This is a genomic window from Enterobacter cloacae complex sp. I3 (assembly GCF_014896175.1).
GTDB classification, from domain to species: domain Bacteria; phylum Pseudomonadota; class Gammaproteobacteria; order Enterobacterales; family Enterobacteriaceae; genus Enterobacter; species Enterobacter bugandensis.
The window spans coordinates 57,093-114,126 of the sequence record NZ_JADBQZ010000009.1 but is presented as its reverse complement, the minus strand read 5'-3'; the positions used below and the strand labels follow the sequence as shown (position 1 = coordinate 114,126).

Here is a 57,034-nt window from a genome sequence, read left to right as displayed (position 1 = left end):
TTCAGCAGCTGCGCAATCTGCGCTTTCCACGGGGTGATGTCGCCGATGTTGGCCTGTACCCACTCCGCATTGTAGTAGGTCTCAAGGTAGCGCTCGCCGCTGTCGCACAGCAGCGTGACGATGGAGCCGGTACGGCCTTCCTCGCGCATGCGTGCCGCAAGCTGCAGTACGCCCCACATGTTGGTGCCCGTTGATGCACCCACTTTGCGGCCGAGCTGCGTCTCCAGCCAGTGCGCGGTGGCGACGCTGGCGGCGTCCGGCACGCGGAGCATTTCGTCGACAACGTCAGGAATGAACGACGGTTCCACGCGCGGGCGGCCAATTCCTTCAATTTTACTGCCCACCGGACTGCGCAGGCCGGCATCGCGGCTTTGCCAGTAGTCGAGGAACACGGAGTTCTGGGGGTCAACCACCATCAGTTGGGTATCGTAGCCCTGACAGCGAATGTAGCGTCCGATAGTGGCTGACGTGCCGCCCGTACCGGCGCTCATCACAATGTACGACGGAACCGGATGCGGTTCGTGGGTCATCTGGCGGAAAATACTGTCGGCAATGTTGTTATTGCCGCGCCAGTCCGTTGCGCGCTCGGCAAAGGTGAACTGGTCCATATAGTGGCCGTTTAGCTCGCGGGCGAGCATTTCAGAGGCGGCATAGATTTCGCAGGCGCTTTCCACAAAATGGCAGCGTCCGCCGTAAAATTCGATCTGCTCGATTTTGCGTTTTGCGGTGCAGGAGGGCATCACGGCGATAAACGGCAGGCCCAGCAGACGAGCGAAATAGGCTTCAGACACCGCCGTTGAACCGGATGAGGATTCAATAATGGTCGTGCCTTCTTTGATCCAGCCGTTGCACAAACCGTATAAAAACAGAGAGCGCGCCAGGCGATGCTTCAGGCTACCGGTAGGATGGGTGCTTTCATCCTTCAGGTAGAGCTGAATACCGTCAAATCCCGGCAGGGGGAGGCGAATCAGGTGGGTATCCGCCGAGCGCTGGTAGTCGGCATTGATTTCGCTGATGGCATGTTTAACCCAGGTGCTATTCATCGTAGTTATCCGTTTGTCATTTTGTGCCCAGCATAGCGAAAAGCACAGAAAAAATTGTTGCTATCTGGCCTTTAAAATAGAATGAAGGGAGAAAAATTTTCTCTATGAGGTGGGTATGCTAGATAAAATTGACCGTAAGCTCCTTTCATTGCTGCAAAGTGACTGTACCCTCTCTTTGCAGGCGCTGGCAGATGCCGTTAATCTGACCACCACACCGTGCTGGAAGCGCCTAAAAAAGCTGGAAGATGACGGCATTCTTCTGGGGCGCGTCGCATTACTCGATCCCGAAAAACTGGGGCTTGGGCTGACGGCATTTGTGCTGATAAAAACCCAACACCACAGCAGCGAGTGGTATTGCCGCTTCGTCACTCAGGTGTCTGAGATGCCAGAGGTGCTCGGCTTCTGGCGTATGGCCGGCGAGTACGATTACCTGATGCGCGTCCAGGTGGCTGACATGAAGCGCTATGATGATTTCTACAAGCGACTGGTGAACAGCGTCCCGGGCTTGTCGGACGTCACCTCAAGCTTCGCCATGGAACAGATTAAGTACACCACAGCCTTACCCATTGAATAACTTCGTAAAATACCTTCAGGAACAAACCGCGTGCGATTATTTGCCCAATTAAGCTGGTACTTTCGTCGGGAGTGGCAACGCTACCTCGGTGCAGTCGCCCTGCTTATTATCATTGCCATTTTGCAGCTGATCCCGCCAAAGGTGGTGGGCTACGTCGTGGATGGCGTCACTGAACAGCATTACACCACCGCACGGGTGTTGATGTGGGTTGGCACACTGGTGCTGACGGCGGTCATTGTTTATCTCCTGCGCTACGTCTGGCGCGTGCTGCTGTTTGGTGCGTCCTATCAGCTGGCCGTTGAGCTGCGTGAAGATTTTTACCGCCAGCTGAGCCGACAGCATCCCGAATTTTATCTGCGTCATCGCACCGGGGATCTCATTGCCCGCGCGACGAACGACGTCGATCGCGTGGTCTTTGCCGCCGGGGAAGGTGTGCTGACGCTGGTGGACTCGCTGGTGATGGGCTGCGCGGTGCTGATCGTCATGTCCACGCAGATCAGCTGGCAATTAACCCTGCTCGCCCTGCTGCCGATGCCGATCATGGCGCTGGCGATCAATCGCTACGGCGAACAGCTGCACGAGCGCTTCAAGCTGGCGCAGGCGGCGTTTTCTTCTCTGAACGATCGCACCCAGGAGAGCATGACCAGCATCCGCATGATCAAAGCGTTTGGCCTGGAAGATCGGCAGTCCGCGCTGTTTGCGGCCGATGCGGCAGACACGGGGGCGAAAAACATGCGTGTCGCGCGTATTGATGCGCGATTTGATCCAACGATTTATGTCGCAATCGGCATGGCAAACCTGCTTGCGATTGGCGGCGGGAGCTGGATGGTGGTGCAGGGCACATTGACCCTGGGGCAATTGACCAGCTTTGCGATGTATCTGGGGCTGATGATCTGGCCGATGCTGGCGCTGGCCTGGATGTTTAACATCGTAGAGCGCGGCAGCGCCGCCTACAGCCGCATCCGCGCCATGCTGGCCGAAGCGCCGGTTGTCAATGACGGCAGCGAAGCGGTGCCGGAAGGGCGCGGCGTTATGAACGTCGACGTTCGCAAATTTGTCTATCCGCAAACGGAACATCCGGTGCTGGAGAACGTTAGCTTTACGCTGCGGCCGGGCCAGATGCTGGGCATCTGCGGCCCGACGGGGTCCGGAAAAAGTACCGTGCTCTCTCTGCTTCAGCGCCACTTTGACGTCACCGAGGGCGATATCCGTTTCCATGATATCCCCCTGGCGAACCTGCTGCTGGACGAGTGGCGTGGCCGTCTGGCGGTAGTCAGCCAGACGCCGTTTTTATTTTCGGACACCGTGGCGAATAACATTGCGCTTGGTCACCCGTCGGCGACGCAGGAAGAGATCGAACACGTGGCGCGCTTAGCCAGCGTACATGACGATATTTTGCGTCTGCCGCAGGGCTACGAAACGGAAGTCGGGGAACGTGGCGTCATGCTGTCCGGCGGGCAGAAACAGCGAATCTCGATTGCTCGCGCGCTGCTGCTGAATGCTGAAATCCTCATTCTGGATGATGCGCTCTCCGCCGTGGATGGTCGTACCGAGCATCAGATTCTGCATAACCTGCGCCAGTGGGGCGACGGACGCACGGTGATTATCAGCGCCCACCGTTTGTCAGCGCTCACCGAGGCCAGCGAAATTCTGGTCTTACAGCACGGACACATTGCCCAGCGCGGGCAGCATGAAACGCTTGCCGAGCAGCCGGGCTGGTATCGCGATATGTACCGCTATCAACAGCTTGAGGCGGCGCTGGACGATGCGCCGGAACAGGATCAGGAGGCCACCAATGCGTAAGCTCGGAACGATGTGGCCGACGCTCAAACGTCTGCTGGCCTACGGCTCGCCGTGGCGCAAACCGCTCTCCGTGGCCGTGCTTTTACTCTGGATAGCGGCGATTGCTGAGGTGAGCGGGCCGCTGCTCATCAGCTACTTCATCGACAATATGGTCGCCAAAAGCTACCTGCCGCTGGGGCTGGTGGCGGGCTTAGGCGTGGCCTACGTTGGGTTGCAGCTGGCGGCGGCAGGGCTGCACTATGCGCAGTCGCTGCTGTTTAACCGTGCCGCCGTGGGCGTGGTTCAGCAGCTGCGCACGGATGTAATGGACGCGGCGCTTCGCCAGCCGCTCAGCGAGTTTGATATCCAGCCGGTCGGGCAGGTGATTTCGCGCGTGACCAACGATACCGAAGTGATCCGCGACCTGTACGTCACCGTGGTCGCGACGGTGTTACGCAGTGCGGCGCTGATCGGCGCGATGCTGGTGGCGATGTTCAGCCTCGACTGGCGCATGGCGCTGGTGGCGATTACCATCTTCCCGGCGGTGCTGATCGTGATGATCATCTACCAGCGCTACAGCACGCCAATCGTGCGTCGGGTGCGCGCCTATCTGGCCGACATTAACGATGGCTTCAACGAAGTGATTAACGGCATGAGCGTCATCCAGCAGTTCCGCCAGCAGGCGCGCTTTGGCGAGCGGATGGGCGAAGCCAGCCGATCGCACTATATGGCGCGTATGCAGACGCTGCGCCTCGACGGCTTCCTGCTGCGTCCGCTGCTCAGCCTTTTCTCTGCGCTGGTGCTTTGCGGTTTACTGATGCTCTTTGGCCTGAGCTCAAGCGGTACGATTGAAGTGGGCGTGCTGTACGCTTTTATTAGCTATCTGGGGCGCCTTAACGAGCCGCTGATCGAGCTCACGACCCAGCAATCGATGCTGCAGCAGGCGGTCGTCGCCGGCGAGCGCGTGTTTGAGCTGATGGACAGGCCGCGCCAGGCCTACGGTCATGACGAGCGACCTCTGCAAAGCGGCGCCATTGCCTTTGATAACGTCTCGTTTGCCTATCGCGAAGACCGGCTGGTGTTGCAGGACATTACGCTGGATGTCCCGTCGCGCGGTTTCGTGGCGCTGGTGGGACATACGGGCAGCGGCAAGAGCACGCTCGCCAGCCTGTTGATGGGCTACTACCCGGTCACGCAAGGCGAAATCCGCCTCGACGGTCGCCCGCTCGCGTCTCTCAGCCACAACGTGTTGCGTAAAGGCGTCGCGATGGTGCAGCAGGATCCGGTCGTCCTGGCCGATACCTTCTACGCCAACGTGACCCTGGGGCGAGACTACTCTCAGGAGCAGGTATGGGAGGTGCTGGAAAAAGTGCAGCTGGCAGACCTGGCGCGCGGGTTTAGCGACGGGATTAACACCCGGCTGGGCGAGCAGGGAAACAACCTTTCCGTTGGGCAAAAGCAGCTTCTCGCGCTGGCGCGGGTGCTGATTGAAACTCCGCAGGTGCTGATTCTGGATGAAGCGACGGCCAGCATTGACTCCGGCACCGAGCAGGCTATCCAGCAGGCGCTGGCCGCGGTACGCGACCATACGACGCTGGTGGTGATTGCCCATCGCCTTTCCACCATTGTCGATGCCGATACCATTCTGGTGCTGCATCGTGGACAAGCCGTGGAGCGCGGGACGCACCGTGAGCTGCTGGAAGCCAAAGGGCGCTACTGGCAGATGTATCAGCTTCAGCTGGCGGGCGAAGAGCTCGCGGCCAGCGTGCGCGAGGAAGAGTCGCTCAGCGCCTGATGCACCAAAACAAAGCAACGCGCTAACAGTCATTCCTGTTGGTGCAATACTGAAATGCACCGTGCACCGACATGGTGCGTTTTTTTTCGCCGGTTCATTAAGGAAGACGGCATAACGCTCGTCGCACCGCTTTTCTCCCTCCATTTCATTTCTGGCACACCCCTTGCAATACCTTCTGCGTGAGCTGCGGCCATTACCGAATTCTGACTGGAGGGGATCTATGAAGCTGGTTACGGTGGTAATCAAACCATTCAAACTGGAAGACGTGCGTGAAGCATTGTCCTCAATGGGTATTCAGGGACTGACTGTCACCGAAGTGAAAGGCTTTGGTCGTCAGAAGGGTCATGCCGAGCTTTATCGCGGGGCGGAATACAGCGTTAACTTTCTGCCAAAAGTAAAAATTGATGTCGCGATTGCTGACGATCAGCTTGATGAAGTGATTGATGTGATTAGCAAAGCGGCCTACACCGGCAAAATTGGCGACGGCAAAATTTTCGTTGCCGAACTGCAGCGCGTCATTCGCATTCGTACCGGCGAATCTGACGAAGCGGCACTGTAAATAACGCCTGGCACACAGTGATAGGGATCGAGAAAATGAAGATAGCAACACTTAAAACGGGTCTGGGTTCGCTGGCACTGCTGCCGGGCCTGGCGCTGGCTGCTCCTGCCGTGGCAGACAAAGCCGATAACGCCTTTATGATGATCAGCACCGCGCTGGTGCTGTTCATGTCTATCCCGGGCATTGCGCTGTTCTACGGCGGCCTGATCCGCGGCAAAAACGTTCTCTCCATGCTGACGCAGGTTGCCGTGACGTTCGCGCTGGTCTGCGTGCTGTGGGTGGTTTACGGTTACTCGCTGGCCTTCGGTACCGGCAACGCCTTCTTTGGTAACTTCGACTGGGTAATGCTGAAAAATATTGAGCTGACCGCGCTGATGGGCAGCTTCTACCAGTACATCCACGTCGCGTTCCAGGGCTCGTTCGCCTGCATTACCGTCGGGCTGATTGTGGGCGCGCTGGCGGAGCGCATCCGTTTCTCTGCCGTTCTGATCTTCGTGGTGGTCTGGCTGACCCTCTCCTATGTGCCGATTGCGCACATGGTCTGGGGCGGTGGTCTGCTGGCAACGCACGGCGCGCTGGACTTTGCGGGCGGTACCGTTGTACATATCAACGCCGCGGTAGCGGGTCTGGTGGGCGCATACCTGATTGGCAAACGCGTGGGCTTCGGTAAAGAGGCGTTCAAACCGCATAACCTGCCGATGGTATTTACCGGTACGGCTATCCTCTACTTTGGCTGGTTCGGCTTCAACGCCGGCTCCGCAAGTGCCGCGAACGAAATCGCCGCGCTGGCCTTCGTGAACACCGTTGTGGCGACGGCGGGTGCAATTCTCTCCTGGGTATTCGGCGAGTGGGCGGTACGCGGTAAACCTTCCCTGCTGGGTGCCTGTTCAGGGGCGATTGCCGGTCTGGTCGGTATCACCCCGGCGTGTGGCTATGTGGGTGTCGGTGGTGCGCTGCTGGTGGGACTGGTCGCGGGCCTGGCAGGTCTGTGGGGCGTCACCGCACTGAAACGCGTGCTGCGCGTGGATGACCCTTGCGATGTGTTCGGCGTCCACGGCGTGTGCGGCATCGTCGGCTGTATCATGACCGGCATCTTCGCCGCGAAATCACTGGGTGGCGTGGGCTACGCAGAAGGTGTCACCATGGTTCATCAGGTGCTGGTGCAGCTGGAAAGTATCGCTATCACCGTGGTGTGGTCTGCCGTTGTCGCCTTCATTGGCTATAAGCTGGCGGATATGACCGTTGGGCTGCGCGTACCGGAAGAGCAGGAGCGCGAAGGTCTGGACGTCAACAGCCACGGCGAGAATGCGTATAACGCCTAATAAAAAGCAAAACGGCAACTTCGGTTGCCGTTTTTAATATTTATTCCCTCTCCCATGGGAGAGGGGCAGGGTGAGGGCATCAGGCCGCACACCATCACCCGCGATTACGCATTACCCCTTCCTGCACCGTAGAAGCGACCAGCACGCCGTCCTGGGTATAAAACTCTCCACGCACAAACCCGCGAGCGCTCGACGCTGACGTACTCTCCACGCTGTAAAGCAGCCACTCATTCATATTGAACGGACGGTGGAACCACATGGAGTGATCGATGGTTGCGACCTGCATCCCTTTTTCAAGGAAACCAACGCCGTGCGGCTGTAGCGCAACCGGCAGAAAGTTAAAGTCTGACGCGTAGCCCAGCAGATACTGATGCACGCGGAAATCTTCCGGCACGGTGCCATTGGCGCGGATCCAGACCTGACGCTTCGGCTCGGCGGTGTGGCCTTTCATGGGGTTGTGGAACTCAACCGGGCGGATCTCCAGCGGTTTATCGCAGAGAAACTTCTCTTTGACCTGCGGCGGAAGCAGATGCGCCAGCGCGCGGGCGATATCGGTCTCTGATTTGAGTTCGTCCGGCGACGGTGCTGGCGGCATCACTTTCTGATGTTCATACCCCGGTTCCGGCGCCTGGAAAGAGGCGGTCATATAAAAGATTGGCTTACCGTTCTGAACGGCCGCCACGCGGCGTGCGCTGAAGCTGTTGCCGTCTCTCAGGACTTCAACGTCATACACGATCGGTTTTGCGCTGTCGCCAGGGCGTAAGAAATAGCTGTGGAATGAGTGCACCAGGCGGTCTGCAGGGACGGTCTCCTTTGCAGCGTAGAGCGCTTGTCCAACGACCTGGCCGCCGAAAACCTGACGTAAGCCGAGGTCTTCGCTCTGCCCGCGATAGAGTCCTTCCTCAATTTTTTCCAGATTCAGTAATGTCAGCAGATTGTTCAGTGCCTGACTCATAATTATCCTCAATAAACGCCGTAGCGAAAGATAGGCAGAGTATAACGCAGAAATGAAAGTGGTCCGATGGGTAGAATAATCTGAATGTCGGCACGTTTTTAGGCATTAATCGGTGATCTGTGCCACACTTAAAAACGTTATGTGATTGAAACGACATCGGATGGGATCGATCCCGCTGGTGCATTGATGATAAGGAGACTTCAATGAAACTCGTGCCCATGCTAAGTGGTGTAGCTATTGCGGTGGCGTTGTCCGCCTGTGCCGGTAAGAGCGCCCAGGTGCCGGTACCAGCTGCAGATCCGAACGGGATTAATACCCTTTCACAGCAATCCATTCAGCAGCCTAACGTTTCCGGTACAATCTGGATTAAACAGAGAGTCGCTTTGCCGCCGGATGCGGTACTAACGGTCACGCTGTCTGATGCTTCCCTGGCGGACGCGCCGTCGAAGGTGCTGGCTCAGCGCGCGGTCCGTACTGAAGGTAAGCAGGCTCCGTTTAGCTTCGTGTTGCCGTATAACCCGTCAGACGTGCAGCCGAATGCCCGTATTCTGCTGAGCGCAGCGGTAACCATCAACGGCAAGCTGGTCTTTATCACCGATACGGTCCAGGAAGCGATTAACCACGGTGGAACCAAAATCGACCTGAATCTGGTGCCGGTGCAGCAAACCGAAGTCCCGGTTGCTCCACAGACCAATCAGCCGTCCCTGCCAACCCCACCGACCCAGATGTAACTGTTGCTCTTACCCTCTCCTTCGGGGGAGGGTTTAGTACACCCAGCGGTATTTCTGCAAATCTATCTGTCCTGCGCCCGACACCTGCACACCCTCTGAAAGCAACGCCTGACGCTGACGCTGGAGATCCGGCCCGGTCAGCGAGATAGCGCCATGACGGTTCACTACCCGATGCCAGGGCAACGTACTGCCTTCCGGCAGCCGTTTCAGGACGCCGCCGACCTGTCGCGCCGCGCGCGGAGAGCCTGCCAGCCTTGCCACATCACCATAGGTGGTGACATAGCCTTCCGGAATCGAGGCCACGATTTGCCATACGCGCTGGGGAAAGGAGTCGTTTTCGTCCATACCTTCACCTGTGGGGATGTTTGGACCGTCATGGTAAACGAAGATCGTCCTGATTGCTGCGCCTGTTTGCGCAAGAAACCAGCATCCGGTTCCTGGTCGCTTGCAATTGGCTCTTCGCACAGGGATAATGCGCCAGCGCGTTGGTTATCAACGCTCTCAATGGGGGCTCTGTTGGTTCTCCCGCAACGCTACTCTGTTCACCAGGTCAGGTCCGGAAGGAAGCAGCCAGGGCAGACGACGTGGGTGCCGGGATGTAGCTGGCAGGGCCCCCACCCATTTGTGGCCTCATCCATCTTTCCTGTTTCCATCTCTTTTTAGCCTTTATTCCACAATAATATAATGCCTATACCGTGTAATATATATTTCATCGCTCTGAAATATTACTGTCATAAACCTGTAATAATAGACTGGCATTTTATAATTGGACGTCTATTTTCGTCAAAATTCAAAAAAATATAGATCTGGATAACAGTGATAACTTCGTGTATTAAATAAAGTACTTATTCCGAAGGGAAGTGACAAACATGGCTACTGCAGTTTTAAATGTTAAAATTGACGAAGCGCTAAAAGAAAGACTCCGCCACTATGCGGAAGTAAATAACGAAAATTTAAGCGTGACCACAGAGAAACTGCTGCTGCTGGCGTTTGAAGCAGTAGAAGAGGCGGGAGTATCGGAAGAGGATATTGATAATCAGCATACGGAAGAAGAGAATGTTTCTCCTTTTACTCCTAAAGAAATCAAGGCTCTACGTAAACTTCTGAAGAAGAGAAAATGAAACAACAACTGTCAACTGCCAGTGACTACAACGAGGCCTGCGCTCTGTTGCGTTCAGGCTACGTGAAGCATGTACGTCTTGGCTGGAATGTTGGAAGCGATGAGTTCTTTCGTATTGCGTCTGACTGGTGTGATACCGGTGCAAAAATAAAGAAAGACGGTGATAATTTCGTTATTTCCCTGAAAGGTTTCCCCATTCCTCCTCAGCACTAAATCCTGACCAGTGAAAACTGCTGACTGCATATATTACAGTCAGCAGTTTTTATTTTATGATCCAGTTCAAAATTTTAATATTAAACCAGGCGGCGTTTTACTGCTGGCGTATTTGAATTTAGCGCGAGCCATAACGGTTTAATCCGCAGCAATGCCGCTTCCAGCTCCGCTGGCTCCAGCGAAAAGGGCATACGTAAAAAGCGGTCAAACGCCCCCGATAAGCCAAACCGCGTCCCGGTTCCCAGGTTAATCCCGATGATTTCTGCCCGTGCGGCAAGCTGTGTCGCCAGCATGCCAGGAAGTTCGATCCAGTAAGAGAGCCCACCCTCCGCCTCATGAAACGTCCACTCCGGGAAATGTTCTCGCAGCAGGTTACTGCAGCGATCGCGCCGTTCCGCCAGCATCTTGCGGCGAGCGGGCAGAAAACGCTCGCTGTTGTCGATAAGCCACAGCGTCGCCAGCTGCTCAAGCAGCGGCGAGCCTAAATCCAGCGTATCGCGCGTCTGGGCGAGCGTGGCGATAGTCCGCGAGGAGGCGCGGATCCAGCCGAGACGCAGCCCGCCCCAGAAGCTTTTTCCGGCAGAGCCTAGCGTAATCACGCTGGCCTGCGGGTTAAACGATGCCAGCGGTGGCGGCGGTGGCGAATCAAACCAGAGATCGACCATCGTTTCATCCACGACCAGCGCCGTGCGGGTCTGGGCTGCTATATCAGCGATTGCCTGACGGGTGGCGATATCCATGCATCGACCGGTTGGGTTGTGAAAATCTGGCATCAGGTAGGCCAGGCGCGGCGCGGTCTGGGCAAGCGTAGCCGCAAAGCCATCCGTATCCCAGCCCGTTTCCGGTAACGACACTCCTACTGGCCGACACTGTGCTCCCTGAATAGCGGCAATCGCCAGCGGATAGGTGGGGTGATCGACCACGACGCGATCCCCCGGTCCGGCCATCATCCGCAGCACCAGCGCGAACCCGCTGACGGCACCGTTGACCACCATCACCTCGTCTGCACGGGTGGGAAGACCTCGCGCGGTATAGCGCGCAGCGATGGCCTCCCGTAGCGACGGCAGCCCAAGCTGCTCGTAGCCCGTCAGCGATAGGTGTTGAGTAATAGCCGTAAGTGCATGGGTGTAAGCCTGGTGGATCTCCGGCCCTGCGCTGAGGGCGGCAGTGGAAAGATCCAGGGCGACGCTCGCTGCGGAAAGGGTGGGAACGGCGCGTGCATCCGGGAGGATGACGCGCGACCCGCTGCCGTGGCGGCTTTCAAGATAACCCTCTTCACGCAGGTGGGCGAGGGCGCTGCTGACGGTGGTTCGGCTGACGTTCAGCGCCGTCGCCAGCTCACGCTCACCCGGCAGGCGCGTATGCAGCGCTAGCCGGCCATCAAGGATTAATAAGCGCAGCGCGTCGGCCAGCTGGCGCCAGAGCGGAGTGCGGGATGAAGTTTGCTGCCAGTGCCCTATAAGGCGTACCAAAGACTGGCTTCCGAAGCGGCGTGATGACATAAGCAGTCCACTATTTAAAAACTGGACATTAATCTTAGTGCCATTTTAGGTCAGGATGAAAGTCGGGTTCACTGGAGAAGATAAAAATGGTACGTCGTCTGCTACAACTTTATGTCGGTTTAGGGCTGTATGGGCTTTCCACCGCGATGTTTATTCGTGCGGATCTGGGGGTCGATCCATGGGATGTGTTTCACCTTGGCGTAGGAATACAGCTGGGGATGAGCATCGGGACGGTGATCATTTTGACCGGGGCTGCGGTGCTCTTACTGTGGATCCCACTGCGTCAGATGCCCGGTCTTGGCACGATCAGCAACGTGATTTGTATCGGTCTGGCGGCGGACGCCAGCATGGCGCTTATCCCCGAACTGAGTTCGTTATCCGTGCGCATCGCTTTCCTGGTGTCGGGCATCGTGATGAACGCGATCGCCACCAGCATGTACATCGGGGCCGGTTTCGGGCCTGGTCCGCGCGACGGCCTGATGACCGGCATTCACGCCCGGCTGGGGTGGTCCATTCGCAGCGTGCGTACCTCCATCGAAGTGTCCGTCCTGCTGATTGGGTGCGTGCTGGGTGGCTCGTTTGGGGTGGGAACCGTGGCGTATGCTCTGACCATTGGCCCGCTTATTCAGCTCTGTTTGCCCTGGTTCCGCCAGAAGCCGCGCGGTGAAAAAATGACGCAGCCGGAGCGGGTTGTTTAATTTGCGAAGCGCTCACATGTTTTAACGGCGTCGCTGTGCCAGAATAGACGCTTCGAAAATCGCGATGCCAGAACGCATGAAAGCAATCACTCTTTATGATGTCGCCCTCCTTGCGGGGGTTTCTTATCAGACCGTTTCCCGCGTGATTAACGACGCGGAGCACGTCTCTGCCCGCACGCGGGAAAAGGTGCAGCAGGCAATGGCGGAGCTGCATTACATTCCCAACCTGCGGGCGCAGCAGCTGGCGGGGAAACGCACCCGTACGCTGGGGCTCATCACCACCGATCTGGCGCTGCACGCGCCTTCGCAAATTGTCTCGGCGGTAAAATCTCGAGCTGCAGGGCAGGGGGCGAGCGTCCTGATTTCCATGGTGGAGCAGCCGCAGCAGTGTCAGGCGGCGCTTCAGGCGCTGCTGGCGCAGCGGGTAGACGCGCTGCTGGTAAATGTGCCGCTTGACGATCCGCACGCCGAAGCGCTCAGGTCGCTGGCGACGCCCGTCCCGGTGCTGTTCCTCGACGTGTCACCTTCAGCGCAGGTAAATAGCCTCGTGTTTAACGCCGAAGAGGGGGCACGGCTGGGCGTTGAGCATCTGCTTTCGCTGGGGCATCAGCATATTGCCCTGCTGAGCGGGCCGGAAAGCTCGGTCTCTGCGCGCGCGCGTCTGGCGGGATGGAAAGCGACGCTGGCGCAGGCGGGTCTTGACGTGGCTGCGGTGGCCTACGGCGACTGGAGCGCGGCCAGCGGCTATGAGAAGGGACATGTGCTGCTCTCGGGGGCGGTACTGCCGGATGCCATTCTGGTGGCGAACGATCAGATGGCGCTTGGGGTAATGCGCGCCTGTGCCGAAAAAGGGATAGCTGTTCCTGGCCAGATATCGGTGGTCGGGTTTGACGATACGGCCGACAGCGCCTGGTTTTCTCCGCCGCTGACGACCATTCGTCAGGCGTTTCGCGAGGCGGGCGAGCGCAGCGTAGAGTGGCTTCTGTCCCCCAGCGGGGGGGAGGAATGCTGGCAGGTTCAGCTGCCGGTAACGCTGGTGACCCGCCATTCCAGCGCGCGCCGTACCCCGCAGCAGGCCGAACGCGAGGATCTGGCGCAGCAGCTCAGAAGCCTGGCCCTCCTTGCCGGGCAGCTTGCCCGCAAATAAAACTTTGTGATCGGACTCGCTACCCCGCGATTGCGTGCTTTACCGTCGCCGGGTGCCAGGGCATGTTAACCAAAATTGTGAGCGCTTCGCAAAGAGGTTAATATGCCCAACACTTTATCGCTGACTCTCAGCGCCATTCTGGCCCGACGGGACTGGGAAAACCCGGGTGTCACCCAGTGGAACCGTCTGAAGGCACATGCGCCGTTACACAGCTGGCGTCTTGAACAGCCTGCCCTGGATGATGCTGCATCCGCCAGCAGACGCTCCCTCAATGGGGTGTGGCGATTTAACTACTTTCCTGCACCTGAGCAAATCCCGGAGGCGTGGGTAACCGAAGATTGTGCAGACGCCGTTGCGATGCCCGTGCCGTCGAACTGGCAGATGCAGGGGTTTGACACGCCCATCTACACCAACGTCACCTATCCTATCCCCGTTAATCCGCCTTTTGTGCCGCAGGAAAACCCAACCGGCTGTTACTCGCTCACATTTGATGTGGATGACGCGTGGCTTCAGAGCGGGCAGACCCGCATCATCTTTGACGGCGTGAACTCTGCGTTTCATCTGTGGTGCAACGGGCGGTGGATGGGCTATTCCCAGGACAGCAGGCTGCCTGCCGAATTCGATCTCTCGACGGTCCTGCGGCCCGGTGAGAACCGCCTGGCGGTCATGGTGTTGCGCTGGTGCGACGGCAGCTATCTGGAAGATCAGGACATGTGGCGCATGAGCGGTATTTTCCGCGATGTGACGCTACTGCATAAACCCGAAACGCAGATTGCCGATTATCGCGTGGTGACGGACCTGAATGCGGAGCTGGACCGCGCGGTGCTTAAGGCAGATGTCGCGCTGGCAGGGGCGGGCTTTGCAGACTGCGAGGTGGTCTTTACCCTGTGGCGCAAGGGTGAAAAATGCGCCAGCGTTTCCCGGCGTCCGGGGTCTGCCGTTGTGGACGAGCGCGGCAGCTGGGACGAACGCTTAACGGTGGCGATCCCCATTGACCGTCCCGCGCTCTGGAGTGCTGAAACGCCGGAACTGTATCGCCTGACGATGGCGCTTCTCAGTCCGCAGGGCGAGGTGCTGGAGGTTGAGGCGTGCGATGTGGGCTTCCGCCGCGTTGACATCAGCAACGGCCTGCTGAAGCTTAACGGTAAGCCGCTGCTGATCCGCGGGGTTAACCGTCACGAGCATCACCCGGAAAACGGTCAGGTGATGGACGAGGCGACCATGCGTCGCGACATCGAAATCATGAAGCAGCATAACTTCAACGCCGTTCGTTGCTCGCACTACCCGAACCATCCGCTGTGGTACCGGTTTTGCGATCGCTACGGGCTGTACGTCGTTGACGAAGCCAATATTGAAACCCACGGCATGGTGCCGATGAGCCGCCTCGCTGACGATCCGCGCTGGCTGCCCGCCATGAGCGAGCGCGTAACCCGCATGGTGCAGCGCGATCGCAATCATCCCTCAATTATCATCTGGTCGCTGGGTAACGAGTCCGGCCACGGCGCGAATCATGATGCGCTGTACCGCTGGCTGAAAACCACCGATCCCACGCGCCCGGTGCAGTACGAAGGCGGCGGGGCGAATACGGCGGCGACCGATATTGTTTGTCCGATGTACGCCCGGGTCGATTGGGATCAGCCTTTCCCGGCGGTGCCTAAATGGTCAATTAAAAAATGGATCGGTATGCCCGACGAAACGCGTCCGCTGATCCTCTGTGAATACGCCCACGCGATGGGAAATAGCTTCGGCGGGTTTGCGAAATACTGGCAGGCGTTTCGCAGCCATCCTCGCCTGCAGGGTGGGTTTGTCTGGGACTGGGTCGATCAGGCACTGACGAAGAAAGACGAAAAGGGCAACGCGTTCTGGGCCTACGGCGGGGATTTTGGCGATACGCCGAACGATCGCCAGTTCTGCCTCAATGGCCTGGTCTTCCCCGATCGCACGCCGCACCCGGCGCTGTACGAGGCGCAGCGCGCCCAGCAGTTCTTTACCTTTACGCTGGTCAGTACCTCTCCGCTGGTGATTGAGGTGCAAAGCGACTACCTGTTCCGCCCTACCGATAACGAAGTGCTGAGCTGGACGGTTGCCCGGGATGGGAAGGTACTGGCTTCGGGCGAGGTGACGCTGGCGATAGCCCCTGAAGGCGTTCAGCGTCTGGAGATCGCTCTGCCGGAATTGAAAGCCGAGCCGGGGGAAGTCTGGCTGAATGTTGAAGTGCGCCAGCCGCGGGCAACGCCGTGGTCACCGGCAGGCCATCGCTGCGCGTGGGAGCAGTGGCCGCTTCCCGCTCCACTCTTTATTGCACCGCCAGCCTCTACGGGCGAGCCGCCAGTTTTAACGCAAAACGATCGCATCCTGGAGGTCACGCATCGTCAACAGCGATGGCAGTTCGATCGCGCATCCGGAAACCTGACTCAATGGTGGCGAAATGGCGTTGAAACGCTGCTTTCACCCGTGACGGATAACGTCAGCCGCGCGCCGCTGGACAACGACATTGGGGTGAGCGAAGCGACGCGCATCGATCCAAACGCGTGGGTTGAACGCTGGAAAGCGGCGGGCATGTACGATCTCACCTCGCGCATGCTGCACTGTGAGGCAGAGCAGCATGCGCGTGAGGTGGTGGTTACCACGCTTAATGTCCTGGAGCATCGCGGCAGGGCGCTGTTCCTGAGCCGTAAAATCTGGCGGGTGGACGAGCAGGGTGTTCTGCATGGCGACATTCAGGTCGATATTGCGTCTGATATCCCGGAGCCCGCGCGCATTGGCCTGAGCGTTCATCTCGCTGAAACGCCAGAAAAGGTTGACTGGCTGGGGCTGGGTCCGCATGAAAACTACCCGGACAGAAAGCTGGCGGCGCAGCAGGGGCGCTGGACACTGCCCCTGGCAGACATGCACACGCCGTATATCTTCCCGACGGAAAATGGTTTGCGCTGCGATACCCGCAAACTTGTGCTGGGTGCGCATCAGCTGAATGGCGCGTTCCATTTCTCAGTGGGCCGCTATAGCCAGCAGCAGCTGCGTGAGACAACCCATCATCATCTGCTGCGGGAAGAGCCGGGGTGCTGGCTCAACCTCGATGCGTTTCATATGGGGGTGGGCGGCGATGACTCCTGGAGCCCCAGCGTTTCGCCGGAATTTATCCTGCAGACGCGCCAGCTTCGTTATACCTTTAGCTGGCAGCAGACTCTTACCTGAGCTGAGAGGCGGCCACCGGGCGTGGCCGCCTGCTTACGCCAGAATGCCGCTCAGGCCATGCAGGCTCATGTAAATCCCTACCACGATAATCAGCGCGGCGGAGATCCACGGCGCTTTGCGGGAAAGTTCGCTAAATCCGGGCCAGCGTTTTGTCGCGTGCTTAAGGCTTAAGGCGGCAATCGCGCCGGAAGCGACCAGCGTTAATGCCAGACCGATGCTGAAGCTGAAAACCAGCGTCGCGCCGAGCGCAAAATGCTTCAGCTGCAGGCAGATCAGCAGAACGGTGATGGACGCTGGGCAAGGGATAAGCCCGCCGGTCAGGCCAAACATCGCGATCTGTCCTGTCGTCACGTTTTGTCCGTTGAAACGCCGGTTGATATCCTGCGCGTGCGCGCGCTGGTGGGCGTCCTGCCACTCCTCTTCAACCAGCGGGTGTTCATGGTGATGATCATGGTGGTGGTCATGATCATGGTCATGGTCATGATGGTGGTGGCAATCGTGATGATGATCGTGTGGCCGGCTCTCTTTCCAGGTTCGCCACGCCATCCACAGGGCGATTGCAACGATCAACACCCCGGAGATCAGCTGGAACCAGGGTTCAGACGTATGTGCGTCCCAGCCGCGGCCAAACCATAGTCCTGCCATGGCAATGATCCAGACTACCGCCGTATGGGAAAGCGTAGCCGCCAGACCGAGCAACACCGCCTGCTTCAGCGTGCCGCGGATAGCCACGATAAAGGCAGCCATCATTGTTTTTGAGTGGCCCGGCTCCAGGCCATGCAGCGCACCGAGCAGGATAGCGCTGGGAACAAACAGCCAGGCATTACCCTGCTGCAGGAGTGAAGCAAAATCGTTCATTGAAATTTCCAGTATGGAAAGCGTGCGCAAATAGTACTCCCCCCCAGTAGGTTAATACTACCCCCCAGTAGAAAAATACTCAGGGGGAGTAGAGCGTGATATGCTTTAAAAGCCAAAAATGAGGGAGACAGAGATGTCACATACCGTTCGCGATAAGAAGATGTTATTGACTCGCCTGAAGAAAATTCAGGGGCAGAGCACCGCGCTGGAGAAAATGCTCAACAGCGATCACGAATGTGCTGAAGTGCTGCAGCAGCTGGCAGCGATCCGTGGCGCGGTCAATGGCATGATGATGCAGGTGATTGAAGGGCATCTTACCGATCATGTCGTGAAAGAGCCCGAAGAGGCGCAGCGTGAAGCCGATCTTGGCGTCGTGCTGCAGGTGATCAAATCCTATCTTAAGTAGAGCGCGTGGCGAGGTTGTTCTCTGCCCAAAGGATAAATTCCGTCTTGGGCAGCGCCTTACTGTAGAACCACCCCTGCCCATACTGCACGCCGTGGCGGTGCAGCCAGGTAAGCTGCCCTTCGGTCTCCACGCCTTCCGCCACCATTGCCAGCTGCAGCGACTTCGCCATTTCGATAATGTGCGGCGTTACGTTTTTGTACTCCAGTGCATCCACGAACGATTTGTCAATTTTTAGCGTGTCGACATCGAGATGCTGCAGATAGCTGAGGCTGGAATAGCCCGTGCCAAAATCATCAATGTAGACAGGGTGACCCGAACGGCGAAACGCGGCGATAGCCGGCGCGCTGATTTTGGGGTCGGCAAAGCCACGCTCGGTTAACTCAAGGGCGATTTGTCGGGGATGAATCTGCCACTTATTCAGGAGTTGACTCAGTAAAGGCGGCAGATTACCGGAGGTCAAATCGGCCGGGGCGAGGTTGATGGAGATATGCTGATCGGGGTGGAGCCGCAGCCAGTGGCCCATATCTTCAAACACTTTTTCCATAACTAACTGCGTCAGTTGCGAGATAAGGCCGGTTTGCTCGGCAAGCGGCACAAATATATCAGGCGAGAGACTGCTTCCGTCTGGCTGGGGCCAGCGCGCAAGCGCTTCCGCACCCACAATTTTTCCACTGCACAGCGCCACGATAGGCTGATAGTGAACCACAAAATCGCGGCTGTTAATGGCGTCCAGCAGGCGATTGCGCGGCGACTGGATACGTCGCAGGAGCCGCAGGACAAACAGTGCCGCCAGCAGGCTTATCAGGACGCCAAACGGCAGCCAGAAAAGCAGCTGTCGGTGCCAGCTTTCAGCCAGGGGGGTGAGCGATGCCCACGTGACGACAGTAAATCCAAGCTCAGGTACCGGCTTCATCACGTACATGGAGCCCTTGTACTGAACGCTGGAGACGCCTCGATCGTTGATCCGGTCGCGGATATGCGGATCAAGCGTGTTACTGCTGGCGAAAATAAGATGCGTTGCGCTTCCCACCAGAGCGGCATCAATGGCAATCGCCCCGAAAGGGATCACATCCACAAGCGAGGCAGGATCGACCAGAACAAGGTAATGGCCCTTCCCGAGCACGGCCATATAGCGGTGAAAGCCAAGATCGTTCTGTGCGGTAAGCCACGCGCTGTAGCCATCTTCGGTGATACGCATGGGGGGAGGATAAGCGGCGGATTTACTGGCCTGCTCAAGCGAAGAGCAGAGGGGTTTGAGGTTGTCGATATAGATCACCTCCTGGATATAGCGCCACGAGAACGCGACCCGACGTATTTCCCTCAAATGCAGCGGACTACAGGGAACGCCCTTAAATCCCTGCAGGTGATTTAACGCTTCTTTAGCCTGATCCACGACCCTGTCGGTGCGCATCAGCACCCGAGAAGCATAGCTATCCAGCGCATCAACAAATTTCTCTTCTGCCTGGCGATGGGCAAGCCAGATGCTGAGGCAAATGGGAACCAGCACGGAAAAGATAAGTACGCCAGTCACCAGACTGACCAGATGTCGGGTTTTCATGCTGTCGTTTCCTTTCTCATATGCCCGAATCCGGACGCTGAGTTTCCTGCCTGAAGAGAAAGATTTTACCGCGAAATGAAATAGTTATAGCACGTGGGGGCAGGGTTTTCATGTTATCTAAAGCAAATTAGAAAATATCCTCAGGAGAGAGAGGGTTGTTTTTTCAACCTTGCCTGGATATTATTTGTTATGTTATAACAAAACACAAAGGATTTATGATGAAACCAAACATCCATCCAGCGTATCGCACCGTGGTATTCCACGACACCAGTGCCAATGAATACTTTAAAGTGGGTTCAACCATTAAAACCGACCGCGAAATTGAACTCGACGGTGAAACGTATCCGTACATCACTATCGAGGTTTCTTCAAAATCGCATCCGTTTTATACCGGTAAGCAAAAAACGTTTTCCACGGATGGCAGCGCAGCGCGCTTCCGCAAGCGTTTTGGCGGTTTTCTTAATGCGAAGCGGGGCTAACCATGCAGGTGCTTAACTCATTGCGCAGCGCAAAACAGCGTCACCCGGATTGCCAGATAGTCAAACGCAAGGGACGCTTATACGTGATTTGCAAATCCAATCCGCGCTTTAAGGCGGTGCAGGGACGTAAAAAAAGACGCTAGACGCGCGTTTCTCGCCAGCTTTCCAGGGATCTTTTCTGTTTGCCATCGGCAGTAAAATTGTCGGTGGCAAGCCAGCCTTCAAAGGCGCTCGCCAGCGCCGGCCACTCTTTGTCGAGAATCGAAAACCAGTCGGTATCCCGGTTACGGCCTTTTATGACCAGCGCCTGGCGAAAACGGCCTTCAAACTGAAAGCCCAGACGCAGTGCCGCTTTGCGTGATGGTTCGTTCAGGCTGTTGCACTTCCATTCATATCGCCGGTAGCCCAGGGTATCGAACGCGTACCGCATCAGCAGATATTGCGCTTCTGTTGACATGGGCGTGCGGCTTAACAGCACGGAGAAGTGAACGTGTCCCACTTCCACAACGCCGTTTTTAGGATCGATCCGCATCAGGGCCAGCGTCCCGACCGGGGCCTGGGTCTGATTATCTATAACGGTAAAGTGCATCGGGTCAGATAACTCACACACGCTTGCCACCCATTCGGTAAACTCAGCGGCCGTGGCATCGGGTTCACGCAGTAGCCACGTCCAGCTCCGGGTGTCTCCGGCCAGAGCATAGGCGGAGAACAGCGCCCCGGCATGCTCCACGCGCAGCGGTTCAAGCCGACAATAATGCCCCTGCAGTACCACCCGGGACGGATGAGGGCGAGGCTGCCAGTCGATAAGGGCTTCGCCCACAGGTTGTCCAAACTCATTGAATGTCTTCATCTTTATTTCCGTGACGTTGAGAAGAGTTCCAGATTAGAAAATTACTGGTTCCTTAAAAAGAACCACTCGGCTATGTTTTGGTGGTACCACAAGGAGATGAGATGAACATACCGGGCGATGAACTTTATACATTGCTCCATGCTGCGCTTAAAACGCGTGGGGAAGAGACGCTCCAGCGCGCGCTCTATCTCGCTTTGCGGGAGGCCATACTGGGCGGAAGGCTTCGGTCCGGCAGCCAGCTGTCCGGTTCGCGAACGCTGGCGCAGCAGCTTTCCGTTTCACGGAACACCGTCAATGCGGCGCTGGACCAGCTCACGCTCGAAGGCTATTTGCTGCGTAACCGTCAGGGGACGCGGGTGGCGCAATTCGCCCATCGTGCCAGCCCGCGGGTTCTGACCGATCCTGAGGTCAGTCTGGCAAAACGTGTCGTCCAGCTGCCTGCGCCTGTGCCGCGCGACACCCCGGTGATGGCCTTTACGCCGGGAACGCCCGCCATCAACTATTTCCCCTTGCCGCTGTGGCGGCGATTGTACGATCGCGTCCTGCGGGAGGAGGGGAGCGCTCTGCTGGGCTATGGCGAACCGGCCGGTGAGCCGTCGCTGCGGGCAGCCATCGCCCGTCACCTTGCGATTTCTCGCGGCATTGACTGCGACGCCAGCCAGATTGTGATAACCGAAGGGGCGCTGGAGGGCGTCAATCTGTGCACGATGCTGTTAAGCGAGCCGGGGGATGTCGCCTGGGTGGAAAATCCCGGCTACAGCGGGGCCAAAAGCGCCTTCGTCAAAACCGGCCTTGCGATGATCGGCATACCGGTGGATGACGAGGGAATGTGCTGGGAAGGGCTGCATGCGCCTTCACCTGCGCTCATTTTCACTTCGCCGTCGCATCAGTTTCCTTACGGGAGCGTGCTCAGCGCGCGGCGGCGTCTGGCGCTGCTGGAACTGGCCCGCCAGCACAAGGCCTGGATCATTGAGGACGATTACGACAGCGAGTTCCGCTATGTCGGCGAGCCCGTACCGGCGATGCTGGGCATGGTCAACAACGCGCCCGTTGTGTATCTGGGGACGTTCAGTAAAACGCTGTTTCCGTCGCTCCGAATGGGGTTCATGGTGTTACCGCCAGCGCTGGCGAAAGCGGCGCGTCCGGCCATCGGCTCGCTGCTGCGCGGCGGGCATCGCGCAGAACAGCGCACCCTGGCGCTGTTTATCGAGGAGGGGCACTATGCCCGTCATCTTGCCGCCATGCGTCGCCTGTATCGTAAGCGTTACCGCCAGCTGCGGGAGGTGCTGAGCGCAGAGCTTTATACTCCGCACCGTGTTCTTGCCGGTGAAGGGGGAATGCACCTGGCATTGGCGATTGACGGTATCGACGACCAGCGGCTGGTGGAGAAAGCGAGGGCATTTCAGCTGGCACCCGCTGCGCTGAGCGGCTATTACCTGGAGACGAAGCAGGGGCAAACCGGCCTGGTTTTAGGTTACGGCAACACCTCTGCTTCGCAGTTTGCGCCGGGTATCCGACGCCTGCAGGCGTTAATTACGCAGCAGCAGGGCGGGAAAGGGTAAAAACATCATAAAAAGAGAGCTGGCCTTTCGTTGCGACCATTTTCTGCAGCTTCTCTTTGTGCACGGTTTCGACAGCCGGAGAGTGCAGGATGCTGTCGATAAGCTCATTTGGCACAAAACGCGTGTTGTACCATTCGCCGTTGTAGCAGACCCGGAAATCGAGGACGTCGATATCTTCGTAACGGTAGCGGGGATTCACGTCGAAAAAGAAAAAGGCGTTAAACACGACAAACAGCACCACCAGCAGCCAGACGGAGTCCACCAGCGTTTCGGACTTCAGCATGACAATCAGCGTCGCCAGCCAGGCGGCATACATGGCAACAAACAGCCCGGGGTGTTTGCGGATAAAGCTAATGCTAAAGCGCGGGCGATTGTCTCGCTTTTCGCGGTGGTTAAGATCGTCGATGGTAGCGGTAAGCAGGCGCTGTATCTCGGTCATTTTTGGCCTTTTGAGAGTTGACAATACAGGGTATCTGCCAATTTTAGGGGAGCCATCAGGCTGAAAAAAGTAACAGTCGGGCGCTAAAAGACCATAACAGTTGGCTCCCCGGATCGTTACAGCGTTTTGATGATTTTCGCCGGGTTGCCGCCCACGACGACGTTAGCCGGCACGTCTTTCGTCACGACGGCACCGGAAGCCACAACCACATTATCCCCGATGGTGACGCCTGGGTTAATGACCGCACGTCCACCAATCCAGACATTATTGCCAATGGTGACGGGCTTACCAAACTCCACTCCGCTGTTACGTTCTTGCGCATCCAGCGGATGGCTGGCCGTATAAATATGAACGCCCGGCGCGAGCATGCAGTTGTCGCCAATATGTACAGGGCAGACATCCAGCATTACGCAATCGAAGTTGGCGTAAAAGTCTTTGCCCAGATAAATGTTATATCCATAGTCACAGCGGAAGCTCGGCTCAATATACGCCCCTTCGCTTTGTCCCAGCAGTTCCGCCAGAATGTTCTGGCGTTCTGTTTTTTCGTCAGGCGCGGTGTGGTTATAGCGGTGAAGCAGATGGCGCGCCCGAAGCCGGTCGGCGCGTAACGTCTCATCACCAGGGCGGTAATGTTCACCTGAAATCATCTTCTGTTTTTCTATGCTCATCGGAAACCTCTCTGGATGTTATTCCTGAAGGGTAATCGCAACAGGCGTTAAGGGGAACGTTCCCGGAAGGCCGATGTGACCACAGTCACAACATTGTTGCTGATGAGCGCGTTTAACACGGAGACCTGGCTTTCGCGCAGGGAGCATAACGGGACAGGTGAATACAGCTTATAACGTGGCGTAGAACCTCTACAGACACACTTCAAAGATTAACGGACAAATTTCCATACAGAAGTAGGGATTTTGTCATACAGCTTATTCATCGTTAGCTCTGCAAGGCGATGGTCAGCGGCTGAATAAAATACCGCCAGTTCATTATCAGAAAGCTCGTATTTATTCTTTTCAATGACGCGTTCAAGGGTGTCAATTGACTGACAACGTCGTAAGCGCATCAAATAATCGATTTTTGTGAGTGGTTTATCAGACATAAATTCACCTTAGTAATTGTAATAATTTTAACAGGAAAGACTAACCGGGTTAGCTCTGCTCACGTTGACGAAACAGCGGAATAGCCGGTTTCCCGATTTACGCCATTTTTGCAAATCCTGAGTGTTAATGCCGTAACTGCTGAACAACATAAAGGTGTCGTCCAGGTATTCATCAATTTGCTCAATGAGCTTATTATCTTCATTGTACTTAATTTTATAATTAAGTGCGAAGGTAGCGATATGCTCTATCAGCTCATTCAACTGTAAATTGATGGCAGACGTTGGGTCATTTACCCAGCCATGGTTGCTTTCATCAAGATTGGCAAGGCAGTCATGGTACAAGGATTCGCAGAGAAATTTCAACTGCGCGATATCATGCCTTTTTGGCGAGTACTCGTCCATAGCGCATCCCCTTCTGAGTGATTTCTTACTCACCGAACATCATTGTCGGGATGGATACATCTGACTTAGCTACATGAGCGCTGTGTTCCTGATAACCTAACTATAAGCCACTCCTTCCTGGATTTCACCGCGCTATTACGAAAAATTACAAATAAAACCGCAGGCTGCGAGCGTCTACGCAAATGTTCATCCGAAACTGAACTTTTTTATGAGGATTAACGATAGTTTTTTCGCTTCCTTACGTTTCATTGGCTTAGCTTACAGCCATAAGAAAAAGTTCACATCCGGAGTTCCGTTTGTCTTAACTTTTAATTAGGAATATTCCTAACAACTTAAGCAGGGAAATAGATTTAAAAAAATCCTGAGTTCACCTATTAAGTTATCAGTTAAATATGATATGTCTGTTTAAGATGGCAGAAAATAAATAGGACCTCAATAAGCTTATTTTATGATTTTTTCTGAAAATGAAAAAGGCCGCAAATGCGGCCTTTTTATTATATGAAACCGGTATCAGTGAGGTTCTACCGAATGACTGTGCTCAACATCTTCATTCTTCCGGCTGAAGCGGCGGCGCACCACCACGAAGAACACCGGGACGAAGAAGATAGCCAGTACGGTCGCGGTGATCATACCGCCCATTACACCTGTACCGACCGCGTTCTGCGCACCGGAGCCTGCACCGGAGCTAATAACCAGCGGCATTACGCCGAGGATGAACGCCAGAGAGGTCATCAGGATTGGACGCAGACGCATACGCACCGCTTCCAGCGTCGCCTCAATAAGGCCTTTACCCTCTTTCTCCATCAGATCTTTGGCGAATTCAACGATAAGTATCGCGTTCTTCGCCGACAAGCCAATGGTTGTCAGCAGGCCTACCTGGAAGTACACGTCGTTGGTCAATCCACGGAACGTTGCCGCAAGCAGCGCACCAATAACCCCGAGTGGAACCACCAGCATAACGGAGAACGGAATTGACCAGCTCTCGTACAGCGCCGCCAGACACAGGAAGACCACAATCAGTGAAATGGCGTACAGGGCAGGGGCCTGGTTACCGGACAGACGTTCCTGATAGGACATACCAGTCCAGTCATAGCCGATACCCGCAGGCAGTTTGCTAGCCAGCTCTTCCATCAGGTTCATGGCTTCACCGGTGCTTCGGCCCGGTGCGGCCTGGCCCAGGATTTCCATCGACGGCAGACCGTTGTAACGTTCCAGACGCGGAGAGCCGTATTCCCAGTGTGACGTTGAGAAGGATGAGAACGGCACCATCTGACCGTTGCTGCCGCGAACGTACCAGTTGTTAAGATCGTTCGGCAACATACGGTACTGCGCTTCGGACATGACGTACACTTTCTTCACGCGACCACGGTCGATGAAGTCGTTGACGTAGCTACCGCCCCATGCCGCGCCCAGCGTGGTATTGATGTCGCTGATGGACACGCCCAGCGCCTGCGCTTTTTCCTGATCGATGTTGATCTTATACTGCGGCGTATCTTCCAGTCCGTTTGGACGTACGCCGACCAGCAGGTCAGGGTGTTTAGCCACTTCGCCGAACAGCTGGTTACGCGCCTGCGTCAGTTTCTCGTGACCCAGACCGCCCTGGTCGATCAGCTGGAAGTCGAAGCCGGTCGCCGTACCCAGTTCAACAATCGCTGGCAGGTTAAAGGCGAAGACCATCGCATCTTTAATCTGCGAGAAGGTGCCCATGGCACGGCCCGTGATCGCTTCAACTTTATTCTCATCGCCCGGACGATCCGCCCAGTCTTTCAGAGAAACGAAGGCGATACCGGTGTTTTGACCACGACCCGCAAAGCCAAAGCCGTTAACCGCAAACACGGATTCAACGTTCGCTTTCTCTTTGGTGAGATAGTAGTCCGTCACTTCGTCCAACACCTTCTGGGTACGCTCTTGCGACGCACCCGCCGGAAGCTGCGCCATCGTCAGGAACACGCCCTGGTCTTCATCTGGCAGGAACGAGCTTGGCAGACGAACGAACAGGAACGCCATCCCCACTACGATGATGATATAGAGCAGCAGATAACGACCAGTGCTGCGCAGGATATTGCCCACGCTGTCGGTGTAGTGGTGCGTGCTCTTATCAAACATGCGGTTAAACCAGCCGAAGAACCCTTTATGCTCGCCGTGACCGCCTTTCTGAACCGGCTTCAGCATGGTGGCACACAGCGCTGGCGTCAGAATTAACGCTACCAGTACCGACAGCGCCATCGCGGAGACGATGGTAATGGAGAACTGGCGGTAAATCGCACCCGTAGAGCCCCCGAAGAAGGCCATCGGGATAAATACCGCGGACAGCACCATCGCAATACCGACCAGCGCGCCCTGGATCTGGCCCATAGATTTACGGGTGGCTTCCTTCGGCGGTAAACCTTCTTCCGCCATCACGCGCTCGACGTTCTCTACCACCACGATGGCGTCATCCACCAGCAGGCCGATGGCGAGCACCATCCCGAACATCGTCAGGGTGTTTATCGAGAACCCAAAGGCTGCAAGGATGGCAAAGGTCCCCAGCAGAACGACCGGCACGGCGATGGTTGGGATCAGCGTCGCGCGGAAGTTTTGCAGGAACAGATACATCACCAGGAACACCAGGATGATCGCTTCTACCAGCGTTTTAACCACTTCGTGAATCGAAATTTTAACGAACGGCGTAGTGTCATACGGATAAACGATTTTCAGGCCTGACGGGAAGAACGGTTCCATCTTCTTCAGTTCTGCACGGATCGCCGTCGCGGTGTCCAGGGCGTTCGCGCCCGTCGCCAGTTTGATACCCAGACCGGACGCCGGTTTACCGTTAAACTTCGCGATGATGTCGTAGTTCTCACCACCCAGCTCAACCCTGGCCACGTCGCGCAGACGAACCTGCGAACCGTCCTGGTTCACCTTCAGCAGAATTTTGCTGAACTCATCGGCGGAGGTCAGACGGGTTTGCGCGATAATGGACGCGTTAAGCTGCTGGCCTTTCACCGGCGGCGTACCGCCTAACTGACCGGCTGCCACCTGGGCGTTCTGCGCTTTAATCGCGTTAATCACGTCAACCGGCGTCAGCTGGAAGTTGTTCAGTTTGTTCGGATCCATCCAGATACGCATCGCGTACTGGGAACCGAACAGCTGAACGTCACCCACACCGGACGTACGGCTGATGGCGTCCTTCATGTTGGCGCCCACGTAGTCGGAAATATCCTCCTGCGTCATGGTGCCGTTGGTGTTAATAACGCCGACAACCATCAGGAAGCTGCTGGACGATTTCTCGACGCTCACACCCTGCTGTTGCACTTCCTGCGGCAGAAGAGGCATTGCCAGCTGCAGTTTGTTCTGCACCTGAACCTGCGCAATGTCCGCATCCGTACCGGATTCAAAGGTCAGGGTGATCTGAACCGTACCGGTGGAGTCACTGTTTGAGGACATGTACATCAGGTTATCGATACCGTTCATGTTCTGTTCGATAACCTGAGTCACGGTATCCTGCACCGTTTTCGCATCAGCCCCCGGGTAGGTTGCGGAGATCGTTACCGCCGGTGGCGCAATCGTTGGATATTGCGCAACAGGCAGCTTCAGGATCGCAAGTCCCCCGGCCAGCATGATGATAATGGCGATCACCCACGCAAATATGGGGCGATCGATAAAGAAATTAGGCATGTCTTAACGGCTCCTGTTTAAGTTAAGACTTGGTTTGTTCTGACTGGCCAGCGGCCGAAGCTTGTTGTTTATCGTCAGATGTCACTTCCTGTGCTTTTACCTGCGCGCCAGGACGTACTTTTTGCAAACCAGTAACAATCACGCGATCGCCATCTTTCAGACCTTCCGTCACCAGCCATTTATCGCCAATCGCCTGCGTGGCGGTGATATTGCGCGTTTCGACTTTGTTATCTGCCCCAACAACCAGTGCGCTCGCATCGCCGCGTGGCGTACGGGTTACACCCTGCTGTGGAACAAGAAGTGCGGTTGGATTCGTTCCTTCTTCCAGACGCGCGCGAACGAACATACCCGGCAGCAGATTTTTGTCAGGGTTCGGGAAAATCGCACGTAAGGTGATGGAACCGGTGGTCTGGTCGACCGTCACATCAGAGAATTCCAGAGTACCTTCCTGCGGGAACTTGATACCGTCGTTGGTAACCAGCTCCACTTTGGCTTTGCCGTTTTCCTGTTTCAGGGTGCCGTTAGCCAGCTCCTGTTTCAGGCGCAGGAAATCGTTGCTGGACTGCGTCACGTCAACGTAGATCGGATCAAGCTGCTGCACGGTAGCCAGCGCAGTGGTCTGCCCGTTCTGCACCAGCGCCCCTTCCGTCACGGAAGATTTACCAATACGACCGCTGATAGGGGAGGTCACTTTGGTATAGGCCAGGTTAATGCGTGCAGTTTCGACAGCCGCTTTGGCTGCTACCACGGCCGCGTTAGCCTGCTGGGCATCTGCCAGCGCGGTATCGTAATCCTGTTGGCTGATGTACTTCGTGCCGAGCAGTTTCTGGTAGCGGTTCAGCGTCAGCTGGGCAATTTTTGCCGCGGCTTGTGCTTTAGCCAGGTCACCTTTCGCGCTTTCATAAGAAGCCTGATAGGTCGCGGGATCAATCTGATACAGAGACTCACCGGCCTTCACATCGCCGCCTTCGGTAAAGTTACGTTTCAGGATAATGCCGCTAACCTGAGGACGCACTTCCGCAATGCGGTAAGCGTTTGTACGGCCTGGTAATTCTGTGGTGATCTGCAGAGGTTCAGATTTGAGTGTCACAACGCCGACTTCTGGCGCCTGCTGAGCTCCTTGTTGAGCCGGTTTGTCGTCACATCCTGTAAGCGCTAAGCTGCCTGAGAGCATCAGAACGACCGCCAGAGGCGTTAACCCTCTGTTTTTGTTCATATGTAAACCTCGAGTGTCCGATTTCAAATTGATCAAGGGTCCTGAGTCTAAAAACCCATTGCTGCGTTTATATTATCGTCATGCTATGGTACATACATTCACAAATGTATGTAAATCTGACTCCTGTAAATTCACCCACCTATGGCACGAAAAACTAAACAACAAGCGCTGGAAACCCGACAACACATTCTGGATGTGGCAATACGTTTGTTCTCTCAGCAGGGTGTTTCTTCTACCTCGCTGGCGCAAATTGCTCAGGCTGCCGGTGTGACGCGGGGAGCGATTTACTGGCATTTTAAAGACAAGTCAGATCTGTTCAGTGAAATCTGGGAGCTTTCAGAGTCCAGCATTAGCGATCTCGAGAGTGAGTATCGGGCAAAATTCCCTGACGATCCACTCTCAGTATTAAGAGAAATATTAGTATATATCCTTGAAGCAACGGTAGTTGAAGAGCGTCGCAGATTAATGATGGAAATTATCTTTCATAAATGTGAGTTCGTGGGCGAGATGGCGGTGGTGCAACAAGCGCAGCGCAGCCTCAGCCTGGAGAGCTACGATCGTATCGAACAGAACCTGAACCTGTGTATGCAGGCAAAGCTGTTACCGGCCAATTTACTCACCCGCCGGGCGGCCATCCTGATGCGCAGCTACATTTCAGGTCTGATGGAAAACTGGCTTTTTGCGCCGCAATCCTTTGACCTCAAAGAGGAAGCCCGCAGCTACGTGGCGGTTTTACTGGAAATGCTACAGCTCTGCCCGACGCTGCGCAGCGACGCGCTTTCGCTCACGGCCTGAGTCCTTCCAGGATTTATCTCAGAGGCTTACGTTCTCGCTATTCTGCTTCTGACGAGCGTGATATTCTTCACGCCGGACTATTTTCGGTCATCTGCTGACATCATTCACAACTATGCTGCCCATCAATCGCTCGCAACATCCTGTATTTGCATTGCTCTTTGCTATGCTGTTTTTCTTCGCCACGGCGCCGCTGACCTGGGCCCGCGCCGACAACAGTAACGATATCCCCACGCGCGCTGATGTTCAGTCGCAGCTCGACACGCTGAATAAACAAAAAGAACTCTCTCCTCAGGAAAAACTGACGCAGCAGGATCTGACGGAAACGCTGGAAACGCTGGATAAAATTGAACGCGTTAAGGCTGAAACTGCACAGCTTCGTCAGAAGGTGGCGCAGGCGCCGGAGAACATGCGTAAGGCCACGGAAGCGCTAAGCGCACTAAGCGACGTCGATAACGACGATGAAACGCGCAAAACGCTCTCCACGCTCTCCTTACGCCAGCTGGAATCGCGCGTCGCGCAATTGCTCGACGATCTGCAAACCGCACAGTCTGACCTCGCGACCTACAACAGTCAGCTCGTCTCCCTGCAAACCCAGCCCGAGCGCGTGCAAAACGCGATGTACGCCGCGTCTCAGCAGCTGCAGCAGATCCGCAACCGCCTGAACGGCACGACGGTAGGGGAGGGCACGCTGCGCCCGACCCAGCAAACCCTGCTGCTGGTTCAGCAGTCGCTGCTCAATGCGCAAATTGAACAGCAGCGTAAAAGCCTGGAAGGGAATACGGTGCTGCAGGACACGCTCCAGAAGCAGCGTGATTACGTGACGGCGAATATTAATCGTCTGGAGCATCAGCTTCAGCTGTTGCAGGAGGCGGTAAACAGCAAACGCCTGACCCTGACGGAAAAAACCGCTCAGGAAGCCGTCTCGCCGGACGAAACTGCCCGCATTCAGGCCAACCCGCTGGTGAAACAGGAGCTTGAAGCTAACCACCAGCTCAGCCAGCGCCTGATACTGGCGACGGAAAGCGGCAACTCGCTGGTTCAGCAAAATATCAAAGTGAAGAACTGGCTGGATCGCGCGCTGCAGGCGGAACGCAACATTAAAGAGCAGATCGCGGTTCTGAAGGGCAGCCTCCTGCTGTCGCGTATTCTCTACCAGCAGCAGCAGACGCTGCCGTCTGCCGACGAGCTGGAGGACATGACCAACCGCATTGCGGATTTACGTCTGGAACAGTTTGACGTCAACCAGCAACGCGATGCCCTTTTCCAGAGTGATGCCTTCGTCGCCAAAATTGAAGAGGGGCACTCCAGTGACGTAAACCCGGAAGTGCATGACGCGCTGCTCCAGGTGGTGGATATGCGCCGTGAACTGCTGGACCAGCTCAATAAACAGCTGGGCAACCAGCTGATGATGGCGATTAACCTGCAGATCAACCAGCAGCAGCTGGTCAGCGTGTCAAAAAGCCTGCAGGAGATTTTGACGCAGCAGATTTTCTGGGTGAACAGCAATAAGCCGATGGACTGGGACTGGATTAAGTCCTTCCCGGAGACGCTGAAAACGCAGATTAAGAGCATGAAAATCACCGTGAACTGGGAGAAAGCCTGGCCTGCGGTAATGATTGCTTTCCTGGCGGGCTTACCGCTGCTGCTGATTGCCGGTCTGATCCGCTGGCGTTTGAAATGGCTGAAACAGTACCAGGCGAAGCTGGCCTCGGAAGTGGGGCAACTGCGTAACGACAGCCAGCTCCATACGCCAAAAGCGATTCTGATCGATCTCATTCGCGCGCTGCCGGTGTGCCTGATTATTCTGGCCGTGGGCCTGATCCTGCTCACGATGCAGCTTAACGTCAGCGATCTGCTCTGGGCGTTCAGTAAAAAACTGGCGCTGTTCTGGCTGGTATTTGGCGTGTGCTGGAAGGTGCTCGAAAAAGACGGCGTGGCGGTGCGTCACTTCAACATGCCGGCTCAGCTGACCAGCCACTGGCGTCGCCAGATTGTGCGCGTCAGCCTGGCGCTCCTGCCGCTGCACTTCTGGTCGGTAGTCTCCGAGCTTTCCCCGCTGCATCTGATGGATGATGTGCTGGGTCAACTGGTCATTCTGCTCAACCTGCTGCTGATTGCGATCCTGATGTGGCCGATGTGCCGTGACAGCTGGCGCGATAAGGAGTCCCACAATATCCGTCTGGCCACCGTGACGGTGCTGGCGATCATTCCGCTGGCGCTGATGGTGCTTACGGCAACGGGCTACTTCTACACCACGCTGCGCCTGTCCGGGCGCTGGATCGAGACGGTCTATCTGGTGATCGTCTGGAACCTGCTCTATCAGACCGTGCTGCGCGGCTTAAGCGTCGCGGCCCGCCGCATTGCTTACCGTCGTGCCATTGCGCGTCGTCAGCATCAGGTGAAAGAGGGGGCCGAAGGCGCGGAGCCGCAGGAAGAGCCGACCATCGCGCTGGAGCAGGTTAACCAGCAGACGCTGCGTATCACCATGCTGGTGATGATCGCGCTGTTTGCGGTGATGTTCTGGGCGATCTGGTCTGATTTAATTACCGTCTTCGCCTATCTCGACAGCATTACCCTCTGGCAGTACAACGGTACCGAAGCCGGCGCGGCGGTGATGAAAAGCGTCACCATGGGCAGCCTGCTGTTTGCGCTGGTGTCGTCGGTGGTGGCCTGGGCGCTGATTCGTAACCTGCCGGGTCTGCTGGAAGTGCTGGTGCTCTCAAGGCTGAACCTGCGCCAGGGGGCGTCTTACGCCATCACCACCATCCTGAATTACGTCATCATTATCGTCGGGGCGATGACGGTATTCGGCTCGCTGGGCGTCTCGTGGGATAAACTGCAGTGGCTGGCGGCGGCCCTCTCGGTCGGTCTTGGTTTTGGCCTGCAGGAGATCTTCGGTAACTTTGTCTCCGGCCTGATTATCCTCTTCGAACGTCCGGTGCGTATCGGCGATACCGTCACCATCGGCACGTTCTCCGGGACCGTCAGCAAGATCCGAATTCGTGCGACCACCATCACCGACTTCGATCGCAAAGAGGTGATCATCCCGAACAAAGCGTTCGTGACCGAGCGTCTGATCAACTGGTCGCTCTCTGATACGGTGACGCGCGTGGTGATCCGCCTGGGCGTAGCCTATGGATCGGATCTGGATAAGGTGAAAGAGGTGCTGCTGAAGGCGGCGTCTGAGCATCCGAAAGTGATGCACGATCCTGCCCCGGCTGTGTTCTTCACCACCTTTGGGCCGAGTACGCTGGATCACGAGCTGCGTTTATACGTGCGCGAGCTGCGCGACCGCAGCTACACGGTGGATGAGCTTAACCGCTCTATCGATCGCCTGTGCCGTGAAAACGATATTAATATCGCCTTCAACCAGCTTGAGGTTCACCTGCGTAACGAGAAAGGTGATGAGCATACGGAAGTGAAGCGCGACATTAAGGGCGACGACCCGACTCCGGCTTAATCTATTTTCCCTCTCCCACGGGGAGAGGGTTAGGGTGAGGGGGAAGTTTCCCCTCAAAATCCCGCCGCACAATCTCCAGCGCTTTAAGCACCGTCCCGGCGGGGATCTCATGATTCTCCAGCAGCATAATCAAATCGACGGCCAGCTTGACCTCATCGGGTGCATTTTCCAGTGACATAAATGTGGCTCCAGTTAACGGGTCAGGCGTTCAATCACGCGTTCAATCTCATCCAGCGCCTGACGGCAGCGGACGATGCGGCCTTCCAGCGCGCTAATCTCGCGCATCAATAGCTGCTGCTCTTCCAGCGTTTCGCTGTTGTTCAGGCGGGCTTCGCGCTCGCGCTTCATCTCAAACAGACGCCGCTCAAACTCCTGGTTCTCCAGCCGCTTGCGCTGCCATTTTCCCAGCCCAGGCGAGGCGCTGTCCCACGTCCGTAGCGGCCAGGCGGCGATTTCGCGGTGCAGGGCGGTGATCTGCTCGGTAAGATGCTCCGCAAGCCACACCACCTGTTCCTGCTGTTCACTCTCAACCGCGTGGCGAAGCTCATCGAGGTTGGTCTGCATCTCAGCAAGGTAATCCTGAATGACGGTGCTGCGGGTGCGGAAAAGCTGCCGGTCAAAGCGCGGTTTCAGCGTGGCGTGTCCCATCAGCGGCGTGGCCTGCGCCCGCAGAGCGATCAGCTGATTTTGCAGCTTCTCAAGAAGCAGTGCTGTTTTCAATGCGCTCTCCAGTGGTAAAGTAGCCGTTCAGTTTGATAACGATTCGCATTATGCAGCGTACTATTTTAATCATCATTGGCTGGCTCGCGGTAGTGCTGGGTACGCTAGGTGTGGTTTTGCCCTTGCTGCCGACCACCCCGTTTATCCTGCTGGCCGCCTGGTGCTTCGCCCGCTCGTCGCCGCGTTTTCACCACTGGCTGCTGTACCGCTCGTGGTTTGGCGGCTACCTGCGGCACTGGCAAAAACACCGGGCCATGCCGCCCGGGGCCAAGCCGCGCGCCATTGCCTTTATCCTGATCACCTTCGCCGTTTCGTTATGGCTGGTGAACATGATGTGGGTGCGTATTCTGCTGCTGGCGATCCTGGCCTGCCTGCTGATCTTCATGTGGCGGATCCCCGTGGTTGATGAAAAGCAACAAAAGCACTGAAGCCTCATCATGGCGGTTGCAATTATGGCGCGCAGCCAGTAAATTCGACCGTTTTCGAGCACAGGTGCGCCTGGTCAAAGGTTAAACAACTGTTACTTTGACCGACTCGTCGCGCGCCGTGAGTAACACTGTTTCATTTAGGCACAAACCGATGACCGCAACTGCACAGCAGCTTGAATATCTGAAAAATAGCATCAAAAGTATCCAGGACTATCCAAAGCCTGGCATTCTTTTCCGTGATGTCACCAGCTTGCTGGAAGACCCGAAAGCGTACGCGCTCAGCATTGAACTGCTGGTGGAGCGTTATAAAAACGCCGGGATCACCAAAGTAGTAGGTACCGAAGCCCGCGGCTTCCTTTTTGGCGCACCGGTTGCGCTGGCGATGGGCGTGGGTTTTGTGCCGGTGCGTAAGCCGCGCAAACTGCCGCGTGAAACCATCGCCGAGAGCTACGAGCTGGAGTACGGCACCGATCAGCTGGAAATCCACGTTGACGCGATCAAGCCTGGCGACAAAGTGCTGGTGGTTGACGATCTGCTGGCAACCGGCGGCACCATCGAAGCGACCGTCAAGCTGATCCGCCGTCTGGGTGGGGAAGTGACCGACGCGGCCTTCATCATCAACCTGTTCGATCTTGGCGGTGAACAGCGCCTGGCAAAACAGGGTATTACCAGCTACAGCCTGGTGCCTTTCCCGGGTCATTAATCCCGGTTTTCACAACCTCGCTCAATGGGTGAGGTTGTGATAGCATTCCCCTCCATAAATTCACCTTCCAGCGTTGCAGAGCCTGCCCATGAGTTATCAGGTGTTAGCCCGTAAATGGCGACCACAAACCTTTGCTGACGTTGTCGGTCAGGAACATGTGCTGACGGCCCTGGCGAACGGCTTGTCGCTAGGTCGCATCCATCACGCCTATCTTTTTTCCGGCACCCGCGGCGTCGGTAAGACTTCTATTGCCCGTCTGCTGGCGAAAGGTCTGAACTGCGAAACCGGGATCACCGCCACCCCGTGCGGCGTGTGTGACAACTGCCGCGAGATCGAGCAGGGGCGTTTTGTCGATCTGATCGAGATCGACGCCGCCTCGCGTACCAAGGTGGAAGACACCCGCGATCTGCTCGACAACGTCCAGTACGCCCCTGCGCGCGGCCGCTTCAAGGTCTACCTGATCGATGAAGTGCACATGCTGTCGCGCCACAGCTTTAACGCCCTGCTGAAAACGCTGGAAGAGCCGCCCGCGCACGTTAAATTCCTGCTGGCGACCACCGATCCGCAAAAGCTGCCGGTCACCATCCTGTCGCGCTGCCTGCAGTTCCACCTGAAGGCGTTGGACGTTGAGCAGATCCGCGCTCAGCTTGAGCACATCCTTGACGAAGAGAAGATCGTTCACGAGCCGCGCGCCCTGCAACTGCTGGCCCGCGCGGCTGACGGCAGCCTGCGTGATGCGCTAAGCCTGACCGACCAGGCGATTGCCAGCGGTGACGGCAAGCTCTCGACCGAAGCGGTCAGCACCATGCTCGGCACGCTGGATGACGATCAGGCGCTGTCGCTCATCGAAGCGATGATTGCCGCCAACGGTGAGCGCGTGATGTCGCTGGTGAACGCGGCCGCTGCCCGCGGTATTGAGTGGGAAGCGCTGCTGGTCGAGATGCTCAGCCTGCTGCACCGCGTGGCGATGCTGCAACTGTCCCCGTCGGCCATTGGCGCGGACATGGCGACCATTGAGCAGCGGATGCGTGAACTTGCGCGCACCGTGCCGCCTGCCGACGTGCAGCTGTATTACCAGACGCTGCTGATTGGCCGCAAAGAGTTACCGTTCGCGCCGGACCCCAGGATGGGCGTCGAAATGACGCTGCTGCGTGCGCTGGCGTTCCACCCGCGCATGCCGTTGCCGGAACCGGAAGCGCCGCGGCAGTCTTTTGCCCCGGTCGCCCCTACGGCGGTGATGTCACCGCAGCAGATGCCACCGCAGCCGACGCCGCCGCCACAGCAAAATGTGCCGCTGTCGGATGCCACCAGTTCGGTGCTTGCCGCACGCAGCCAACTGCAGCGTGCGCAGGGAGTAACCAAACCAAAAAAGAGTGAACCGGCAGCGCCAGGAAGAGCGCGGCCGGTGAACAACGCCGCGCTTGAACGACTGGCCTCGGTAACGGAGCGCGTACAGTCGCGTCCGGCACCGTCCGCGCTCGAGCAGAAAGCCCCGGTGAAAGAAGAGGCTTACCGCTGGAAGGCGACCACCGTTGTTGAAACGGTCAAGGAAGTGGTCGCCACGCCGAAAGCGCTGAAAAAGGCGCTGGAGCATGAAAAAACGCCGGAGCTTTCCGCTAAGCTCGCCGAAGAATCTATCGCGCGCGACGCCTGGGCCGCTGAGGTCAGCAAACTGCAACTGCCGAAGCTGGTGGAGCAGGTCGCGCTGAACGCCTGGAAAGAGCAGGACGGCAATCAGGTGCGTCTGCACCTGCGTCCGGGCCAGCGGCACCTCAATTCCCCTGGCGCGCAAAAGGCGCTGGCCGAGGCGCTTGCTGCTTTACAGGGTTCACCGGTTGAATTGACTATCATTGAAGATGATAATCCGGCAGTGAAAACGCCGCTCGAGTGGCGCCAGGCCATTTATGAAGAGAAGCTCGCGCAGGCGCGCGAGGCAATTATTGCGGATAACAACATTCAGACCCTGCGCCGGTTCTTCGACGCCGATCTGGATGAAGAGAGTATTCGCCCCATTTGATCGTGAGTCTGACTTACGGTTGTAATCCTTAAACGTGAAAGAAGAGAGAAGCCTATGTTTGGTGGAAAAGGCGGTCTGGGTGGCCTGATGAAGCAGGCTCAGCAGATGCAGGAAAAAATGCAGAAGATGCAGGAAGAGATCGCTCAGCTGGAAGTCACGGGTGAATCCGGTGCCGGTCTGGTCAAGGTGACCATCAACGGTGCGCACAACTGCCGTCGCGTTGAAATCGACCCGAGCCTGCTCGAAGACGACAAAGAGATGCTGGAAGATCTGGTTGCAGCCGCGTTTAACGATGCCGCTCGCCGTATCGACGAAACCCAGAAAGAGAAAATGGCCTCTGTTTCCAGCGGTATGCAACTGCCGCCGGGCTTTAAGATGCCGTTCTGATGCAAACCAGTCCGCTGCTCACGCAGTTAATGGAAGCACTGCGCTGCCTGCCGGGCGTTGGCCCGAAGTCGGCGCAGCGCATGGCGTTTACGCTATTGCAGCGCGACCGCAGCGGCGGGATGCGCCTGGCGCAGGCTCTGACCCGCGCCATGTCAGAAATTGGTCACTGTGCGGATTGCCGGACCTTTACCGAGCAGGACGTGTGTAACATCTGTACGAACCCGCGTCGTCAGGAAAACGGTCAGATTTGCGTGGTGGAGAGTCCGGCGGACATCTACGCCATCGAACAAACCGGGCAGTTTTCCGGCCGCTACTTTGTGCTGATGGGGCATCTCTCCCCGCTGGACGGCATTGGCCCGGACGATATCGGTCTCGATCGCCTTGAACAGCGTCTTGAGTCCGAAACCATCAAAGAGGTGATCCTCGCCACCAACCCGACGGTGGAAGGGGAGGCAACCGCCAACTATATCGCCGAGCTGTGCGCGCAGTACGGCGTTGACGCCAGCCGCATCGCCCACGGCGTGCCGGTCGGCGGCGAGCTGGAGATGGTCGACGGCACCACGCTGTCGCACTCGCTGGCCGGACGACACAAGATTATTTTCTGACCAAACGGAGGCTGCGCGCGCGGCCTCCGCTTGAAAATTTCCCCCCTTATCCCCATCTCTCACTCAACGTTTTACAACCCCATTAAATGGCATTGTTGAGGTCGACTTAGATGAAAGGACAAGAAACCCGTGGTTTCCAGTCAGAAGTAAAACAGCTTCTGCACCTGATGATCCATTCCCTGTATTCCAACAAAGAAATTTTCCTGCGTGAGCTGATTTCCAACGCCTCCGATGCGGCGGACAAGCTGCGCTTCCGCGCGCTGTCCAACCCGGATCTGTATGAAGGCGACGGCGAGCTGCGCGTGCGCGTCTCTTTCAACAAAGAGAACCGCACCCTGACCATCGCTGATAACGGCATCGGGATGAACCGCGACGAGGTGATCGACCACCTTGGCACCATCGCTAAATCCGGCACCAAAGCGTTCCTGGAGTCCATGGGCTCTGACCAGGCGAAAGACAGCCAGCTGATTGGCCAGTTCGGCGTAGGCTTCTACTCGGCGTTCATCGTGGCGGACAAAGTCACCGTGCGCACCCGTGCCGCGGGCGACAGCGCTGAGAACGGCGTGCTGTGGGAATCCAAAGGGGAAGGCGAATACACCGTTGATGACATCACCAAAGCGGATCGCGGCACCGAAATCACCCTCCACCTGCGCGAAGGCGAAGACGATTTCCTGAACGACTGGCGCGTACGCTCCATCATCAGCAAATATTCCGACCACATCGCGCTGCCGGTTGAGATTGAAAAACAGGAAGAGAAAGACGGTGAAACCGTTGTTTCCTGGGAGAAAATCAACAAGGCGCAGGCGCTGTGGACGCGTAACAAGGCTGAAATCAAAGACGACGAGTACAACGAGTTTTATAAGCACATCGCCCACGACTTTACCGACCCGCTGACCTGGAGCCATAACCGCGTGGAAGGGAAGCAGGAGTACACCAGCCTGCTGTATATCCCGGCACAGGCGCCGTGGGACATGTGGAACCGCGATCACAAGCACGGCCTGAAGCTGTACGTGCAGCGCGTCTTCATCATGGACGACGCCGAGCAGTTCATGCCGAACTACCTGCGCTTTGTTCGTGGCCTGATAGACTCCAACGATCTGCCGCTGAACGTCTCCCGCGAAATCCTCCAGGACAGCACCGTCACACGTAATCTGCGTAACGCCCTGACCAAACGTGCGTTGCAGATGCTGGAAAAACTGGCGAAAGACGACGCGGAAAAATACCAGACCTTCTGGAAACAGTTCGGCCTGGTGCTGAAAGAAGGCCCGGCTGAAGACATGGCGAACGTTGAAACCATCGCCAAACTGCTGCGCTTCGCCTCTACGCATACCGACTCCTCCGCCCAGACCGTGTCGCTGGAAGAGTACGTCTCCCGCATGAAGGAAGGGCAGGAGAAGATCTACTACATCACCGCCGACAGCTATGCGGCAGCGAAGAGCAGCCCGCACCTGGAGCTGCTGCGTAAGAAAGGCATCGAAGTGCTGCTGCTTTCTGACCGCATCGACGAGTGGATGATGAACTACCTGACCGAGTTCGACGGTAAGGCGTTCCAGTCCGTTGCCAAAGCCGACGAGTCCATCGACAAGCTGGCGGATGAAGTGGACGAAAGCGCGAAAGAAGCCGAGAAGGCGCTTGAGCCGTTCGTTGAGCGTGTCAAAACTCTGCTGGGCGACCGCGTGAAAGAGGTAAGATTCACGCACCGTCTGACCGATACTCCGGCGATTGTCACCACCGATGCCGACGAAATGAGCACCCAGATGGCGAAGCTGTTCGCCGCGGCGGGCCAGGCCGTGCCGGAAGTGAAATATATCTTTGAGCTTAATCCGGATCATCCGCTGGTGAAACGCGCGGCGGATACCCAGGATGAAGCTCGCTTTGCCGAGTGGGTTGAACTCCTGCTGGATCAGTCCCTGCTGGCCGAGCGCGGCACCCTGGAAGATCCTAACCTGTTCATTAAACGTGTGAATGCGCTGCTGCTGGCGTAACTGACCACGTCTCCCCTGGTCTTCTCCCTCTCCCCGTGGGAGAGGGCCGGGGTGAGGGCACCAGACCGCACTCTCCCAAATTATCTCCCCCCATTAACCGTTTCAGCCTTCCCGCCTTCCTTGAGCCACGCCCGTTCTGGTGGTATTGTTTAGCGCTTTTGAAAAATTGAAACGACATTTGAGGGGATTTTCGCAATGCGTATTATTCTGCTTGGCGCTCCGGGCGCGGGTAAAGGAACTCAGGCTCAGTTCATCATGGAGAAATACGGTATTCCGCAAATCTCCACCGGTGACATGCTGCGCGCCGCTGTAAAATCTGGCTCCGAGCTGGGTAAACAAGCGAAAGACATCATGGACGCAGGCAAGCTGGTAACCGACGAGCTGGTTATCGCGCTGGTTAAAGAGCGCATTGCGCAAGAAGACTGCCGTAACGGTTTCCTGCTGGACGGCTTCCCGCGCACCATTCCTCAGGCTGACGCCATGAAAGAAGCGGGCATCAACGTGGACTACGTTCTGGAGTTCGACGTACCGGACGAGCTGATCGTTGACCGTATCGTTGGCCGTCGCGTGCACGCTGCCTCTGGCCGCGTTTACCACATCAAATTCAACCCGCCTAAGGTTGAAGGCAAAGACGACGTGACCGGCGAAGAGCTGACCACCCGTAAAGACGATCAGGAAGAGACCGTGCGTAAACGCCTGGTGGAATACCATCAGATGACCGCGCCGCTGATTGGCTACTACACCAAAGAAGCGCAGGCGGGTAACACCAAATACGCCAAAGTTGACGGCACCAAAGCCGTGGCTGACGTACGTGCAGAGCTGGAAAAAATCCTCGGCTAATCACGCGCCTCTCACCCGGGCTTCCGGGTGAGAAATATTCTCATCTTACCTATTACAGCAATGGGTTTCGTTTAAACGCATTTCCGCTACAATTGACAACCTATCAAATGGTTAAGAGGCGTGAATGAGTCAGGCGAAAACCGGCATCCTGCTTGCCAATCTGGGCACCCCAGAAGCACCCACTCCAGCGGCGGTAAAACGCTACCTGCGACAATTTTTAAGCGACACCCGCGTCGTGGATTTTCCGAGACTGCTGTGGTGGCCGCTGCTGCGTGGCGTCATTCTGCCGATTCGCTCTCCGCGCGTCGCCAAACTTTATCAGTCCGTCTGGATGGAAGAGGGCTCGCCGCTGATGGTGTACAGCCGTCGCCAGGAAAAAGCGCTGGCCGCCCGTCTGCCGGATATGCCCGTCGCACTCGGCATGAGCTACGGTAAACCTTCTCTGGAAAGCGCCGTCGATGCGCTGATGGCACAGGGCGTGGAGCATATCGTCGTGCTGGCCTTGTATCCGCAGTACTCCTGCTCGACGGTGGCCGCCGTCTGGGACGAGCTTGCCCGCATTCTGGCAACCCGCCGCCGCATTCCGGGAGTGACCTTTATTCGCGATTATGCGGATAACGACCTCTACATCAAGGCGCTTGCCAACAGCGCCCGAGCATCGTTTGAAAAGCACGGCGAACCGGATCTGCTGCTGCTCTCCTATCACGGTATTCCGCAGCGTTTCGCCAATGAAGGGGATGATTACCCCCAGCGCTGCCGGGATACCACCCGCGAGCTGGTCTCCGCCCTTGGCCTGCCGCCGGAGAAGGTGATGATGACCTTCCAGTCGCGCTTTGGCCGCGAGCCGTGGCTGACGCCGTACACCGATGAAACCCTCAAAATGCTCGGCGAGAAGGGCGTGAAGCACATTCAGGTGATGTCGCCGGGCTTCTCGGCGGACTGCCTTGAAACGCTGGAGGAGATCGCGGTGCAAAACCGGGAATTTTTCCTTGAGGCCGGCGGCGAAAAGTATGAGTACATTCCGGCGCTTAACGACTCACCTGAGCATATCGACATGATGGTCTCGCTGGTGACGAACAGCCGCTGATCGCACTCCGGGCCGGGTTTGTGCTACCATTCCCGGCCCATATTCTTCGTACAGTTCAGACCATGAAATTTCCCGGTAAACGCAAATCCAAACACTACTTTCCCGTCGATGCCCGCGATCCGCTTCTGCAGCAAATCCAGCCTGAAAATGAAACCAGCGCGGCCTGGGTTGTCGGTATCGACCAGACGCTGGTGGACATTGAAGCGAAAGTGGATGATGAGTTTGTCGCCCGTTACGGTCTGAGCGCCGGTCACTCGCTGGTGATTGAGGACGACGTTGCCGAAGCGCTGTACCAGGAGCTGGTGCGCGAAAATTTGATTACCCATCAGTTCGCTGGCGGCACCATCGGCAACACCATGCACAACTACTCGGTGCTGGCAGATGACCGCTCGGTGCTGCTCGGCGTGATGTGCAGCAATATTGAAATCGGTGGCTACGCCTACCGCTACCTGTGCAACACCTCCAGCCGCACCGATCTGAACTATCTCCAGGGCGTAGACGGGCCGATTGGCCGCTGCTTTACGCTGATCGGCGAATCCGGCGAGCGTACCTTTGCCATCAGCCCGGGCCACATGAACAAGCTGCGCGCGGAAAGCATTCCCGAAGAGGTGATCGCGGGCGCGTCTGCGCTGGTGCTGACCTCCTACCTGGTGCGCTGCAAGCCGGGCGAGCCGATGCCGGAAGCGACCATGAAGGCGATTGAGTACGCCAAAAAGTACGATGTGCCGGTAGTGTTAACCCTGGGCACCAAATTCGTGATTGCCGATAACCCGGAGTGGTGGCAGACCTTCCTGAAAGAGCACGTCTCGATTCTGGCGATGAACGAAGAAGAGGCCGAGGCGCTGACCGGTGAAAGCGATCCGCTGCTGGCGTCCGACAAAGCGCTGGACTGGGTGGATCTGGTGCTCTGCACCGCGGGTCCGGTTGGGCTGTATATGGCGGGCTTCACCGAAGAAGAGAGCAAGCGCAAAACCCAGCACCCGCTGCTGCCGGGGGCGATTGCGGAGTTCAACCAGTACGAGTTCAGCCGCGGCATGCGCCACAAAGACTGCGTGAATCCGCTGCGTATTTACTCCCACATTGCGCCGTATATGGGCGGGCCGGAGAAGATCATGAACACTAACGGCGCGGGCGACGGCGCGCTGGCCGCGCTGCTGCATGACATTACCGCGAACGCCTATCACAAAACTAACGTGCCGAACTCCAGCAAGCACAAGTTCAGCTGGCTGACCTATTCGTCGCTGGCGCAGGTGTGCAAGTACGCGAACCGCGTGAGCTACCAGGTGCTGAACCAGCATTCTCCACGCTTAACGCGTGGACTGCCGGAACGAGAAGACAGCCTCGAAGAGGCGTACTGGGACAGGTAAAAGCAAAACGGCAACCTGTGGTTGCCGTTTTTAGTATTTGTTCCCTCTCCCTGTGGAGAGGGCCAGGGTGAGGGCATCAGGCCGCAGCAAACTTACCCCGTAACCGCCTCTTCAACTGGCGGCTTCGTCAGCAGCGTCAGCATGGTGTTCGCAATCTCACGCTCGCCCATCACCACCTGATTCGCGCCGCGCTCGGTAATGTATTCCACCTCGTCGTCATAGTGCGCTCGGGCAATGATCTCAATACCGGGGCACTTCTCACGCGCGGAGGCCACAATCTCACCCGCTTCATAACCGTTTGGAATGGTCAGCAGCAGCCAGCGGGCACAGTCCAGATGCGCCAGCTCCATGATCTCTTCGTTCGCCGCATTGCCCAGCACCGCACGAATCCCGCGCTCGCGAAGCTCATCCACGCGGGTGCGTGACGTCTCAATCACCACCAGCGGGATCCCCTGCGCCATCAGCTTCTCGCCGAGCAGGCTACCCACGCGGCCAAAGCCCACCAGCAGGGCGTGATTACAAATATCCACCGGGATCTGCTTCTCTTCTTCCGTTGCCTCTTCCAGCGTCTGCTCTTCGAGAGTTTCGGTCTTCTCGAGGTATTTTTCCAGCAAGGCAAACAATACCGGGTTTAGCATGATGGAGAGGATTGCCCCTGCCAGCACCAGATTTTGCCCCGCCTGCGGCAGCAGGTTCAGGGCCATGCCCAGACCGGCCAGAATAAAGGCGAACTCGCCGATCTGCGCCAGGCTGGCGGCAATCGTCAGCGCCGTGCGCGGGGAGTGGCCGAACATTCGCACCAGGAAGAAAGCCGCGAGCGACTTACCAAAAATAATGATCGCCAGCGTACCCAGCACGGCCAGCGGCTGCTGGATCAGCACCAGCGGATCGAACAGCATCCCGACGGAGACGAAGAACAGCACGGCAAACGCATCGCGCAGCGGCAGCGTGTCGTGTGCCGCACGGTGGCTCAGCTCGGATTCGTTCAGCACCATCCCGGCGAAGAACGCCCCCAGGGCAAAGGAGACATCAAACAGCTCAACGGCACCGAAGGCGATGCCCAGCGCCAGCGCCAGCACGGAGAGGGTAAACAGCTCGCGGGAGCCGGTTGCCGCGCTGCGGGACATGATCCACGGCACCAGACGGCGACCCACCAGCATCATGATGGCGATAAACGCCACCACTTTACCGATGGTGATGCTCATATCCAGCGCCAGCGAGGCGAAGCCGACGTTGTCTTTTTCCATCATCCCGGCGACGGCGGGCAGCAGTACCAGCGTCAGGACCATGACCAGATCTTCTACAATCAGCCAGCCAATCGCGATTTGCCCGCGCTGGCTGTCTATCAACTGCCTCTCTTCAAGCGCGCGCAGCAGCACCACGGTACTGGCGGTGGAGAGGCACAGCCCAAAGACGATGCCGGTCATCAGCGACCAGCCCAGCACTGCCGAAAGCGCCATGCCCAGCAGCGTCGCCACCCCTATCTGGGCGATCGCTCCGGGTATGGCGATCGACTTTACCGCCATCAGGTCCTTCAGCGAAAAATGCAGACCGACGCCAAACATCAGCAGAATCACGCCCAATTCCGCCAGTTCAGGAGCCAGTTTGGTATCCGCAACAAAACCTGGCGTAAACGGTCCCGCCAGCACACCTGCCAGCAGATAGCCGACAAGAGGAGAAATACGCAGCTTATTGGCAATCATGCCAAGGATAAAAGCGAGCACAAGTCCACCAACAATGGTGGTAATAAGCGGTGTGGCGTGGTGCATTCCGTCTCCTTTCGTGGTGAGTGTTCCATTTTTGGCGTGAATACCAAAAAGCCAGGTAATAGTTTATGACAATTTTTACCCTTATGTTTATGAATAATTGTTGAAGTTTGAATAAAACGGCAATATGCGATTAAAAAGGCGCATATTGATAAATTCAGAGTGGGGATGAATAGGAAACCCTTATCACATAAGGGGGGAGGGTAGCCAAAGCATAACTTTAGCTACCCGTAAATCACGCTTTATGACGATTATCAGGCAGGAATATGGTCAACATCCCAAGAAGTGGCAGGAAAGCGCAGATTTTATAAACCAGGAAGATGCTGGTGTGATCCGCAACCATCCCTAATACCGCTGCACCCAGCCCGCCCATGCCGAAGGCGAAACCGAAAAAAAGTCCGGAAACCATACCGATACGACCCGGCAGCAGCTCCTGGGCATAGACCAGAATGGCGGAAAACGCGGAGGCGAGGATAAAACCAATAATCACGGTCAAAATCCCCGTCCATTCAAGGCTGGCGTACGGCAAAATGAGGGTAAAGGGCGCCACGCCGAGGATAGAGCCCCAAATGACATATTTACGGCCAATTTTATCCCCCACCGGCCCGCCAATGACCGTTCCTGCGGCCACCGCGAAGAGGAAAGCAAACAGGTGAAACTGCGCGTTTTGTACCGATAATCCGAATTTTTGCATCAGATAAAAGGTGTAATAGCTGCTAATGCTCGCCATATAGAAGTATTTGGAGAAAATCAGCACCAGCAGCACGGAGACCGCAAGAATGACCTTATTACGAGGCAGGGGATTGATAACCTTCGCTTTAGGTTTCCCTTTGTTCACGCGATGCTGGGCGGCGTACCAGCGGCTGATCTGTGCCAGCACGACAATGGCGAGCAGGGCGGCCAGCACAAACCAGGCCACATTGCCTTTGCCATACGGGGCGATAATCACCGCCGCCAGCAGCGGGCCGAGGGAGCTACCGAAGTTGCCCCCTACCTGGAAGAGTGACTGCGCCAGCCCGTGACGGCCACCGGAGGCCATACGCGCCACGCGGGACGATTCCGGATGGAAGACGGACGAGCCGGTTCCCACCAGCGCGGCGGCGAGCAGAACCGCTTCAAAACTGCCTGCCATGGCCAGCAGCACCAGCCCGCTTAAGGTAAAGCACATGCCTATCGGCAGCGACCACGGCATCGGGTATTTATCCGTCCAGTAACCCACCACCGGCTGCAGCAGCGACGAGGCCAGCTGGAAGGTCAGGGTGATCATCCCGATCTGTACGAAGGTTAACGAAAACTCGGACTGCAGCAGCGGGTAGATCGCCAGAATCAACGACTGGATCATGTCGTTGAGCAGGTGCGAGAGGCTGATTGCGCCTAAAACTTTAAATGAGGTGCGCGACGCCCGCGCGCCCGGAGCGGGCTGGGTTGATTCACTGATTGCCATAAATACCACGTCAATTTGTTATTAGAGATGCAGGGAGTAATTATTATCCGACTAACATACTCGTCCGTGACATTTGAAGAAAGTCGCAATTCTGAAAACTTATTTGTCTATTCTTGTTAGTCACTGTAATTTTTGCCTTTGTCTATTGGTCAGGGAGAGAGAAGATGAAGTTAATGAAGCGGGGCGTCGCGCTGGCGCTTATTGCCGCATGGGGCCTGGCAAGCCTGCCCGCGCAGGCGTATGAAAAAGATAAAACCTATAAAATCACCATTCTGCATACCAACGATCATCACGGTCATTTCTGGCGCAGTGAATACGGCGAGTATGGTCTGTCGGCGCAAAAAACACTGGTGGACGGCATTCGCAAAGAGGTGGCGGCCCAGGGCGGCAGCGTGCTGTTGCTCTCAGGCGGGGATATTAATACCGGCGTGCCGGAATCGGATTTACAGGATGCTGAACCCGATTTCCGCGGCATGAATTTAATCGGTTACGACGCGATGGCCGTTGGCAACCACGAGTTTGACAATCCGCTGAGCGTGCTGCGCCAGCAGGAGAAATGGTCCAAATTCCCGTTCCTCTCCGCCAATATTTACCAGAAAAGCACCGGCGAACGTCTGTTTAAACCGTGGGCGCTGTTTAAGCGTCAGGATCTCAAAATCGCGGTCATCGGCTTAACCACCGACGATACGGCAAAAATCGGTAACCCTGAGTTCTTCACCGATATCGAATTCCGCAAACCGGCAGACGAAGCGAAGCTGGTGATTCAGGAGCTGCAGCAGAACGAAAAGCCGGACGTGATTATCGCCACTACCCACATGGGACACTACGATAACGGCGAGCACGGCTCCAATGCGCCCGGCGACGTGGAGATGGCGCGCAGCCTGCCAGCGGGCTCGCTGGCGATGATTGTGGGCGGTCACTCGCAGGATCCGGTGTGCATGGCGTCGGAGAACAAAAAGCAGGTGGACTACGTGCCGGGCACGCCGTGTGCGCCAGATCGTCAGAACGGGATCTGGATTGTGCAGGCCCACGAGTGGGGTAAATACGTGGGTCGGGCGGACTTTGAGTTTCGTAACGGTGAGATGAAGCTGGTGCGCTATCAGCTTATCCCGGTGAACCTGAAGAAGAAAGTCACCTACCCGGACGGGAAAAGCGAGCGCGTACTTTACACGCCAGAGATTGCTGAAAACCAGCAGATGCTCTCCCTGCTGACGCCGTTCCAGAACAAAGGCAAGGCGCAGCTGGACGTGAAAATCGGCACGCTGAACGGTCGTCTGGAAGGGGACCGCAGTAAAGTCCGCTTCGTGCAGACCAACATGGGCCATCTGGTGCTGGCGGCGCAGATGGCGCGCACGAATGCGGACTTCGGCGTGATGAGCGGCGGCGGCATTCGTGACTCCATCGAAGGCGGAAACATCACCTATAAAGACGTGCTGAAGGTGCAGCCGTTCGGCAACGTGGTGGTGTATGCGGATATGAGCGGGAAAGAGGTCGTTGACTACCTGACCGCCGTGGCGCAGATGAAGCCGGACTCGGGTGCCTATCCGCAGTTTGCCAACGTCAGCTTTGTGGCGAAGGACGGCAAGCTCAACGATCTCAAAATCAAAGGCGAGCCGGTAGACCCTGCGAAAACCTACCGTCTGGCGACGTTAAGCTTTAACGCCACCGGCGGCGACGGCTATCCGCACATCGATAATAAACCGGGCTACGTAAACACCGGTTTTATTGATGCGGAAGTGCTGAAGCAGTACATCGAGCAGAACTCGCCGATTGACGTGAATGCCTATGAGCCGAAAGGTGAAGTGAGCTGGCAGTAGTGTTGTGCGGCCTGATGCCCTCATTCCAACCCTCTCCCACAGGGAGAGGGCGCGAACACAAAAAACGGTAACGCCTGTTACCGTTTTGCTTTTACCTCGTAGCCGCCACCCGGCTTTTTTTACTCCCGGCGGGCAATATCCGCAAACTTCGCGTCCAGCATTTTCGCCAGATCGCCCGCGGCCAGTTCAATATCCAGCCCGCGTTTACCGCCCGAAATATAGATCGTCTCAAATTCCTGCGAAGGCGCATCGATCAGCGTCGGCAGGCGCTTTTTCTGTCCGAGCGGGCTGATCCCGCCCACCAGATAGCCCGTGGTGCGTTGCGCAACCATCGGGTCCGCCATATCCACCTTTTTCGCCCCCAGCGCTTTCGCTACCTTTTTGAGATCGAGCTGTCCGGCAACGGGCGTTACCGCCACGGCGAGGTGCTTCATATCGCCATTCACCGCCACCAGCAGCGTTTTATAGACCTGATCAGCGTTCAGCCCCAGCTTGCGCACCACTTCATCACCAAAGTTGGTTTCGTTCGGATCGTGATCGTAAGTATGGATCCGGAAAGAAATATTGTTTTTTTCGAGTAATTTAACGGCGGGAGTCATAGCTATCCTTCTTACGGCAGACAATTCATGCAGCAAGCATACGCCTGACGTTTGTCTAAAAAATAGCACCATCTTGCGCAATAGTGTTGGCAGTGATGGTCACTTTGAGCGACAATCGGCTCAGCCGAAGGTCACTTCGGTATAATAAAAACGATGAAATTCCTCTTTGACGGGCCAATAGAGATATTGGCCATTTTTTTATTTCAACAGCGACGGCAAATTCCCTTCGCCGTATAAATGCAGCGCCCCGACTGCGACCACGTACTCCCCCGCAGGTAAAGCATGCAGCGTCTCTCGCCAGGCTTTGTTGCGCGCATTCATCAGCACATCATAAAGCGATTCACTGAACGTCGACGGTAGCGCCAGCTTACCGTCCGCGGGCGGCGCATCCAGCCACCAGCCAATCATGGTTTGCAGCAGACGCGCGTTGGTGTGCCAGTGGGTCAGGGTATCATCCAGCAGCATCAGACCGTCGTCAGGAAGCTGGCGCAGGAGCGCAATCTGGCTGTCCGTCCCTTCCAGCTCGATGATGGGCATACGGCGCGCCCGCGCCACGTTCAGCAGCTGGTAATCAATGCCGTAGTCACCGCGCAGGCCCAGACGCTGCGCCTGCGTGGCCTGCAGCACCATCGCAATTTGCCACAGCGGCAGGTTGTCAATCATGGAGAGCGACACGCCGGTTTCTGCCGCCACGCGCCTCAGCTCCGCGAGCTGGTCGTCGTTCAGGCGCTCCGCCAGCGGGAGATCGCTTTCAAGCCCGGCAAACGGCGACTCGTGGCCGGAAATGTCCGCCTCGACGACCAGCGCGTCGGCGCGCTTCAGGCGTTTTATCAGACCGGATGGCAGAGGAGACATTCCCTGCGTGCCCATATGGATGCTGCCGACCAGGTGCAGGTGTTGCCCGCCGGGAAGCGAGATATCCAGGCCGGGCCAGGCATAGCGGCGGGGGAAGAGGGCGCGAAACGATGCTTTTATACGATTAAACAGACTCATACGCGCTCCATGACCGGAAAGGGTCATGCTAGCGCGTACGAGAACAAGGTTCAATCCTTCGGTTTAAACCGCAGCAGACGGTTGGCGTTGCTCACCACGGTAATGGAGGAGAGTGCCATCGCCGCACCCGCAACCACCGGGTTCAGCAGGGTGCCGGTTAGCGGCCACAAAATGCCGGCAGCAACCGGAATACCGAGCGAGTTATAGATGAACGCCCCCAGCAGGTTCTGCTTCATGTTGCGCAACGTGGCTTTCGAAATGGCCAGGGCGTCGGCAACGCCCATCAGGCTGTGGCGCATCAGCGTAATGGCGGCGGTTTCAATGGCGACATCGCTCCCGCCACCCATGGCTATCCCTACGTCCGCCTGGGCCAGCGCCGGGGCGTCGTTGATGCCGTCGCCCACCATCGCCACCTGGCGACCCTGACTTTGCAGGTTCTTGATGGCGTCCGCTTTGCCGTCCGGCAGCACGCCCGCAATGACCTCATCAATACCGGCCTCTTTCGCGATGGCGTTGGCGGTGGTCGGGTTATCCCCGGTCAGCATCACCAGGCGATAGCCCGCGCGGTGCAGGCGCTGTAAGGCATCCACGCTGTCCTGGCGAAGCGGATCGCGCACGGCCAGCAGCGCGGCGGCTTTGCCATCCACCGCCAGCAGAACCGGGGTGGCGCCCCGAGACGCCTGTGCTTTCAGCTCTTCTTCCAGCGCGGACGTATCAACACCGTTTTCATTCAGCAATGCCTGGTTACCCAGCAGCAGCGCGTGGCCGTCGGCTTCACCGCTGACGCCGAGCCCGCGCAGGGTACGGAAATTGCTGACCTGCGGCAGGGCAGAAGCATTCGCCTTATCGAGAATGGCGCGGGCCAGCGGGTGGCTGGAACCCTGCTCCAGCGCGGCGGCAAGGCGCAGCGCGTCCTCTTGCGTAATGCCAGCGGTACTCACGGCCACTACCTGCGGTTTGCCCTCGGTCAACGTGCCGGTTTTATCAAAGACAATCGTATCCAGGGTGCTCGCCCGCTGCAGGGCATCCGCATCACGGACCAGCACGCCAAACTCGGCGGCACGGCCCACGCCGGAGATAATTGACATCGGCGTCGCCAGGCCAAGAGCGCACGGACAAGCGATGATCAGCACCGTAGTGGCGATGACCAGGGTGTAGACAATCTGCGGTGCCGGGCCGAAGAAATACCAGATCGCCGCGCTCAGCAGCGCAATGCCGACTACTACCGGCACAAAAATGGCCGAGATTTTGTCAGCAAGCTGGCCAATCTCCGGCTTGCTGCTCTGGGCCTGGCGGACCATGCGGATAATACGCGACAGCGTGGTGTGGCTACCGACGGCACTGGCGCGGAACAGCACGCTGCCGTCCTGCACTACCGTGCCGGCATGAACCGCATCACCCTGTGATTTTTGCTGGGGGATCGGCTCCCCGGTCAACATCGCTTCATCCAGCCAGGCGTCGCCCTGGGTGATTTCACCGTCGACGGGCACCCGGTCGCCGGTGGTCAGGCGCAGCGTCATGCCCGGCTGTACCTCCGCCAGCGGGACGCTTTTTTCCCCATCGTCCGTGACCAAGCGGGCCGTCGGCGGGGTTAAATCGAGCAAACGTTCCAGCGCTTTCGAGGAGCGCTGACGGGCGCGCGCTTCCAGCATGTGGCCCAGGTTAATCAGGCCGATAATCATGGCGCTGGCTTCATAATAGAGATGGCGGGCTTCCATCGGGAACCACTGGGGCCAGACGTTCACGCTCATGGAGTACAGCCACGCCGCGCCGGTACCGAGCGCAACCAGCGTATCCATCGTCGCCGTGCGGTTTTTCAGGCTCTTCCAGGCGCTGGTATAAAAATGCCCACCTGCAAAGACCATGACCGCAAGGGTAATTAAACCAATCACCAGCCACAGCGTGCGGTTGTCTGCGGTGACCATCATGTTGTCACCCATCATGCCCCACACCATCACCGGAATACCGACCAGCAGGGCGACGATCGCCTGCCAGCGGAAGCGCTTCATGGTGGCAATAGCCGTTTCCTGCTGGCGTTCGCGGCGCTCGGCATCATCTTCGATGGCCTCCGCCCCGTAGCCCGCTTTTTCCACGGCCTGCACTAAATCTGCGGCGGAGGCACTGCCCATCACCAGCGCAGTACGCTCCGCAAGGTTGACCCGTGCCTGTGCGACGCCCGGTACCGCCTGCAGGGCGTTCTGCACGCGGGAGACGCAGCTGGCGCAGCTCATGCCGTTGATCAGCAGCTGTTGGCTGTCATCAATATCATCCGCTGCCGGAAGCTCAGGAGTGGCCGCTGTCAGTGCTTCCGACGGGGATGATGACTCTGCCAGCGGGTTAGCCTTTGGGTGGCTTAACTCCGCCCCATAACCGGCCTGTTTAATGGTATCAATCAGCGCGTCCGCGCTGGCGCTGCCGGTCACGGCGGCATGGTCGATAGTCACTTCAGCGCTTTCAACGTCAGGACGCTGTTCCAGGCTTTCTTTAACACGTTTGACGCAGTGGCCGCAGGAGAGGCCGTCCAGCGTCAGGTCGATAGTGTGAGACATAACAAAACTCCCGTATAATATATTGGTCAGTTGTTGACCGGAGTAACGCTTTTCGCTAACTGTTATGAAGGTTAAACCTTCCATCAAGGGGAAGGTCAAGGGGGAAATGTGAATATCAGTGACGTGGCAAAAAAAACCGGCTTAACCAGCAAGGCGATCCGCTTTTATGAAGAGAAGGGGCTGGTAACGCCACCGCTGCGCAGTGAAAACGGCTACCGCAGCTACACGCAGCTGCATCTCGATGAGCTGACGCTGCTGCGCCAGGCAAGACAGGTGGGATTTAACCTGGAAGAGTGCGGCGAGCTGGTTAACCTGTTTAACGATCCGAAGCGCCACAGCGCGGACGTGAAAAAACGCACGCTGGAAAAAGTGGCGGAGATCGAGCGCCACATCATCGAGCTACAGGCGATGCGCGAACAGCTGCTGCAGCTGGCGGAATCCTGTCCGGGTGATGACAGCGCCGACTGCCCGATTATTGATAATCTTGCCGGCTGCTGCCATCGCAAAACCCACGTCTAGCAGGCTTTTACCCGCAGCGTAATCCCTTCCACCGCAATGACCTCAACCTGCGTTCCGGCGCTGAGGTCGTCGTCGGCCACCACCGGCCACGAGCTGTCGCCCACGCGCATGTGCCCGCGCCCGTTCACCAGCGCGGCGTCGAGCGTAAAGCGCTTGCCGACAATTTGCTGTCCGCGCTGGTTGAGATGCGCGTCCAGCGGTTTCTGCTCTTTGACCTGACGGTTAAGCCAGCGCCACCACAGCCAGGCGGCAACCAGCGTCAGCACGGCAAACAGCGCGCCCTGCCACGCCCAGCCCAGAGGAAGGATCCAGACCAGCAGGCCCGTAATGACAGCGGCAACACCGCTCCAGAGCAGGTAGCCGTTGCCGCCAAGCATCTCCGCCGCCAGCAATAAGCCACCGAGGCTTAGCCAGAAGGCATGAGGATGTGCAACGATGAGCTCAATCATTTTTTACGCTCGTTTCCGCTGTCTTTGATCAGTTCGGCGATCCCCGCGATAGAGCCCATCAGGCTGCTGGCGTCCAGGGGCATCATCACCACTTTGCTGTTGTTCGCGGAGCCGATCTCTTTCAGCGCATCGGTATATTTTTGCGCCACGAAGTAGTTCACGGCCTGGATATCACCGGCGGCAATCGCCTCGGAGACCATCTGCGTTGCGCGGGCTTCCGCTTCTGCGGAACGTTCACGCGCTTCCGCCTGTAAGAACGCGGACTGACGGTCGCCTTCGGCTTTCAGGATCTGCGACTGTTTTTCCCCTTCCGCTTTGAGGATCTCCGCCTGACGGACCCCTTCGGCTTCCAGAATATAGGCACGCTTGGTACGCTCGGCCTTCATCTGCGCGTTCATGGAGGCGATCAGCTCTGCCGGTGGGCGCACGTCGCGGATCTCAATACGGGTGACTTTGATCCCCCACGGGTTCGTTGCCTCATCAACAATGTGCAGCAGGCGGGTATTGATGCTGTCGCGCTGGGAGAGCATTTCGTCCAGCTCCATCGAGCCGAGCACGGTACGGATATTGGTCATCGTCAGGTTGACGATCGCCAGCTCCAGGTTGCTCACCTCATAGGCCGCTTTCGGCGCATCAATCACCTGAATAAAGCAGACGGCATCAATGGTAACGTTGGCGTTATCTTTGGAGATCACTTCCTGAGAGGGGATATCCAGCACCTGCTCCATCATGTTGATTTTGCGGCCAATCCGGTCCATGAACGGAACAATCAGGCTCAGGCCGGGCTGCAGCGTGTTGGTATAGCGGCCGAAGCGCTCTACGGTCCACTGGTAACCCTGAGGGACAATTTTGACACCTGCGCCCACGATAACCAGCGCGACGAATATAAGGACGGGAACAACGATGAGCATAAAAACCTCCTGTTTTGCATGCTTTGATGAGAAAAAGCGCGTGTTTGCTATTCGTAAGTATATCGGCTAATGGGCTAAAATTCGCCCCGTCCGACGGGCGGGGCAGAGCGTTAGTGGTAGCTGTAGGTAAAGTCAGCGATCAGCGCATCGTCACCCGCATCGGCGATGGCTTTCGACAGGCCGTGATAGAAGGTCTCCAGCCCAATCTCTTCGACCTGGCGCAGCTGCTCGCGGATCGGCGCGCAGAACAGTTCCGCATTGCCCGCGCCCACGCGCTTGTTGTTCGGCGGAAGCTGACCGGTGATCCCTTTAAACCAGGTGCGTACCGCGCCCTTCAGAGAGGTGGGCGCGTCGTTGACGGCGTCGTGTCCCGTCAGAATTTGCAGCGTCGGGAACTGGTCTGCACAGACTGCCGTTTTCATACGTGCATAAAACTGGCTGAAGAGTTCGAAAGACTGCAGATCGGTGACTTTGGGTTTGGTCGTTTTGCCCTGAACGTTGCCTGTCTTTTTCGCCGCGGGCTGCGCGGGCGCCAGCTTATTGAGCTGCAGATCGAACAGCAGGTTTGCGTGTTCGCGTCGTTTGCTTACGTCCGGGAAGCGTTCGATAAACGCGCGGATAAATTCCGGCGTCATCAGGTCCGCAAAATCATGGTTGACCAGCCACTGGCCGCGGGCAAACTCACCGGGAGACTGGAACCAGGCCGGAACCTTGCCCGGCTCGAACTCTTTGACATTCCCTCTGCCGTCGATTTCAACGAAGCGAGTGCCGTTATCAAACGCAAAGCGGCAATTCTTCAGCTGAATGACCGGCTTCATCTTCAGCAGGCCCTTAACGAACCGGACAAGCTCTCCCCCGAACACATAAGCCGTAACGGATTCAGAAGCAATGGCGGCAAGAAGCTGATCGATGGTTTTCACGCCGGGTTCAAGTTCAGAAAACTCATAAAAAGTGTGAATATTAGACATTCTTGTACTTCCTTATTGTGTTGCGGGCAGAGCTTAACACCACTTTAACGAATGTTCTAAACCAGGGATACGGAAGTGTCGCTAAGGTCACGGCGTAAACTGTAAAACGAAAGTGTAAAGCATGTCTAATGAATGCACGGTAAACACAATCGGAAGTCTTGGTGGCGAAAGGGGGCGCTAAAACGCGTTGTGACGAACGTGCGGCACGGATTATGCTAATAACGCTCAGGAGTTACTGGAAAAAATATGAACAACGAAAATGCAGTTTTGCAGATAAAGGACGTCGGCTTTCGTGTCGCAAATAACACGATCCTCCAGCATGTCGGGTTTAACCTTTCTCCCGGTGAGTTCAAGCTGATAACGGGGCCGTCAGGCTGCGGTAAAAGCACCTTACTGAAGATTGTGGCCTCACTGCTGAGCCCAACGGAGGGAACCATTCTGTTTGAAGGGCAGGATATTGCGTCACTTTCCCCGGAAAGCTATCGCCAGCAGGTCTCCTATTGCGTACAAACGCCCGTGCTTTTTGGCGACACGGTTTTTGATAACCTGATTTTTCCGTGGCAAATCCGCAATAAAACGCCGGAGCCGGAAAAATTCATCGACGATCTGGCCCGTTTTGGCCTGGCGAAGGAGACGCTGACCAAATCCATCAGTGAGCTCTCGGGCGGCGAAAAGCAGCGCGTCTCGCTGATCCGTAATCTGCAGTTCTTACCGAAGGTATTGCTGCTGGATGAGATCACCAGCGCGCTCGATGATGCCAACAAACGCAACGTCAACGAGATTATTCATCGTTACGCCCGCGAGCAGAATATTGCCGTGCTGTGGGTGACGCACGACTCAAACGAAATTACCCATGCGGATGACGTGATTACGCTCCAGCCGCACGGCGGGAAAATGCAGGAGGCCAACCGTGGGTGAGCATAACATTACCAATGAATCTCTGGCGTTTTCGATGGTGCTGGTGCTGATTGCTATCGTCGTCAGCTACCGGGAAAAGCTGGGCCTGGAAAAAGATATTGTCTGGAGTATCTGCCGCGCGGTGGTACAGCTCATCATCGTCGGCTATGTGCTGAAGTATATTTTCAACGTCAACCACGCGGTGCTGACGCTGCTGATGGTGCTCTTCATCTGCTTTAACGCGGCGTGGAACGCGCAGAAACGCAGTAAATATATTGATAAGGCGTTTATCTCGTCATTTATCGCGATTACCACCGGGACGGCGCTCACCCTGGCGGTGCTGGTGCTCTCTGGCTCGATTGAGTTTACGCCGATGCAGGTGATCCCTATCTCCGGGATGATTGCGGGAAACGCCATGGTGGCCGTTGGCCTGTGCTACAACAACCTCGGCCAGCGTTTCAGCAGTGAACAGCAGCAGCTGCAGGAGAAGTTAAGCCTGGGGGCGACGCCAAAAGTGGCTTCAGCGCGGCTGATTCGTGAGAGCATTCGCTCATCGCTGATCCCGACCG

52 protein-coding genes, 1 other RNA gene, 1 pseudogene and 1 other annotated feature (2 of these 55 only partly in view) are annotated in these 57,034 nt (G+C 56.9%); of the genes and pseudogenes, 31 read left to right on the top strand and 23 right to left on the bottom strand.

The window, feature by feature from the left end:
- Positions 1–1,043: the 5' portion of a PLP-dependent cysteine synthase family protein gene (locus IM271_RS08935; protein ID WP_048999055.1), read on the bottom strand. It extends 4 nt beyond the left edge of the window; the window shows 1,043 of its 1,047 coding nt (coding positions 1–1,043); its start codon is at positions 1,041–1,043; its stop codon lies off the left edge, out of view.
- Positions 1,044–1,158: 115 nt separating this feature from the next.
- Between IM271_RS08935 and IM271_RS08930 the strand changes: the two genes are divergently transcribed.
- The 5 genes from IM271_RS08930 (at position 1,159) to amtB (ending at position 7,075) form a co-directional block, all read left to right on the top strand.
- A complete protein-coding gene (locus tag IM271_RS08930) occupies positions 1,159–1,617 on the top strand; it encodes an Lrp/AsnC family transcriptional regulator (protein ID WP_008503307.1) in 459 nt (152 codons plus the stop codon).
- A 30-nt stretch (positions 1,618–1,647) separates the two neighbouring features.
- Positions 1,648–3,420 (top strand): SmdA family multidrug ABC transporter permease/ATP-binding protein, encoded by a 1,773-nt coding sequence (locus IM271_RS08925; RefSeq protein ID WP_045259904.1) that lies wholly within the window; start codon positions 1,648–1,650, stop codon positions 3,418–3,420.
- Positions 3,413–5,194: a SmdB family multidrug efflux ABC transporter permease/ATP-binding protein gene (locus IM271_RS08920; protein WP_047367613.1), complete on the top strand. Its 1,782-nt coding sequence runs from the start codon at positions 3,413–3,415 to the stop codon at positions 5,192–5,194. The genes IM271_RS08925 and IM271_RS08920 overlap by 8 nt, the downstream gene beginning before the upstream one ends.
- A 220-nt stretch (positions 5,195–5,414) precedes the next feature.
- Positions 5,415–5,753: a P-II family nitrogen regulator gene (gene glnK, locus IM271_RS08915; RefSeq protein WP_008503304.1), complete on the top strand. Its 339-nt coding sequence runs from the start codon at positions 5,415–5,417 to the stop codon at positions 5,751–5,753.
- A gap of 35 nt (positions 5,754–5,788) precedes the next feature.
- Positions 5,789–7,075 (top strand): ammonium transporter AmtB, encoded by a 1,287-nt coding sequence (gene amtB, locus IM271_RS08910; protein ID WP_014882787.1) that lies wholly within the window; start codon positions 5,789–5,791, stop codon positions 7,073–7,075.
- A gap of 94 nt (positions 7,076–7,169) precedes the next feature.
- Here amtB and tesB read toward each other — a convergent pair whose 3' ends face one another.
- Positions 7,170–8,030, bottom strand: coding sequence for an acyl-CoA thioesterase II (gene tesB / locus IM271_RS08905; protein WP_028012172.1), 861 nt, complete (start codon positions 8,028–8,030; stop codon positions 7,170–7,172).
- Between the two features lie 203 nt (positions 8,031–8,233).
- Between tesB and IM271_RS08900 the strand changes: the two genes are divergently transcribed.
- Positions 8,234–8,761 (top strand): YbaY family lipoprotein, encoded by a 528-nt coding sequence (locus IM271_RS08900; RefSeq protein WP_028012173.1) that lies wholly within the window; start codon positions 8,234–8,236, stop codon positions 8,759–8,761.
- A gap of 33 nt (positions 8,762–8,794) precedes the next feature.
- Here IM271_RS08900 and IM271_RS08895 read toward each other — a convergent pair.
- Positions 8,795–9,191 (bottom strand): annotated as a pseudogene (locus IM271_RS08895) (MGMT family protein).
- Between the two features lie 84 nt (positions 9,192–9,275).
- Between IM271_RS08895 and ffs the strand changes: the two are divergent.
- The 3 genes from ffs (at position 9,276) to IM271_RS08880 (ending at position 10,094) form a co-directional block, all read left to right on the top strand.
- Positions 9,276–9,372: signal recognition particle sRNA small type (ffs, locus tag IM271_RS08890), an RNA gene on the top strand.
- Between the two features lie 258 nt (positions 9,373–9,630).
- The gene (locus tag IM271_RS08885; RefSeq protein ID WP_192986299.1) at positions 9,631–9,882 is read left to right on the top strand and encodes a hypothetical protein; all 252 of its coding nucleotides are present in this window, start codon (positions 9,631–9,633) and stop codon (positions 9,880–9,882) included.
- The gene (locus IM271_RS08880; RefSeq protein ID WP_028012176.1) at positions 9,879–10,094 is read left to right on the top strand and encodes a hypothetical protein; all 216 of its coding nucleotides are present in this window, start codon (positions 9,879–9,881) and stop codon (positions 10,092–10,094) included. Before IM271_RS08885 ends, IM271_RS08880 begins: the two co-directional genes overlap by 4 nt.
- Before the next feature lie 80 nt (positions 10,095–10,174).
- On the opposite strand, the gene IM271_RS08875 is transcribed toward IM271_RS08880, so the two are convergent.
- Positions 10,175–11,596, bottom strand: coding sequence for a PLP-dependent aminotransferase family protein (locus IM271_RS08875; RefSeq protein ID WP_193052467.1), 1,422 nt, complete (start codon positions 11,594–11,596; stop codon positions 10,175–10,177).
- Positions 11,597–11,682: 86 nt separating this feature from the next.
- Here IM271_RS08875 and IM271_RS08870 point away from each other — a divergent pair, with 86 nt between their 5' ends.
- From IM271_RS08870 to IM271_RS08860, 3 genes are all read left to right on the top strand, one after another.
- Positions 11,683–12,294, top strand: a complete 612-nt coding sequence (locus IM271_RS08870) for a YitT family protein (RefSeq protein WP_028012178.1) — start codon at positions 11,683–11,685, stop codon at positions 12,292–12,294.
- 76 nt (positions 12,295–12,370) lie between these two features.
- The gene (locus tag IM271_RS08865) at positions 12,371–13,441 is read left to right on the top strand and encodes a LacI family DNA-binding transcriptional regulator (RefSeq protein WP_193052466.1); all 1,071 of its coding nucleotides are present in this window, start codon (positions 12,371–12,373) and stop codon (positions 13,439–13,441) included.
- A gap of 102 nt (positions 13,442–13,543) precedes the next feature.
- Positions 13,544–16,636, top strand: coding sequence for a beta-galactosidase (locus IM271_RS08860; RefSeq protein WP_193052465.1), 3,093 nt, complete (start codon positions 13,544–13,546; stop codon positions 16,634–16,636).
- A 33-nt stretch (positions 16,637–16,669) separates the two neighbouring features.
- On the opposite strand, the gene IM271_RS08855 is transcribed toward IM271_RS08860, so the two are convergent.
- Positions 16,670–17,494, bottom strand: a complete 825-nt coding sequence (locus IM271_RS08855; protein ID WP_193052464.1) for a nickel/cobalt efflux protein RcnA — start codon at positions 17,492–17,494, stop codon at positions 16,670–16,672.
- Between the two features lie 133 nt (positions 17,495–17,627).
- Between IM271_RS08855 and IM271_RS08850 the strand changes: the two genes are divergently transcribed.
- A complete protein-coding gene (locus tag IM271_RS08850) occupies positions 17,628–17,900 on the top strand; it encodes a metal/formaldehyde-sensitive transcriptional repressor (protein ID WP_028012182.1) in 273 nt (90 codons plus the stop codon).
- Here IM271_RS08850 and IM271_RS08845 read toward each other — a convergent pair.
- Positions 17,893–19,458: an EAL domain-containing protein gene (locus tag IM271_RS08845; protein ID WP_193052463.1), complete on the bottom strand. Its 1,566-nt coding sequence runs from the start codon at positions 19,456–19,458 to the stop codon at positions 17,893–17,895. The genes IM271_RS08850 and IM271_RS08845 overlap by 8 nt on opposite strands.
- A gap of 218 nt (positions 19,459–19,676) precedes the next feature.
- Here IM271_RS08845 and IM271_RS08840 point away from each other — a divergent pair, with 218 nt between their 5' ends.
- Both IM271_RS08840 and ykgO read left to right on the top strand, forming a co-directional pair.
- Entirely contained in the window at positions 19,677–19,937 is a 261-nt protein-coding gene (locus tag IM271_RS08840; protein ID WP_006176933.1) for a type B 50S ribosomal protein L31, read from the top strand.
- 2 nt (positions 19,938–19,939) lie between these two features.
- Positions 19,940–20,080: a type B 50S ribosomal protein L36 gene (gene ykgO, locus IM271_RS08835; RefSeq protein ID WP_003859006.1), complete on the top strand. Its 141-nt coding sequence runs from the start codon at positions 19,940–19,942 to the stop codon at positions 20,078–20,080.
- Here the strand turns inward: ykgO and IM271_RS08830 are convergent.
- Positions 20,077–20,787: a GNAT family N-acetyltransferase gene (locus IM271_RS08830; protein ID WP_048999068.1), complete on the bottom strand. Its 711-nt coding sequence runs from the start codon at positions 20,785–20,787 to the stop codon at positions 20,077–20,079. The genes ykgO and IM271_RS08830 overlap by 4 nt on opposite strands.
- Before the next feature lie 101 nt (positions 20,788–20,888).
- On the opposite strand from IM271_RS08830, the gene IM271_RS08825 reads away from it, so the two are divergent.
- Complete coding sequence (locus IM271_RS08825; RefSeq protein WP_193052462.1) at positions 20,889–22,349, top strand: PLP-dependent aminotransferase family protein; 1,461 nt, start codon at positions 20,889–20,891, stop codon at positions 22,347–22,349.
- Here the strand turns inward: IM271_RS08825 and IM271_RS08820 are convergent.
- The 6 genes from IM271_RS08820 to acrA all read right to left on the bottom strand — a co-directional run bounded on the left by IM271_RS08820 (position 22,321) and on the right by acrA (position 29,159).
- Positions 22,321–22,788 carry a YlaC family protein gene (locus IM271_RS08820; protein ID WP_028012186.1) on the bottom strand — a complete coding sequence of 156 codons (468 nt, stop codon included), beginning with the start codon at positions 22,786–22,788 and terminating at the stop codon, positions 22,321–22,323. The two genes, IM271_RS08825 and IM271_RS08820, sit on opposite strands and share 29 nt — an antisense overlap.
- A gap of 116 nt (positions 22,789–22,904) precedes the next feature.
- Positions 22,905–23,456 (bottom strand): maltose O-acetyltransferase, encoded by a 552-nt coding sequence (gene maa, locus IM271_RS08815; protein ID WP_193052461.1) that lies wholly within the window; start codon positions 23,454–23,456, stop codon positions 22,905–22,907.
- Positions 23,457–23,665: 209 nt separating this feature from the next.
- Positions 23,666–23,884: an HHA domain-containing protein gene (locus IM271_RS08810; protein WP_008499287.1), complete on the bottom strand. Its 219-nt coding sequence runs from the start codon at positions 23,882–23,884 to the stop codon at positions 23,666–23,668.
- Between the two features lie 27 nt (positions 23,885–23,911).
- Positions 23,912–24,286 carry an Hha toxicity modulator TomB gene (tomB, locus tag IM271_RS08805; protein ID WP_028012188.1) on the bottom strand — a complete coding sequence of 125 codons (375 nt, stop codon included), beginning with the start codon at positions 24,284–24,286 and terminating at the stop codon, positions 23,912–23,914.
- 510 nt (positions 24,287–24,796) lie between these two features.
- Positions 24,797–27,943 (bottom strand): multidrug efflux RND transporter permease subunit AcrB, encoded by a 3,147-nt coding sequence (gene acrB / locus IM271_RS08800; RefSeq protein ID WP_193052460.1) that lies wholly within the window; start codon positions 27,941–27,943, stop codon positions 24,797–24,799.
- A gap of 22 nt (positions 27,944–27,965) precedes the next feature.
- Entirely contained in the window at positions 27,966–29,159 is a 1,194-nt protein-coding gene (acrA, locus tag IM271_RS08795) for a multidrug efflux RND transporter periplasmic adaptor subunit AcrA (protein ID WP_041911060.1), read from the bottom strand.
- Positions 29,160–29,300: 141 nt separating this feature from the next.
- Between acrA and acrR the strand changes: the two genes are divergently transcribed.
- Together acrR and mscK are read left to right on the top strand one after the other, a co-directional pair.
- Positions 29,301–29,954, top strand: a complete 654-nt coding sequence (acrR, locus tag IM271_RS08790; protein WP_063942740.1) for a multidrug efflux transporter transcriptional repressor AcrR — start codon at positions 29,301–29,303, stop codon at positions 29,952–29,954.
- Positions 29,955–30,066: 112 nt separating this feature from the next.
- Positions 30,067–33,414, top strand: a complete 3,348-nt coding sequence (mscK, locus tag IM271_RS08785) for a mechanosensitive channel MscK (protein ID WP_192986286.1) — start codon at positions 30,067–30,069, stop codon at positions 33,412–33,414.
- A 1-nt stretch (position 33,415) separates the two neighbouring features.
- Here mscK and rsmS read toward each other — a convergent pair whose 3' ends face one another.
- Together rsmS and priC are read right to left on the bottom strand one after the other, a co-directional pair.
- Positions 33,416–33,592 carry a pleiotropic regulatory protein RsmS gene (rsmS, locus tag IM271_RS08780; protein ID WP_032644839.1) on the bottom strand — a complete coding sequence of 59 codons (177 nt, stop codon included), beginning with the start codon at positions 33,590–33,592 and terminating at the stop codon, positions 33,416–33,418.
- A 14-nt stretch (positions 33,593–33,606) separates the two neighbouring features.
- Positions 33,607–34,134, bottom strand: coding sequence for a primosomal replication protein N'' (priC, locus tag IM271_RS08775; RefSeq protein WP_045259917.1), 528 nt, complete (start codon positions 34,132–34,134; stop codon positions 33,607–33,609).
- A 50-nt stretch (positions 34,135–34,184) separates the two neighbouring features.
- Here priC and IM271_RS08770 point away from each other — a divergent pair, with 50 nt between their 5' ends.
- The 9 genes from IM271_RS08770 to IM271_RS08730 all read left to right on the top strand — a co-directional run bounded on the left by IM271_RS08770 (position 34,185) and on the right by IM271_RS08730 (position 43,553).
- Positions 34,185–34,562 carry a DUF454 family protein gene (locus IM271_RS08770; protein ID WP_028012194.1) on the top strand — a complete coding sequence of 126 codons (378 nt, stop codon included), beginning with the start codon at positions 34,185–34,187 and terminating at the stop codon, positions 34,560–34,562.
- 151 nt (positions 34,563–34,713) lie between these two features.
- Complete coding sequence (gene apt / locus IM271_RS08765; RefSeq protein ID WP_059357444.1) at positions 34,714–35,265, top strand: adenine phosphoribosyltransferase; 552 nt, start codon at positions 34,714–34,716, stop codon at positions 35,263–35,265.
- 88 nt (positions 35,266–35,353) lie between these two features.
- Positions 35,354–37,282 (top strand): DNA polymerase III subunit gamma/tau, encoded by a 1,929-nt coding sequence (dnaX, locus tag IM271_RS08760; RefSeq protein WP_193052459.1) that lies wholly within the window; start codon positions 35,354–35,356, stop codon positions 37,280–37,282.
- Positions 36,612–36,676, top strand: a sequence feature (DnaX frameshifting element). (Overlaps the previous gene by 65 nt.)
- Before the next feature lie 54 nt (positions 37,283–37,336).
- Entirely contained in the window at positions 37,337–37,669 is a 333-nt protein-coding gene (locus IM271_RS08755) for a YbaB/EbfC family nucleoid-associated protein (RefSeq protein WP_003858972.1), read from the top strand.
- Complete coding sequence (gene recR / locus IM271_RS08750; protein ID WP_006809843.1) at positions 37,669–38,274, top strand: recombination mediator RecR; 606 nt, start codon at positions 37,669–37,671, stop codon at positions 38,272–38,274. Before IM271_RS08755 ends, recR begins: the two co-directional genes overlap by 1 nt.
- A gap of 110 nt (positions 38,275–38,384) precedes the next feature.
- Entirely contained in the window at positions 38,385–40,259 is a 1,875-nt protein-coding gene (gene htpG / locus IM271_RS08745; RefSeq protein WP_045259919.1) for a molecular chaperone HtpG, read from the top strand.
- Positions 40,260–40,454: 195 nt separating this feature from the next.
- A complete protein-coding gene (adk, locus tag IM271_RS08740) occupies positions 40,455–41,099 on the top strand; it encodes an adenylate kinase (RefSeq protein ID WP_006809841.1) in 645 nt (214 codons plus the stop codon).
- A 124-nt stretch (positions 41,100–41,223) separates the two neighbouring features.
- Positions 41,224–42,186: a ferrochelatase gene (gene hemH, locus IM271_RS08735; RefSeq protein WP_193052458.1), complete on the top strand. Its 963-nt coding sequence runs from the start codon at positions 41,224–41,226 to the stop codon at positions 42,184–42,186.
- Positions 42,187–42,248: 62 nt separating this feature from the next.
- Entirely contained in the window at positions 42,249–43,553 is a 1,305-nt protein-coding gene (locus tag IM271_RS08730; RefSeq protein ID WP_045260696.1) for an inosine/guanosine kinase, read from the top strand.
- Positions 43,554–43,645: 92 nt separating this feature from the next.
- Here IM271_RS08730 and ybaL read toward each other — a convergent pair whose 3' ends face one another.
- Entirely contained in the window at positions 43,646–45,322 is a 1,677-nt protein-coding gene (ybaL, locus tag IM271_RS08725; RefSeq protein WP_045260697.1) for a YbaL family putative K(+) efflux transporter, read from the bottom strand.
- 232 nt (positions 45,323–45,554) lie between these two features.
- Positions 45,555–46,763 carry an MFS transporter gene (locus IM271_RS08720; protein ID WP_193052457.1) on the bottom strand — a complete coding sequence of 403 codons (1,209 nt, stop codon included), beginning with the start codon at positions 46,761–46,763 and terminating at the stop codon, positions 45,555–45,557.
- A 164-nt stretch (positions 46,764–46,927) separates the two neighbouring features.
- On the opposite strand from IM271_RS08720, the gene ushA reads away from it, so the two are divergent.
- Positions 46,928–48,580, top strand: coding sequence for a bifunctional UDP-sugar hydrolase/5'-nucleotidase UshA (gene ushA, locus IM271_RS08715; RefSeq protein ID WP_028012202.1), 1,653 nt, complete (start codon positions 46,928–46,930; stop codon positions 48,578–48,580).
- Between the two features lie 119 nt (positions 48,581–48,699).
- On the opposite strand, the gene ybaK is transcribed toward ushA, so the two are convergent.
- The 3 genes from ybaK to copA form a co-directional block, all read right to left on the bottom strand.
- A complete protein-coding gene (gene ybaK / locus IM271_RS08710; protein ID WP_008499307.1) occupies positions 48,700–49,179 on the bottom strand; it encodes a Cys-tRNA(Pro)/Cys-tRNA(Cys) deacylase YbaK in 480 nt (159 codons plus the stop codon).
- A gap of 198 nt (positions 49,180–49,377) precedes the next feature.
- Positions 49,378–50,172, bottom strand: coding sequence for a TraB/GumN family protein (locus tag IM271_RS08705; protein ID WP_049000966.1), 795 nt, complete (start codon positions 50,170–50,172; stop codon positions 49,378–49,380).
- Between the two features lie 50 nt (positions 50,173–50,222).
- Positions 50,223–52,721, bottom strand: a complete 2,499-nt coding sequence (gene copA, locus IM271_RS08700) for a copper-exporting P-type ATPase CopA (RefSeq protein WP_193052456.1) — start codon at positions 52,719–52,721, stop codon at positions 50,223–50,225.
- 108 nt (positions 52,722–52,829) lie between these two features.
- Here copA and cueR point away from each other — a divergent pair, with 108 nt between their 5' ends.
- Positions 52,830–53,240 carry a Cu(I)-responsive transcriptional regulator gene (cueR, locus tag IM271_RS08695; protein ID WP_028012206.1) on the top strand — a complete coding sequence of 137 codons (411 nt, stop codon included), beginning with the start codon at positions 52,830–52,832 and terminating at the stop codon, positions 53,238–53,240.
- On the opposite strand, the gene IM271_RS08690 is transcribed toward cueR, so the two are convergent.
- The 3 genes from IM271_RS08690 to IM271_RS08680 form a co-directional block, all read right to left on the bottom strand.
- Positions 53,237–53,689 (bottom strand): NfeD family protein, encoded by a 453-nt coding sequence (locus IM271_RS08690; RefSeq protein ID WP_028012207.1) that lies wholly within the window; start codon positions 53,687–53,689, stop codon positions 53,237–53,239. The genes cueR and IM271_RS08690 overlap by 4 nt on opposite strands.
- On the bottom strand, positions 53,686–54,600 hold the full coding sequence (locus tag IM271_RS08685) for an SPFH domain-containing protein (protein WP_008499312.1): 915 nt from the start codon (positions 54,598–54,600) through the stop codon (positions 53,686–53,688). Before IM271_RS08685 ends, IM271_RS08690 begins: the two co-directional genes overlap by 4 nt.
- A gap of 110 nt (positions 54,601–54,710) precedes the next feature.
- Complete coding sequence (locus IM271_RS08680; RefSeq protein WP_041911048.1) at positions 54,711–55,568, bottom strand: hypothetical protein; 858 nt, start codon at positions 55,566–55,568, stop codon at positions 54,711–54,713.
- 246 nt (positions 55,569–55,814) lie between these two features.
- Between IM271_RS08680 and fetA the strand changes: the two genes are divergently transcribed.
- Positions 55,815–56,486, top strand: a complete 672-nt coding sequence (gene fetA / locus IM271_RS08675; RefSeq protein ID WP_028012209.1) for an iron ABC transporter ATP-binding protein FetA — start codon at positions 55,815–55,817, stop codon at positions 56,484–56,486.
- Positions 56,479–57,034, top strand: partial view of an iron export ABC transporter permease subunit FetB gene (gene fetB / locus IM271_RS08670; protein ID WP_041911046.1) — the 5' portion only. It continues 227 nt past the right edge of the window; only the first 556 of its 783 coding nucleotides appear in the window; its start codon is at positions 56,479–56,481; its stop codon lies beyond the right edge, outside the window. Before fetA ends, fetB begins: the two co-directional genes overlap by 8 nt.

Coding starts and splice junctions, on each gene's coding strand:
- IM271_RS08865 (WP_193052466.1), top strand. CDS start 12,371: ATGAAAGCAATCACTCTTTATGATGTCGCCCTCCTTGCGGGGGTTTCT.
- IM271_RS08730 (WP_045260696.1), top strand. CDS start 42,249: ATGAAATTTCCCGGTAAACGCAAATCCAAACACTACTTTCCCGTCGAT.
- IM271_RS08930 (WP_008503307.1), top strand. CDS start 1,159: ATGCTAGATAAAATTGACCGTAAGCTCCTTTCATTGCTGCAAAGTGAC.
- acrA (WP_041911060.1), bottom strand. CDS start 29,159: ATGAACAAAAACAGAGGGTTAACGCCTCTGGCGGTCGTTCTGATGCTC.
- ykgO (WP_003859006.1), top strand. CDS start 19,940: ATGCAGGTGCTTAACTCATTGCGCAGCGCAAAACAGCGTCACCCGGAT.
- recR (WP_006809843.1), top strand. CDS start 37,669: ATGCAAACCAGTCCGCTGCTCACGCAGTTAATGGAAGCACTGCGCTGC.
- IM271_RS08830 (WP_048999068.1), bottom strand. CDS start 20,787: ATGAAGACATTCAATGAGTTTGGACAACCTGTGGGCGAAGCCCTTATC.
- IM271_RS08705 (WP_049000966.1), bottom strand. CDS start 50,172: ATGAGTCTGTTTAATCGTATAAAAGCATCGTTTCGCGCCCTCTTCCCC.
- ybaK (WP_008499307.1), bottom strand. CDS start 49,179: ATGACTCCCGCCGTTAAATTACTCGAAAAAAACAATATTTCTTTCCGG.
- rsmS (WP_032644839.1), bottom strand. CDS start 33,592: ATGTCACTGGAAAATGCACCCGATGAGGTCAAGCTGGCCGTCGATTTG.
- IM271_RS08825 (WP_193052462.1), top strand. CDS start 20,889: ATGAACATACCGGGCGATGAACTTTATACATTGCTCCATGCTGCGCTT.
- dnaX (WP_193052459.1), top strand. CDS start 35,354: ATGAGTTATCAGGTGTTAGCCCGTAAATGGCGACCACAAACCTTTGCT.
- IM271_RS08885 (WP_192986299.1), top strand. CDS start 9,631: ATGGCTACTGCAGTTTTAAATGTTAAAATTGACGAAGCGCTAAAAGAA.
- acrB (WP_193052460.1), bottom strand. CDS start 27,943: ATGCCTAATTTCTTTATCGATCGCCCCATATTTGCGTGGGTGATCGCC.
- IM271_RS08720 (WP_193052457.1), bottom strand. CDS start 46,763: ATGGCAATCAGTGAATCAACCCAGCCCGCTCCGGGCGCGCGGGCGTCG.
- IM271_RS08880 (WP_028012176.1), top strand. CDS start 9,879: ATGAAACAACAACTGTCAACTGCCAGTGACTACAACGAGGCCTGCGCT.
- IM271_RS08820 (WP_028012186.1), bottom strand. CDS start 22,788: ATGACCGAGATACAGCGCCTGCTTACCGCTACCATCGACGATCTTAAC.
- IM271_RS08755 (WP_003858972.1), top strand. CDS start 37,337: ATGTTTGGTGGAAAAGGCGGTCTGGGTGGCCTGATGAAGCAGGCTCAG.
- htpG (WP_045259919.1), top strand. CDS start 38,385: ATGAAAGGACAAGAAACCCGTGGTTTCCAGTCAGAAGTAAAACAGCTT.
- IM271_RS08870 (WP_028012178.1), top strand. CDS start 11,683: ATGGTACGTCGTCTGCTACAACTTTATGTCGGTTTAGGGCTGTATGGG.
- adk (WP_006809841.1), top strand. CDS start 40,455: ATGCGTATTATTCTGCTTGGCGCTCCGGGCGCGGGTAAAGGAACTCAG.
- copA (WP_193052456.1), bottom strand. CDS start 52,721: ATGTCTCACACTATCGACCTGACGCTGGACGGCCTCTCCTGCGGCCAC.
- tesB (WP_028012172.1), bottom strand. CDS start 8,030: ATGAGTCAGGCACTGAACAATCTGCTGACATTACTGAATCTGGAAAAA.
- IM271_RS08855 (WP_193052464.1), bottom strand. CDS start 17,494: ATGAACGATTTTGCTTCACTCCTGCAGCAGGGTAATGCCTGGCTGTTT.
- IM271_RS08685 (WP_008499312.1), bottom strand. CDS start 54,600: ATGCTCATCGTTGTTCCCGTCCTTATATTCGTCGCGCTGGTTATCGTG.
- apt (WP_059357444.1), top strand. CDS start 34,714: ATGACCGCAACTGCACAGCAGCTTGAATATCTGAAAAATAGCATCAAA.
- glnK (WP_008503304.1), top strand. CDS start 5,415: ATGAAGCTGGTTACGGTGGTAATCAAACCATTCAAACTGGAAGACGTG.
- IM271_RS08920 (WP_047367613.1), top strand. CDS start 3,413: ATGCGTAAGCTCGGAACGATGTGGCCGACGCTCAAACGTCTGCTGGCC.
- IM271_RS08900 (WP_028012173.1), top strand. CDS start 8,234: ATGAAACTCGTGCCCATGCTAAGTGGTGTAGCTATTGCGGTGGCGTTG.
- IM271_RS08770 (WP_028012194.1), top strand. CDS start 34,185: ATGCAGCGTACTATTTTAATCATCATTGGCTGGCTCGCGGTAGTGCTG.
- IM271_RS08680 (WP_041911048.1), bottom strand. CDS start 55,568: ATGTCTAATATTCACACTTTTTATGAGTTTTCTGAACTTGAACCCGGC.
- IM271_RS08850 (WP_028012182.1), top strand. CDS start 17,628: ATGTCACATACCGTTCGCGATAAGAAGATGTTATTGACTCGCCTGAAG.
- IM271_RS08845 (WP_193052463.1), bottom strand. CDS start 19,458: ATGAAAACCCGACATCTGGTCAGTCTGGTGACTGGCGTACTTATCTTT.
- fetA (WP_028012209.1), top strand. CDS start 55,815: ATGAACAACGAAAATGCAGTTTTGCAGATAAAGGACGTCGGCTTTCGT.
- ybaL (WP_045260697.1), bottom strand. CDS start 45,322: ATGCACCACGCCACACCGCTTATTACCACCATTGTTGGTGGACTTGTG.
- hemH (WP_193052458.1), top strand. CDS start 41,224: ATGAGTCAGGCGAAAACCGGCATCCTGCTTGCCAATCTGGGCACCCCA.
- acrR (WP_063942740.1), top strand. CDS start 29,301: ATGGCACGAAAAACTAAACAACAAGCGCTGGAAACCCGACAACACATT.
- IM271_RS08690 (WP_028012207.1), bottom strand. CDS start 53,689: ATGATTGAGCTCATCGTTGCACATCCTCATGCCTTCTGGCTAAGCCTC.
- tomB (WP_028012188.1), bottom strand. CDS start 24,286: ATGGACGAGTACTCGCCAAAAAGGCATGATATCGCGCAGTTGAAATTT.
- IM271_RS08875 (WP_193052467.1), bottom strand. CDS start 11,596: ATGTCATCACGCCGCTTCGGAAGCCAGTCTTTGGTACGCCTTATAGGG.
- maa (WP_193052461.1), bottom strand. CDS start 23,456: ATGAGCATAGAAAAACAGAAGATGATTTCAGGTGAACATTACCGCCCT.
- IM271_RS08810 (WP_008499287.1), bottom strand. CDS start 23,884: ATGTCTGATAAACCACTCACAAAAATCGATTATTTGATGCGCTTACGA.
- IM271_RS08860 (WP_193052465.1), top strand. CDS start 13,544: ATGCCCAACACTTTATCGCTGACTCTCAGCGCCATTCTGGCCCGACGG.
- ushA (WP_028012202.1), top strand. CDS start 46,928: ATGAAGTTAATGAAGCGGGGCGTCGCGCTGGCGCTTATTGCCGCATGG.
- mscK (WP_192986286.1), top strand. CDS start 30,067: ATGCTGCCCATCAATCGCTCGCAACATCCTGTATTTGCATTGCTCTTT.
- IM271_RS08840 (WP_006176933.1), top strand. CDS start 19,677: ATGAAACCAAACATCCATCCAGCGTATCGCACCGTGGTATTCCACGAC.
- amtB (WP_014882787.1), top strand. CDS start 5,789: ATGAAGATAGCAACACTTAAAACGGGTCTGGGTTCGCTGGCACTGCTG.